Origin of the sequence: Tunicatimonas pelagia (genome assembly GCF_030506325.1) — a bacterium.
GTDB lineage: Bacteria > Bacteroidota > Bacteroidia > Cytophagales > Cyclobacteriaceae > Tunicatimonas > Tunicatimonas pelagia.
The window spans coordinates 2,707,574-2,765,244 of the sequence record NZ_CP120683.1; the positions used below are offsets into that span (position 1 = coordinate 2,707,574).

42 protein-coding genes (2 of these 42 running past the window's edge) are annotated in these 57,671 nt (G+C 44.3%); 22 read left to right on the forward strand and 20 right to left on the reverse strand.

Annotation, left to right across the window (positions count from 1 at the left end; translation table 11 throughout):
- The 11 genes from P0M28_RS11445 to P0M28_RS11495 all read left to right on the forward strand — a co-directional run.
- A protein-coding gene (locus tag P0M28_RS11445; RefSeq protein ID WP_302210036.1) for an FG-GAP repeat domain-containing protein crosses the window boundary here: on the forward strand, nucleotides 1–1,527 show its 3' portion. The gene continues 27 nt to the left of window position 1, outside the view; 1,527 of the gene's 1,554 nt are visible here — the last part of the coding sequence; the start codon falls outside the window, past its left edge; its stop codon occupies nucleotides 1,525–1,527.
- 147 nt (nucleotides 1,528–1,674) lie between these two features.
- Nucleotides 1,675–1,962 carry an autorepressor SdpR family transcription factor gene (locus tag P0M28_RS11450; RefSeq protein ID WP_302210037.1) on the forward strand — a complete coding sequence of 96 codons (288 nt, stop codon included), beginning with the start codon at nucleotides 1,675–1,677 and terminating at the stop codon, nucleotides 1,960–1,962.
- Nucleotides 1,959–2,633, forward strand: coding sequence for an SdpI family protein (locus P0M28_RS11455; RefSeq protein WP_302210038.1), 675 nt, complete (start codon nucleotides 1,959–1,961; stop codon nucleotides 2,631–2,633). The genes P0M28_RS11450 and P0M28_RS11455 overlap by 4 nt, the downstream gene beginning before the upstream one ends.
- A gap of 153 nt (nucleotides 2,634–2,786) precedes the next feature.
- Nucleotides 2,787–4,289 (forward strand): M48 family metalloprotease, encoded by a 1,503-nt coding sequence (locus P0M28_RS11460; protein ID WP_302210039.1) that lies wholly within the window; start codon nucleotides 2,787–2,789, stop codon nucleotides 4,287–4,289.
- Nucleotides 4,290–4,375: 86 nt separating this feature from the next.
- Nucleotides 4,376–4,777: a VOC family protein gene (locus tag P0M28_RS11465; RefSeq protein WP_302210040.1), complete on the forward strand. Its 402-nt coding sequence runs from the start codon at nucleotides 4,376–4,378 to the stop codon at nucleotides 4,775–4,777.
- A gap of 254 nt (nucleotides 4,778–5,031) precedes the next feature.
- Nucleotides 5,032–6,003: a YjgN family protein gene (locus P0M28_RS11470; RefSeq protein ID WP_302210041.1), complete on the forward strand. Its 972-nt coding sequence runs from the start codon at nucleotides 5,032–5,034 to the stop codon at nucleotides 6,001–6,003.
- 2 nt (nucleotides 6,004–6,005) lie between these two features.
- Nucleotides 6,006–7,073: a M48 family metallopeptidase gene (locus P0M28_RS11475; RefSeq protein WP_302210042.1), complete on the forward strand. Its 1,068-nt coding sequence runs from the start codon at nucleotides 6,006–6,008 to the stop codon at nucleotides 7,071–7,073.
- A gap of 362 nt (nucleotides 7,074–7,435) precedes the next feature.
- Nucleotides 7,436–8,110: an SMI1/KNR4 family protein gene (locus P0M28_RS11480; RefSeq protein ID WP_302210043.1), complete on the forward strand. Its 675-nt coding sequence runs from the start codon at nucleotides 7,436–7,438 to the stop codon at nucleotides 8,108–8,110.
- Nucleotides 8,111–8,136: 26 nt separating this feature from the next.
- Entirely contained in the window at nucleotides 8,137–8,865 is a 729-nt protein-coding gene (locus tag P0M28_RS11485) for a pseudouridine synthase (protein WP_302210044.1), read from the forward strand.
- Nucleotides 8,866–8,903: 38 nt separating this feature from the next.
- Nucleotides 8,904–9,248, forward strand: coding sequence for a translation initiation factor (locus P0M28_RS11490; protein WP_302210045.1), 345 nt, complete (start codon nucleotides 8,904–8,906; stop codon nucleotides 9,246–9,248).
- A 10-nt stretch (nucleotides 9,249–9,258) separates the two neighbouring features.
- Nucleotides 9,259–9,621 (forward strand): cupin domain-containing protein, encoded by a 363-nt coding sequence (locus P0M28_RS11495; protein WP_302210046.1) that lies wholly within the window; start codon nucleotides 9,259–9,261, stop codon nucleotides 9,619–9,621.
- Between the two features lie 22 nt (nucleotides 9,622–9,643).
- On the opposite strand, the gene lipP1 is transcribed toward P0M28_RS11495, so the two are convergent.
- The 4 genes from lipP1 to P0M28_RS11515 form a co-directional block, all read right to left on the reverse strand.
- On the reverse strand, nucleotides 9,644–10,660 hold the full coding sequence (gene lipP1, locus P0M28_RS11500) for a LipP1 family hormone-sensitive lipase (protein WP_302210047.1): 1,017 nt from the start codon (nucleotides 10,658–10,660) through the stop codon (nucleotides 9,644–9,646).
- Between the two features lie 4 nt (nucleotides 10,661–10,664).
- Entirely contained in the window at nucleotides 10,665–11,522 is an 858-nt protein-coding gene (locus P0M28_RS11505) for an alpha/beta hydrolase (RefSeq protein ID WP_302210048.1), read from the reverse strand.
- A gap of 12 nt (nucleotides 11,523–11,534) precedes the next feature.
- Nucleotides 11,535–13,145, reverse strand: coding sequence for a sulfatase family protein (locus tag P0M28_RS11510; protein WP_302210049.1), 1,611 nt, complete (start codon nucleotides 13,143–13,145; stop codon nucleotides 11,535–11,537).
- Nucleotides 13,146–13,324: 179 nt separating this feature from the next.
- Nucleotides 13,325–14,470 (reverse strand): sensor histidine kinase, encoded by a 1,146-nt coding sequence (locus P0M28_RS11515; RefSeq protein ID WP_302210050.1) that lies wholly within the window; start codon nucleotides 14,468–14,470, stop codon nucleotides 13,325–13,327.
- A gap of 645 nt (nucleotides 14,471–15,115) precedes the next feature.
- On the opposite strand from P0M28_RS11515, the gene P0M28_RS11520 reads away from it, so the two are divergent.
- From P0M28_RS11520 to P0M28_RS11540, 5 genes are all read left to right on the forward strand, one after another.
- The gene (locus P0M28_RS11520) at nucleotides 15,116–17,278 is read left to right on the forward strand and encodes a fibronectin type III domain-containing protein (RefSeq protein WP_302210051.1); all 2,163 of its coding nucleotides are present in this window, start codon (nucleotides 15,116–15,118) and stop codon (nucleotides 17,276–17,278) included.
- 170 nt (nucleotides 17,279–17,448) lie between these two features.
- Entirely contained in the window at nucleotides 17,449–19,398 is a 1,950-nt protein-coding gene (locus tag P0M28_RS11525; protein WP_302210052.1) for a TonB-dependent receptor plug domain-containing protein, read from the forward strand.
- Nucleotides 19,398–22,046: a SpoIIE family protein phosphatase gene (locus tag P0M28_RS11530; RefSeq protein WP_302210053.1), complete on the forward strand. Its 2,649-nt coding sequence runs from the start codon at nucleotides 19,398–19,400 to the stop codon at nucleotides 22,044–22,046. The genes P0M28_RS11525 and P0M28_RS11530 overlap by 1 nt, the downstream gene beginning before the upstream one ends.
- A gap of 58 nt (nucleotides 22,047–22,104) precedes the next feature.
- Entirely contained in the window at nucleotides 22,105–22,617 is a 513-nt protein-coding gene (locus P0M28_RS11535) for a SiaB family protein kinase (protein ID WP_302210054.1), read from the forward strand.
- A gap of 23 nt (nucleotides 22,618–22,640) precedes the next feature.
- The gene (locus P0M28_RS11540; RefSeq protein WP_302210055.1) at nucleotides 22,641–23,045 is read left to right on the forward strand and encodes a DUF1987 domain-containing protein; all 405 of its coding nucleotides are present in this window, start codon (nucleotides 22,641–22,643) and stop codon (nucleotides 23,043–23,045) included.
- A gap of 410 nt (nucleotides 23,046–23,455) precedes the next feature.
- Here the strand turns inward: P0M28_RS11540 and P0M28_RS11545 are convergent, their stop codons facing one another.
- Complete coding sequence (locus P0M28_RS11545) at nucleotides 23,456–24,985, reverse strand: tagaturonate reductase (protein WP_302210056.1); 1,530 nt, start codon at nucleotides 24,983–24,985, stop codon at nucleotides 23,456–23,458.
- A 445-nt stretch (nucleotides 24,986–25,430) separates the two neighbouring features.
- Here P0M28_RS11545 and P0M28_RS11550 point away from each other — a divergent pair, with 445 nt between their 5' ends.
- The 3 genes from P0M28_RS11550 (at nucleotide 25,431) to P0M28_RS11560 (ending at nucleotide 30,535) form a co-directional block, all read left to right on the forward strand.
- Nucleotides 25,431–26,066, forward strand: a complete 636-nt coding sequence (locus P0M28_RS11550) for a DUF6436 domain-containing protein (protein WP_302210057.1) — start codon at nucleotides 25,431–25,433, stop codon at nucleotides 26,064–26,066.
- Between the two features lies 1 nt (nucleotide 26,067).
- Complete coding sequence (locus P0M28_RS11555) at nucleotides 26,068–27,765, forward strand: GAF domain-containing protein (RefSeq protein WP_302210058.1); 1,698 nt, start codon at nucleotides 26,068–26,070, stop codon at nucleotides 27,763–27,765.
- A 142-nt stretch (nucleotides 27,766–27,907) separates the two neighbouring features.
- On the forward strand, nucleotides 27,908–30,535 hold the full coding sequence (locus P0M28_RS11560; RefSeq protein ID WP_302210059.1) for a M14 family zinc carboxypeptidase: 2,628 nt from the start codon (nucleotides 27,908–27,910) through the stop codon (nucleotides 30,533–30,535).
- Nucleotides 30,536–30,548: 13 nt separating this feature from the next.
- Here P0M28_RS11560 and P0M28_RS11565 read toward each other — a convergent pair whose 3' ends face one another.
- From P0M28_RS11565 to P0M28_RS11630, 14 genes are all read right to left on the reverse strand, one after another.
- Nucleotides 30,549–31,475, reverse strand: a complete 927-nt coding sequence (locus tag P0M28_RS11565; RefSeq protein ID WP_302210060.1) for a universal stress protein — start codon at nucleotides 31,473–31,475, stop codon at nucleotides 30,549–30,551.
- A gap of 17 nt (nucleotides 31,476–31,492) precedes the next feature.
- Nucleotides 31,493–31,945, reverse strand: a complete 453-nt coding sequence (locus P0M28_RS11570; RefSeq protein ID WP_302210061.1) for an ATP synthase subunit C-like protein — start codon at nucleotides 31,943–31,945, stop codon at nucleotides 31,493–31,495.
- Between the two features lie 25 nt (nucleotides 31,946–31,970).
- Nucleotides 31,971–33,800 (reverse strand): V-type ATP synthase subunit I, encoded by a 1,830-nt coding sequence (locus tag P0M28_RS11575; RefSeq protein ID WP_302210062.1) that lies wholly within the window; start codon nucleotides 33,798–33,800, stop codon nucleotides 31,971–31,973.
- Entirely contained in the window at nucleotides 33,797–34,393 is a 597-nt protein-coding gene (locus tag P0M28_RS11580) for a V-type ATP synthase subunit D (RefSeq protein WP_302210063.1), read from the reverse strand. Before P0M28_RS11580 ends, P0M28_RS11575 begins: the two co-directional genes overlap by 4 nt.
- A 4-nt stretch (nucleotides 34,394–34,397) precedes the next feature.
- A complete protein-coding gene (locus tag P0M28_RS11585; protein ID WP_302210064.1) occupies nucleotides 34,398–35,750 on the reverse strand; it encodes a V-type ATP synthase subunit B in 1,353 nt (450 codons plus the stop codon).
- Nucleotides 35,740–37,545 carry a V-type ATP synthase subunit A gene (locus P0M28_RS11590; protein ID WP_302210065.1) on the reverse strand — a complete coding sequence of 602 codons (1,806 nt, stop codon included), beginning with the start codon at nucleotides 37,543–37,545 and terminating at the stop codon, nucleotides 35,740–35,742. The genes P0M28_RS11585 and P0M28_RS11590 overlap by 11 nt, the downstream gene beginning before the upstream one ends.
- Nucleotides 37,542–38,363 carry a DUF2764 family protein gene (locus P0M28_RS11595; protein WP_302210066.1) on the reverse strand — a complete coding sequence of 274 codons (822 nt, stop codon included), beginning with the start codon at nucleotides 38,361–38,363 and terminating at the stop codon, nucleotides 37,542–37,544. Before P0M28_RS11595 ends, P0M28_RS11590 begins: the two co-directional genes overlap by 4 nt.
- Nucleotides 38,360–38,971: a V-type ATP synthase subunit E gene (locus tag P0M28_RS11600; RefSeq protein ID WP_302210067.1), complete on the reverse strand. Its 612-nt coding sequence runs from the start codon at nucleotides 38,969–38,971 to the stop codon at nucleotides 38,360–38,362. Before P0M28_RS11600 ends, P0M28_RS11595 begins: the two co-directional genes overlap by 4 nt.
- Nucleotides 38,972–38,982: 11 nt before the next feature.
- Nucleotides 38,983–39,798 carry a universal stress protein gene (locus P0M28_RS11605; RefSeq protein WP_302210068.1) on the reverse strand — a complete coding sequence of 272 codons (816 nt, stop codon included), beginning with the start codon at nucleotides 39,796–39,798 and terminating at the stop codon, nucleotides 38,983–38,985.
- A 391-nt stretch (nucleotides 39,799–40,189) separates the two neighbouring features.
- Complete coding sequence (locus P0M28_RS11610) at nucleotides 40,190–42,502, reverse strand: alpha-L-rhamnosidase-related protein (RefSeq protein WP_302210069.1); 2,313 nt, start codon at nucleotides 42,500–42,502, stop codon at nucleotides 40,190–40,192.
- A gap of 72 nt (nucleotides 42,503–42,574) precedes the next feature.
- A complete protein-coding gene (locus P0M28_RS11615; protein ID WP_302210070.1) occupies nucleotides 42,575–44,041 on the reverse strand; it encodes a RagB/SusD family nutrient uptake outer membrane protein in 1,467 nt (488 codons plus the stop codon).
- Between the two features lie 9 nt (nucleotides 44,042–44,050).
- Entirely contained in the window at nucleotides 44,051–47,542 is a 3,492-nt protein-coding gene (locus P0M28_RS11620; RefSeq protein ID WP_302210071.1) for a SusC/RagA family TonB-linked outer membrane protein, read from the reverse strand.
- Between the two features lie 185 nt (nucleotides 47,543–47,727).
- A complete protein-coding gene (locus P0M28_RS11625) occupies nucleotides 47,728–48,738 on the reverse strand; it encodes a FecR family protein (protein ID WP_302210072.1) in 1,011 nt (336 codons plus the stop codon).
- A gap of 88 nt (nucleotides 48,739–48,826) precedes the next feature.
- Nucleotides 48,827–49,420: an RNA polymerase sigma-70 factor gene (locus P0M28_RS11630; RefSeq protein ID WP_302210073.1), complete on the reverse strand. Its 594-nt coding sequence runs from the start codon at nucleotides 49,418–49,420 to the stop codon at nucleotides 48,827–48,829.
- A gap of 131 nt (nucleotides 49,421–49,551) precedes the next feature.
- On the opposite strand from P0M28_RS11630, the gene P0M28_RS11635 reads away from it, so the two are divergent.
- Nucleotides 49,552–50,664 (forward strand): Gfo/Idh/MocA family protein, encoded by a 1,113-nt coding sequence (locus P0M28_RS11635; protein WP_302210074.1) that lies wholly within the window; start codon nucleotides 49,552–49,554, stop codon nucleotides 50,662–50,664.
- Between the two features lie 31 nt (nucleotides 50,665–50,695).
- On the opposite strand, the gene P0M28_RS11640 is transcribed toward P0M28_RS11635, so the two are convergent.
- On the reverse strand, nucleotides 50,696–51,898 hold the full coding sequence (locus tag P0M28_RS11640; RefSeq protein WP_302210075.1) for a serine hydrolase domain-containing protein: 1,203 nt from the start codon (nucleotides 51,896–51,898) through the stop codon (nucleotides 50,696–50,698).
- Between the two features lie 271 nt (nucleotides 51,899–52,169).
- Between P0M28_RS11640 and P0M28_RS11645 the strand changes: the two genes are divergently transcribed.
- Nucleotides 52,170–54,560 (forward strand): ABC transporter permease, encoded by a 2,391-nt coding sequence (locus P0M28_RS11645; protein WP_302210076.1) that lies wholly within the window; start codon nucleotides 52,170–52,172, stop codon nucleotides 54,558–54,560.
- An 87-nt stretch (nucleotides 54,561–54,647) separates the two neighbouring features.
- On the forward strand, nucleotides 54,648–57,671 hold the 5' portion of the coding sequence (locus P0M28_RS11650; protein ID WP_302210077.1) for a DUF1553 domain-containing protein. It continues 159 nt past the right edge of the window; the window shows 3,024 of its 3,183 coding nt (coding positions 1–3,024); the start codon lies at nucleotides 54,648–54,650; its stop codon lies beyond the right edge, outside the window.

A 57,671-nucleotide genomic window follows, 5' to 3' on the forward strand; every position in this document is an offset into this window, starting at 1 on the left:
CTATTCGTAACTCTCTTCTTCGGATGGCTACTGTTTAGCTGTCAATCTCCTACTGAGGTCTTAGAGCCAGCTAATATTGATACTCTCTCAGTTGGTTACACTTTATCACAGCAGTACTGCGGAAACTGTCATCAGTATCCCGAACCCGGTTTACTACCTAAACCTATCTGGCAAAAGTATGTATTGCCCCGCATGGGCTACCGTTCAGGAATTTATGAGCACGATAGTGTACGCCAATCTTTACTGGAAGCAGGCTTAGGTGGGGCAAGAGTAGATCAGGCTAGGATTTATCCTACTCAGCCTATTATTAATCAAGATCAGTGGCAGGCTATTCAGGATTATTATCTGGATCAAGCCCCTGATTCTTTATCAGTTGCTAAGCCGGAAATTTCGGTGGGTCTACCTGATTTTCGAGTGCAGATTCCCTCGTACCGCTTGTCACCGCCGAGCACCACAATGGTTAAAATTCATCGGCAGCAGTTGTTGGTAGGCGATGCCAACTCTAAAAGTCTGTACCAGTTTGATGATAATCTTAATTTGCAACGAGTGGCTCGAACCGGAGAGGGTGCGGTATACACCGAAGTGTCACCCGAGCAGTTTTTAATAACCGTCATGGGTTCATTCTCTCCTACCGATAATCCGCAGGGAAAAGTCATAACCCTGCCAAGGACAGGTGAAGGCGCGCCCTTTGTGCTGCTAGACAGTTTGCAACGCCCGGTACAAACCACGGTAGCTGATTTGGATCAAAACGGTTTGCCCGACTTGCTGACTTGTGAATTTGGGAAGTGGCTGGGTGGATTGTTTTACTACCAGCAGCAGCTCGATGGTAGTTTTCAAAAAGTTACCCTACGGCAACAGCCGGGAGCCATTGCAGCCTACGTGCAGGATATTAATCAGGATGGTAAGCCTGATGTGTTAGCCTTATTTGGGCAGGGCGACGAAGGTATCTTTGCCTACATCAATCAGGGTGAAGGGAAGTTTCGGGAAGAAACTATTTTGCAATTTCCGCCATCCTACGGTTCTAGCTCAATGCTGCTCATGGACATTGATAAAGATGGCGATAAGGATATTGTATACACAGCGGGCGACAACGCCGATTACCCTCCGATACTAAAACCCTACCACGGCATCTACTTCTTTAGTAATGATGGAAACTACCAGTTTAAGCAGTCCTGGTTTTATCCGCTTCCGGGAGCGTACCGGGCACTTCCGGCGGATTACGACCAGGATGGCGATTTAGATATAGCGGCAATCTCCTTTTTCCCCAACTATCAGTTAGCTCCAGAATCAGGATTTGTCTACTTACAAAATGAAGGTGAGATGAACTTTTCGGCTCACACTTTTACCGAAAGTACCTACGGACGTTGGCTAGTAGCCGACACTGGCGACCTGGACGGTGACGGAGACCTAGATATTGCACTTGGTTCTCTAGCGTTTGAGGTGGTGCCACCCAATGGCTTGCTAGCAAAGTGGGTTGAGCAAGGTATTCCGTTTGTGGTGCTGGAGAATCAGATTAAGGTCAAATAATGTAGGGCTTGTTACTCTTTCTTCTCCTACTAGAGCACGATTGCATCGCACGGGAGTACGTAGCTAAAAGAAGCCTGTTTGTGTAAAAAGATACAACCCTTTTTTCTTTAACACGTATTCTTATTTAGACATTTATCTAATTATCTAATGAAAAAATTATTTAAGGCTTTGGATGACCCCATCCGCCGGGAAATTCTAGAGATGTTAAAGGAGAAAGACTTAACTGCTGGAGAAATTGCCGAAGCGTTTCATATCAGCAAGCCTAGTATCTCGTATCATTTAGATTTACTCAAGCAGGCTGATCTGGTATTTCCTGATAAAAGAGGACAATACGTCCATTACTCTCTCAATACATCGGTACTAGATGAAGTCATAAGCTGGCTGATGGAGTTACACCAAAGCCCCAAACCAACCTCTAAAAAACAATCATCATGAAAACCCTAAATTTCCTCAAAAAAGACGGTCTAGCCCTATTATTCTTGTCGCTTCCTACTGCTCTTACCTTATTCTTCTGGAACCAATTGCCCGAACAGTTAACCACTCACTGGAATTTGGCAGGCAATGCCGATGACTATCAACCAAAATCTGTCTTTCTCCTCACTACACTAGGAACAAGCCTAATTACCTATTTGATTCTATTGGTAGTTCCCGTTATTGACCCTAAACCTAACGCCCAGCGAATCCGCAAGCCTCTCCGGTTTATCCGCCTGACAGTAATGGCTGTTTTGGCCATAATGATGAGCAGTATCGTACTGAAGGAGGTAGGATATACAATTGACATGATTTTCATCGGAAAAGTAGTTTCAATATTTTTATTCTTGGTGGTTGGCAACCTAATGGCTAAGTTTCCTCCCAACTATTTCGCCGGTATTCGCACTCCCTGGACGTTGGAGTATCCTGAAATATGGTGGCAGGTCCATCGATTTGGGGCAAAACTATGGGTAGCGGGTTCACTAATTTTACTGTTGTTCGTATTTCGCCTAGAAAATTTTGCGTACCTAATTCTGTTTTCAGCAATCACTTTGGTGCTTACGCTGGTTCCAGTAATTCACTCCTATGTGCTATACCGAAAAATGTACCAACCCAAATCTGCCGACAGCGACTAGAGCCTTTTTCTTGTAAACCTGTTGTCATTCTTCCCCACTATTGGGGAAACAAGTTAGATGTATCGTGATGTTGCTCACTAATATCCGATGAAATCGCCATTTTTCTCGAAGGCATTTTTTTTGGACACGCTAGTTCTGATAAACATTAACATTATGAGAATACAGCGATATATATCTTACCTATTGATTGTAGCTACTAGCTTTTGGCTATCCGGTTGCGCCACTAATCCGGTAACTGGCAAGAAAGAATTGATGCTCATGTCTAGCAACCAGGAGCGAGCAATGGGTGAACAGAATGATCCGCAGATCACCCAATTTTTTGGAGTCTACGACGATAAAGAGTTACAGCAATTTATTAATCAGAAAGGTCAGCAAATGGCGAAAGTTTCGCACCGCCCTGACCTAGCCTACGAGTTTAAGATTGTAGATTCTCCGGTAGTAAATGCTTTTGCCGTGCCCGGTGGTTTCATCTACTTTACCCGAGGCATTATGGCGCACTTTAACAACGAAGCCGAGTTTGCCGGAGTTCTTGGCCATGAGATTGGTCACGTAACCGCTCGCCACTCAGCTAGCCAGTACAGCAAACAAATGTTGGCGCAGGTTGGCCTGGTGGCCGGAATGGTGATCTCCCCTGAACTAGCCCAGTTTGCCGATGCTGCTCAGCAAGGAATTGGACTACTCTTTCTCAAATTTGGTCGCGATGATGAAAAACAGTCGGATAAACTGGGAGTAGAATATTCCACCAAGATTGGTTACGACGCTGATGAAATGGCAAACTTCTTTAATACGCTAGACCGAATGCGGGGCGATGCCGGACAAAGTGTACCCACATTCATGTCAACCCACCCCGACCCGGCTGATCGTCAGCAGAAAGTACAGCAGTTGGCTCAAAAGTGGAAGAAGAAAACCAAAGCAGATAACCTAGAAGTAGGTCGTAACTCCTATTTACGCATGATTGATGGAATGATTTACGGCGAAGACCCGAATCAAGGCTACTTGGAAGCGGGTGTATTTTACCATCCGGTACTCAAGTTCCAGTTTCCTACCCCACAGGGTTGGACTTTCCAGAATACTCCTCAACAAGTGCAAATGGCGCATAAAGAAGGGCGAGCCATTATGACGCTTAGCCTTAGTCAAGGTAACTCACTAGAAGAAGCTGGGCAGGCATTAGTTCAAAATAATAACTTATCAGTTATTCAATCAGATAGAGGTAATGTCAACGGATTACCCGCACTATCCATCTTAGCCGATGTTCAGCCTCAGCAAACTCAGGGTCAACCTCAGCAGCAACAACAGCAGCAAATTCGCCTGCTAACGTACCTAATTCAGTACGGAGGAAATATCTATAACATTACGGGAATTAGTACTCAGCAGGATTTTAATCAGTTCAGTAACACATTTACTAATACTATGAAGAACTTTGCCGAGCTTACCGATCAGAGTAAGATTAATGTCCAGCCAGAGCGGATTAGTATTCAAGAAGTACCTCGCACAGCTACGCTATCGCAAACGCTCAAAAGCTTCAACATGGCGAATGACCGTTTAGAAGAACTAGCTATACTGAACGGTATGCAACTAAACGAACAAGTTCAACAAGGTATGCTAATTAAAACTGTCACTCGGGATAATGCCGATGCCTTTGCCCAAGACAAATAAATTACAACACTACTAACAACCAAACAAATAAGTACTTCTGATTGAGTTCAGGAGTACTTTCTTATTTTTGGGGCAAACCAATTATAATGTCCCAGAAAATTGTTGGTATTACCCTAGTAGTAGCCGATTACGATGAAGCCATTACCTTTTACACTGAAAAGCTGGGCTTTGTTTTACTAGAAGATACCCCACTAAGTGAAACCAAACGCTGGGTACGGGTTGCCCCACCCGGCGATCAATCATTCCATCTACTACTGGCGAAAGCTGCTAATGAAGAACAAAAGAAGTACGTCGGCCACCAAACCGGTGGGCGCGTATTCCTCTTTCTGCATACTGATGACTTCTGGTACGATTACGAGTTTATGAAATCAAAAGGAGTTGAGTTCGTCAGACCACCTAAAGAAGAACCCTACGGTACAGTTGCTGTATTTGCGGATCTCTACGGTAACTTATGGGACTTGATAGAACCTGCCTCAAAAAAATCATAAGCGGTTAGTAACAAGTGGCGAGACGAACGTATTTTACCGCTCATTAATTGTATTTTTATAATTTAATTTTTACTAAAAATCATACCAATGTAATTATTATAGTTTTATTTTTATATAAAATATAAATAAACTACATTTCTTTATGCCATTGTTATAGCCCGCAAAGCAGCATAAGTACAGACTATTAAAAGCTTATACAAGTCTAAAGGTCTAACCAAAAGCTATAAGTAAAGGCAACATTTCAAATTAATAATATGGAAACACTAATTACATCAGACTCAGACCAAACGCAAAATTATCGTTTTGATTTTTTTGGTAAAGGTTCGGACTACTTTGCAATCATGATCGTCAACTGGCTACTGACTGTTGTCACCCTCGGACTGTATTACCCTTGGGCCAAAGCTAAAAGCCTTCGTTACATATACGGGCAGACTGCCCTTAATGATGAACGGTTTCATTTTGCCGGAACAGGTGCAGAGATGTTTCGTGGGTTTATCAAAGTTGTTTTATTCTACATTGCTATCATAGCTACTTATGTATTGCTTTTGCAGGTGGCCAAACTACCTGTGCTGGCCATACTGTTCTTATACCTAAGTCTCTTCGCTATTGTTCCGTTTGCTATTCACGGCTCGCTTCGCTACAGAATGAGCAGAACTTCGTACCGAGGCGTTCGGTTCGGTTATCGCGGTAACCGTGACGAATTCGTAAAAAGCTTCTATAAGTGGGCACTACTCACGCTAGTAACTTTTGGTATTTACGGATCGTGGCTATTAATGAATATCCGAAGATACACTCATCAAAATATTCGTTACGGGGATGTAGAATTTTCAAATAATGCCGACGGTGGAGACTATTTCATTCTTAACCTGAAAGGATATTTCCTCACGGCGATTACGCTCGGTATATACAGCTTTTGGTGGCAAAAAGATATCTTCAACTATTACATCGACAATATGAGAATGACCAAAGGCGAACAAGAGGTTAGGTGTTATTCAACTGCTACCGGTGGGGGCTTTTTCGAGCTATTGGTGGTGAATCTGCTAATTATTGTCTTCACGCTGGGTTTCGGTAAGGCTTGGGCCGACATACGTACGCAAAAGTTTATTTTTGACAATGTGAAAATGGAAGGCAACATCAACATCGAGGAAATTAACCAGACTGAAGAAGAATATACGAACGCAATGGGCGAAGATGCGGTAGATTTCTTTGAAATAGACTTGACCTAGCCGTGACCAATAAGATAGAGGCAAAATATTTCGACGGGCAGTCGTCGGCTTCTCAACAAACTATCGTAGCATTCGATGAAACCATGAATGAGTTCCGGCTGCATTTTGCGGCCGGAACTTCATTTGTTTGGAATCTGAATGATTTACGCTTTGAACAGTACGGTCATTTACTTGAGATACGAAACAAAAACTATTCAGGTGCCCTACTGAAAATCGATGATAAAAATTTCTCGCAAAGTTTCTATGTAGCTATCAAAGAAAACAAGGGGGTTGACATTCACACCCGTTTATTGAAACTCGGTTTTTCAAAAATTCTGGCTATTGCGGTTTGTTTGCTTGGTTTGGTGATGCTTGCGTACTTCTATGTTCTGCCACCCGTTGCCGAAAAATCTGCCGCACTGCTGCCTAACAGTTTTGACGACCAGATCGGGAATATGTTTATGGAGACGTTTCTTGACCACAATACCGTAGACTCCGCAAAAACCAAATACCTAAGGCAGTTTGCGTCCGAACTGAATCTGAAAAATGAAAAACCACTTCAGTTTTTCGTAGTAGAATCCAATGAAGTAAATGCTTTTGCTCTACCCAATGGACAAATTGTAATTTTCACTGCTATCCTAGAAAACATGCAAAGTGCTGGTGAACTGGCTGCCCTACTTGGTCACGAAGTATCGCATATTAATCATCGGCATTCTATCAAAATGCTTTGTCGAAGCTTAGCAGGTTATCTGACAGTTTCTTTACTTCTTAGCGATGTTAACGGGGTTGTAACGGTATTGGCCGAAAACGCCCAGCAACTTCATTCGCTTTCTTATTCGCGCCAGTTTGAGCAAGAAGCCGATGAGCAAGGTCTTAAAATTTTGATGGACAACAACATTGATCCAAACGGAATGGTACAACTATTTGACCAATTAGAAGAAGAAAGTGAGTATGCCGTTCCGAAAATTATCAGCTCCCATCCTCTGACAAAAGACCGCAAAGAAAATATGCGGAGAATTATCTACGAAACAGTTTATGAAGTAAAGCCACATAACAAATTGAACTCTTTATTCGAGAAGATCAAACGGTAAAGTCATTAAAAAAATGGTCCGTAATCCGGCAGGAAACCAGCTCAACGCATCAGCAGTAGATTTACCCACCTTGCTAATAATTTACCAAGTCCTTTCCTTTGCTACCTATCATTTACCAAGACACTGACTTAGTAGCCACTAACAAACCCCACGGATTGCTAATACATTGCGGTCAAATTATCTAAATTACACACAGGATTATTCAGATCTATTACGCACTAAAATTCATCTTGCAAAGCCTTGTACAGTTGATGAACTCTAAGGTGGAGAAATCATAAAAAATGTTAGACAATAAAATGAGAATCGGGTATAGTATATAAGGCTACTTGATACTATTTTCCACATTTATTAGCTGTAAGCATATGAACAAAGACGTGATAGAAAATTTCTTTAAAGCTTACTGGAAGCCCGGAATGTACACAGTGTGTACGGATAAAGTGCCGAAAGAAATGATGCGATCGGAAATTAATGAAAGCGGATGGTTTGAGTGGGGGCTTATAAAAGGAAATCTCACAGTTAAGGATTATCAGAAGGTTGAGAAAGACCTTAACATACAATATCCGCCTAGTTTTATTGAATGGCACAGAGCTTACTTTTTCCTAGATGGGGATTGTTCCCTTGTAAGACTACCTGAATCAAACCCTAATGAGCTATTGCATGATTTACGGTCGGTTGATGATTTATCTGCTTCTGAGCAATTGATTCCAATGAAGATTTATCCCTTTGCGGATGAAGGGAATGATACTGGTTCATTAGTATTTGATGCTCGTGAACCAGTGGAAAGCCATGAATTTCCAGTAAGGGTGTACGATCATGAATATGATGGAGAGTTGGAAGGCTTATCTAATGTAATATTTTCTTCCTTTACGAAGCTATTAGAGTGTATAACTCATTTTCTAGAATTACGGGCAGTAAAAAGCGATTACAAGATAATTCCTGACTTCTTTACTATAGACCCAACAGGTGCAGGTTTAGCAGGTCGGGATTATTGGAATTGCTGGATAGAAATGCTAAAAGCACACGAGAATACAAGCTAGAACGCTACTAACTACGTTTCAGTAAGATGTTATTACCTCTCTTGCTCCCCATCATCTACCAGGACTTAGACTTAGTAGCTATCAACAAACCCCACGGACTACTGGTGCACCGCAGTCGAATTGCCCGTGATGCTCAAGAATTTGCACTACAACTACTGCGCGATCAATTGGGGCAAACTGTTTATCCGGTTCATCGCATTGATCGTAAAACTGGAGGAGTATTGCTGTTCGCCCTCAGCCCTGAGGTACTTTCCGCTCTGCAAACTCAGTTTAGGGAAAACACGATAGATAAGCAGTACTTAGCAATTGTTCGCGGTTATGCCGATGAATTGGGGGGGATTGACTATGCTTTGGAAAATGACCGTGGCAAAGTGCAGGAAGCTTTTACTCAGTATAAAACCTTGGCTCAAACGGAGTTGAACGTTCCCTTCGGAAAACACGCCACGTCTCGCTATTCACTAGTATTGGTAAAGCCCCAGACCGGACGGTACCACCAGATTCGTAAGCACTTTAAGCATATTTTTCACCCCATTATCGGGGATCGACCGCACGGTTGCAACAAGCAAAACCGTTTGTTCAAAGAACGCTGGCAGATGAATACCATGCTGTTGCACGCGGCATCACTTACATTTATCCACCCCATCAGTAGCGAGCAAATTCTGATAAAGGCTCCGCTGCAATCTGAGTTCCAGCGAATGATTCATTTAATGGGTTGGTCTGGTTTAGAGGAAATCCGGGCGTTCCTACCATCCTGAATCATTATTGCTATCTTTGGTACTACACTTTTTGAGTTATGGCCAGAAAACAAAAGAGAAAACAAAGCGGAATTGTATATTCTACCAATCCTGATTTTTCCTACGAAACAGAAAATCAAGCTCAGCAGGAAACTTCACCACCAGGTGAGCAGCAGCTACGAGTGTGGCGAGAGAGTAAAGGAGGCGGTAAGCAAGTAACTATCGTGCGCGATTTCGTCGGATCAGACGATGACCTAAAAGATTTGGGAAAGCAACTGAAAAGCCACTGCGGAGTGGGTGGCAGCACCAAAAATGGTGAAATCCTGATTCAGGGTGATCAGCGCGATAAGGTAGTGACCTACTTACAGAAACAAGGTTATTCCGCTAAATCTGCCGGAGGATAAAATTACTAGAATGGACAAGATCAACCTAAACAAGAAGTTCGGCCAGTTTACTGAACACTGGACTCCTAAGATTATCGGAGAGCTAAACGGTCAGCATATTAAACTGGCCAAAGTGAAAGATGAGCTAGTCTGGCATAGCCACGCCAATGAAGACGAGTTATTCATCGTTCAGAAAGGCACACTGTACATGGACTTTCGAGATAAAACCGTGGAAGTGCATGAAGGAGAAATACTGGTGGTACCCAAAGGAGTAGAGCATCTACCCCGCACCAATGGCGAAGAAGTTTGGCTCATGCTCATTGAACCTATCTCAACCCAACACACTGGCGACGTAGTACACGAAAAAACAACGAACGATCAGGAGTGGATTTAATTCCCCGCTTTTGGATGAGTGGCTAAAACACCGACGCTAGTGCGACAGCAATCTCATCCAATAACTCATCTGATTGCGGAAATTCGTGGATATTCGCAAAGCCGTGGATCATGCTTTCGTAGGTTTGTAGCTTAACGGGCACACCAGCGGTCTGAAGTTTTTCAGCGTACTGCTGACCTTCGGTTTTCAGTGGGTCAAAGCCAGCTAACACGACCAACGCTGGGGGTAGATTACTGAGGTCTTCGGCCAGCAACGGAGAAGCGTAGGCTTCGTACCGATCCGCTTCATTGGGAAGATATTGTTCAATGTACCAGTCAATCTGCCGAGTGGTTATTCCGTAGCCTTCGCCAAAATTTTGGTGAGATACAGTGGTTAAATCTAACGACTGAGTGGCCGGGTACAACAGTACTTGATAATCAATAAAGTGCTGACTGCTATCTCGAGCCATGAGCGATGCTACGGTTGCCAAATTTCCTCCGGCACTATCACCCGCTACGGCTATTCGGGTGCTGTCCCCGCCAATAGTTTGAGCATTCTGATAAACCCACTGTAAAGCGGTATAAGCGTCTTGGGCTGCCGCCGGGTACGGATACTCGGGTGCTAACCGATAATCTACCGATACTACCAAGGCTGAAGCCTTTTGAGCCAGCTTGGCGCACAGCAAATCGTATTCATTAAGCGTTCCGAAGACAAAACCACCCCCGTGATAATACACAATAATAGGAAGATTATCGGTGGAGGAAGGGTAGTATAACCGAATCGGAATTTCTCCTTCGGCAGAGAGAACTACTGTATCTTTCGTGCTGGAAACATACTGCAAATATTTGGTAGAGGTTGACTCTTTCTGCCGATACTGCTCCCGAAGCTCAATGGGCGAATAATTTTCTATATCGGGGGGTTCGTAAATAAGACGGACTCCAATAGCAGCTAAATAATGCAATGTTCCGAAAGGAGTTTGGCTCCAGGAGTAAATAGTAATAATTATTCCCGCTAACAACACTAACAAGACCGCAGAAACTATCAACCACCACTTCTTCATCGCGCTAATGAGACAACACCCAATTTTTTAGATCATCAAGTACTCGTGCCCGATCTTCCGGTCGTTCGTTCATGGTTTCGTGGTATAAGCCTTCGTACAGCTTTAGCGTCTTGTCTGGCGTAGTCAGCAAATTGTAAAAATGCTGAGTAGCATCAGCACTTGTGAGGCGATCGGCCGTGCCGTGCATTAGATAAACTGGGATGTGTAGGGAATCAGCTCTTGACAAAATATCCCGGTGAATATTAAATAGAGCATGTCCTAAGCAGGCCGAAGTTCTGCCGTGCACTAGTGGGTCGTTATGGTACGACATAACTACTGGTTTGTGGTGGGATAGATCATTAATATTAAGCTGGTTACTGAGGGTTAACGATGGAGTCAAACGGGCTAACAAGGCCGCCACGGGTTTTTGAAGCTTTTTTACCCAGTCCATTGTCGGTCTAATGGCTGGAGAAGAAGCAATAAGTCCTCGTAAATTATCCTGATAATTGCCAGTGATAGCGTACTTCAGCACAATAGCCCCGCCCATAGAATGGCCTAACAGAAATACCTTCTGACCATCATTTTCCTGCCGTACTCTTTTGATTAAATCGCAAAGATCACTGACAAATAGCTGGAACCGATCAACGTGCCCCCGTTTTCCATCCGTTCTACCGTGCCCTCGGGCATCCATTCCGTAAAAAGCAGTGGCGGTACCTGAAAAAGCTTGAACCAAGTTTTGATAACGCCCCGAATGTTCACCTAGTCCGTGTTGAAAGACGATAACACGCTCAGCAGATGTGTTTGGTGTCCACTGTTGGTAGAATAACGGAAAGTCATCCTTTGATGAGTTAAATTGGCTGGTAGAGTGTTGATAACCTTCCATCGGAATGATTATTTAAAGTGCCCAATCGGGTTTGGGAAAGTAACGCATGGGACTGTAGCGAGGGTAGGTTTCAAACAGCTCTGGGTCGGGTCCAACTACGCGTGGGTCGTTGGTTTTAGTCAGCACTTCCGCCATCGTTTCGTTTAACTCGTTTATCAGTCCGGTAAACTCGGGGTCAGTTGCCAGATTGGTCAAACAGTTCGGGTCTTTCTTCACGTTGAACAATTCGTATTCAGGCCGCTTTCCTACCGATAACTCAAAGTACTGAGTGTACTCGGGATTATCGCGATTTTCTACGATAAACGATTTGGTTGGAGCGGCATCAATATCGGTAAATGCCCAATCAGAATGATGTATTCCTTCTTCATCTATTCCGTACAATGGATGCATTTCTTCCGTAGAGTCCGAAAGTAGTCGTTGGGGTGCACCGGCGGGCCAACGTTCGGGTTTTAGGTTCCAGATAAACAAATAATCGCCCCGCCGTAGCAACCGCTGCGGATAACCCAAATTCTGATAACGCGATGATGAGTGGCGTTCTCGTCCGGCAATAACGTATTCCCGGAAGTCAAGAAGTGTGCCTTCTTGCTCGGAGGTCAGTAAACTTACCAGACTCTTTCCACTGATCGGCAGCATTCCTTCCGAACTGGTTTGCGTTAACTCTAGAATTGTGGGAGCTAAATCGATAAAACTAATAGGGTTATCTACCTTCCGCCCACCCGGAAACTTTTCAGGAAAACGTACAGCCATCGGAACGTGTACGCCGTACTCATACGCATTGGCCTTTGCCCGAGGAAAGGGCATTCCGTTGTCAGCAGTTATTATAATAACAGTATTGTCTAGCTCGCCTATCTCTTCCAAATACTCAATCATTCGCCCGAGATGAAGGTCAAACCACTCAATTTCTACCGCATAATCTAGTAGGTCGCCCCGTACTTCTTCGTTATCGGGTAAAAATGCTGGAACATCTACACTTTCTAACGATTTGTTGTGCCGCTTCCACGAGTCTTGCTCGTAAGCCCGGTGGGGTTCTGAGGCTCCGTACCAAAAGAAGAATGGCGTATCTTCTTCGCGCTGCTCCATAAACTGACGGAAATTAGCAGAATAATTGGTACTGCGAATGGCTTCGGCAAAACGCTCGTCATCAGGGCCGCCTTCCTTGTAAGCTACCTGATTGTAGGCTTCACCCGCAGCATTCTGACTACGAAGCGGCGGTTCACCGTACTTAAACGGCCCCACCCCTTTTCCGGTGTACCCGGTATGGTATTCATTCGCAGCGAGTAGATCAACAAAGGGGACATATTTGTCAGACCAACCTGCCGCATGTTGCCCCGCTTGTTCGTTTTGCCAATGATAGCGTCCGGTAACAATTGAACTGCGCGATGGCGCACAGCCTGGTGATCCGGCGTAGCAATTTGAAAAATAAATTCCCTCGCGAGCCACTCGATCAAAGGCCGGCGTATTTATCCAGGTAGCACCAGCAAAGCCAGTATGCAGAAACGACTGATCGTCGCTGATGGCAAACAGAATATTAGGACGCTTTTTTGGTTCAGCCTCTTCCTGACAACTGAACAGTGAAATGATTAGAAGAAAACTAAGCGCATTACAGGTAAGGCGAAGTGTCATTAGGTTGATTTTGTAGGTAGTGATAAAGATAAAAGAATTGCCTTTCAGTTGAAAGCAGTACTTTTAACAAAGCAAAGAGATAAATCAGATTATCTCAAAATCTGCATATCCATAAACCTCTTATTAGCTAGGGAACAGTCAATATTCTCGAGAGGTAGCTCGCGCCCGATTGTGCCTACCTAAGAAGTAGACTTGGTACCCACTGACGACTTGGCATTTTCTTCTTCAATCTTCTGCATATCAGGTAGATACACTTGTATTTCGGTACCCATATTAAGGCTAGCCTTAATTTTTATCTCACCACCCAGCTTTTCAGCATTATTTTTTACAATAAATAATCCTAGGCCACTCCCTTCGGCATGCTCGTGCCCTCGGTAAAACATATCAAATGCCCGCTTTTGTAAATTACGATCCATTCCCAAACCATTGTCCTTTACCTTAATCTTAAGACCATGTTTATACCTACGGACTGAGATTTTCGTTACCGCATCGTTTTGGTCGGGCTTACGGTACTTAATGCTGTTCTCTACCAAATTCTGAAAGATAGACTCAAATATTTTTTTCTCAGTATGTAGCGTTAGGTCTTCATTCGCCGTAAGATGAATAATCACCTCTTCTCGCCCAGGATAGTTTTCAAACCGCTCAATAATTTCTTCCAAACACTCGCGAATACTAAAGGAAGTAAATTGTAGTTCTTTTTTTGAGGAAAGCCCCAGTTCTAGCAATCCAGAGAGTGTATCTTCCAGTTTGTCGACACTTCTTTCTATTAGAGATAAGTAATACTTTAGCGTCTCGGTATCTTCCGGCTCATCTGCTAGCAGATTAAACAAACCTTTCACTGAGGCTAATGGCCCCTTCAAATCGTGCGAGGCTCGGTAAATGAGTGTTTTGAGCTCTTCGTTTTTTTGCTTTAGTGCATCAGTTGCTTTGGTATACTGCTGCTGATCTTTAGCAATGAGGATATACTTAAACGTATGGTCAGATTGTATAAATGTAAAACTTAGCGATACCGGTATGTTTCTTTTTCTTCTAACATGCAAGTACGTTCTTCGCTCCCGGACATTTCTCCCGTCTTCTACGCTTTCAATTATTGACTCTAGCAACCGATGCTGTCTTTTAGGAAAAACCTGCGTGATGTGCTGGTCTATTAGAGCTTGTTCCTTGTAGTTCAATAAATCTTCAGCGTAACTATTGGCAAAACAAACATTCAAATCTTCGTTAAAAACCAATACTATATCCGTATAACTTCTTAGCAATTTTTCGGGGAAGTCATACTTGTTCTCGCACATCAAGCTATCTTCGGGGGAAGTACCTTTCAGCATCATATCAATTTAGTTGCATTATTATCTATACAAAGCATCACATGCTGATTGTATTTATATCCTCTCGTTACTATTCCAGATTTATAATTACTTTAATCTGTTGAAAAGACACAATTACAAATATAAGATTTATACAAAAAATTATATGAATATGTAATAAAATAGGATTAATTGTTTTTAACATCTGTCTCAGATAATGATAATCAGCATCTTTGATTCAACTAGCCACATTGCCAATATGGCATTAACCTTACAATGTTTAAGAAAATTAAATTATTCTGATAACCATCCTACCTGACTATCTAAGTTAGCTTGAGCGTATACCATAGCGATGGTAACTATAGAATGCTGAAAAAACTCTTATACACCCTTTTTTAGAGAACAAATCCACTATCTTCCTTTTGGTGAAGAGAGACAAAGGAGAACTAAACTATGAGCTAGTTTATAAGACTTTGCTTCTGATATACTGTATACTCAGCTAATATAAGCCAGAAAATAGTACCCACTATGTATGTGTAGCACTGCTCTTGTGATTCTATTTATCTAAAACATACATATCAACAGGGTAATAGATGAAGCGTAAATGCACCTACTATTTATAATAGCGTCCAACTTTATTTATATTTGTTATAGAAAATATAGATATAAATGAATAAATTTCTTAAGATAGCAGCAATACTTTATAGTATTTATGCATTACTTTTGGGGTGTACTCCAGAGATACAGGAATTTATTGATCCTAGACCTATAGCTACACCAGGAGAGAACATTAGAACCACTGCATTTACGGCAACTTGGCTACCCTTGTTGGGTGCCAATAGCTATTTACTGGAAGTAGCGACCGATGGGTCGTTTGAGGAAGAATTTCTAGTTACAGAATCACCGGTAGAAGTACGGGATACTGCTTATGTCGTGAGTAATCTAGAGGTAGCCAATACTTACTATTATCGGTTGGTAGCCAATCTGAGCACTGGTGAACAAACCCAGTATTCTGACATTATTACGGTAAACACACTGGGTATGCCAGCTCCGGTTGCTACAGTAGCTACTGAAATCAGCACGAATCAGTTCACTTCTCGCTGGCAAAAAGTAACTGAAGCAAGAACGTACGAGGTTGAAATAAGTAGTGATATTAATTTTACTGAAACTGATTCGCTACAGCGTGTCGTTACTGAAGACACTTTCGCTATTATAAAAAATGGCCTCAAGGTAGATGAAGACTATTTCTATCGGGTTACCGCCCGAAACGGAGATATCATCTCAGGTTACTCCAATGTAGTTCATCTAACCACCACCCAGCTCACTAAACCGGTTTTGTTAGAAATTCCGGATAGAGTACAAAACGAGCTTACTTTTCAGTGGCAAGCGGTAACCAGCGCAATTAACTATACCGTAGAGGTTACCACTGACCCGTTGTTCCTAAATGAGACAGCTTATGTGGTAGAGAATGAGCGTACTGAAGATACTTCATTTACCGTAACTGGATTAAATCCGAATACTTCTTATTACTTTCGGGTAAGGGCTCACAGTGAGAAGTCTTTTTCTGAATATTCTGAAAAGGGAGTAATTACTACTTCACCCTTATCTACTCCTACTTTGAATGAGATAAGTAACCTGAGTAGCACATCATTTACGGCAACCTGGACATCCGTGAGCAATATTGATTCTTACGTACTGGAAGTAAGCACCTACCCTGATTTTTCTACGCTATTTGTATCCGTAGATGAAATCACTGATACTACATACAACGTAGAAGAACTGACGGGTGATCAGACCTACTACTGCCGAGTTAAGGCAGAAAAAGATGGTAGTTATTCGGCTTACTCTAACGTCATGAGTCAGTACTTGTCGGCTTTAGAGTCACCCAGCAATATACTGGTTACCAATGTTAGTTATACCAGCTTCAATATTGTTTGGGATGTAGTACCTGATGCCTCATACTATACTGTTGATGTAGCTACTGACGAGCGGTTCACGAGTATTCTTAGCGATTTTGAAGAAACCTCTGTTAATAGCACATCCATAAGCGTTGACGACCTATCAGCTAGTACCCGCTATTACTTTCGGATAAAAGCGTTTAATAGCTACACCAGTTCAGCTTATTCAGAAACTTCAACCACCACAACTACTAGCGTGCCCACCCCGGTTGCTCAACAGCCATCTGACGTAGAACCATACGAGATATACGCTAGATGGGCACTTGTGTCTAGTGCTAATAGCTATCTTTTAGATGTGGCCACCGATGTCAATTTTACAGAATTTGTACCAGGCTACGAGGATTTATCGGTGGCAGGAACATCGTTGATTGTCGATGAACTAGATGTCTCGACAACGTATTACTATCGAGTACGGGCGATAATAGACAGTAACCTATCTGAATATTCTAATACCGTTGTTGTAACCACTGATGATATACCTATATTCGAGATTCCGGGCACCATTGAAGCCGAAGACTTTTTCCAGAATTTAGGTACTGCCCGAGTGGAGTCAGCAAATGCTTCCAGAGGCTACTACTTAGGGAATATTACTAAAGATGATTCGGTAGTATACCGAATCAATGTGCCTAGTGCCGGTCCGTACACCCTGGATTTTAGGGCATCCAATAATTCTGGTAGTGATACTAACATTACGGTGAGGCACGAGAATAACCCTAACCCCTCGCTGGTATCGATTCCTAATGGTTCAGATTGGAACGAGTGGGAAGACTCATCTACTACCTTAAACCTTAGTGCCGGCACTCAAGTGATCTGGCTAAAGTTCTCAGGTGGCTCTAGTGAATTAATGCGAATTGACCAAATTGAGATAGAGTAGTACCATTCAACTACTAAAATATTAAATACCCTACTTAGGTACTTTGAGAGAAAAACTTCACCTAATAATAAAGCACCTACTCCTTATTTTGCAGTAAAATTTAGATCCACAAAGTTTACTTTATCCAACTAAGGCAGCTTTGTCAGAGTAATCTCGGTTGGTAGTTAATCATGACGAATAAAGGGGCAATACTATTAGTAGTATCTATTTTTTGCGTACTCAGCGAAGCTTTATCCCAGGTTCTGGATTCATCATCGTATACACTCACTATCAAAGACGATATTCTGGGCATGGAGCTACGGCCCGACGAAGAAGCTAGCCGATCAATCTACATACTATCTAAAGAACATCAAGATATTGCTGAGGCGGCCATTAGCCACACCCTGATTACACAAGATGACATCTTACAGTCGGGAGCTACCACCCTACTGGAAGTTTTACGTTTTTCACCGGATTTTGTGGTTCGTCAGAGTACCAATGGCAACTATGTTTTGCACCTGAGAGGGTCATCATTCGCCGATGAAGGGGTTAGCCACCGAAATACGGTGCTGCTCATGATAAATGAGATTCCTTATTACAATTTCATGGAGCAGTCCGTATGGTGGGAAACGTTGCCTGTTGCTCTGCAAGATATCAAACAAATAGAAGTTGTTCGTTTTCCGCACGGAGCATGGTATGGCCCTGAAGCAGCCGAAGGTATTATCAACATTGTTACCAAATTAGATAACGGTCTGGGACTAAAAGCACAATCTAATACGCGGGTTGGTTTAAATAATAACCATGCTTTTCAAGGTAGCATTAGCTTTTACCAAGGAGGTAGATTTCGGGTAAATGCTACTGGTTATTTTAACAGATTTACTCGTTTTCAGCAATCTTCTTATATCTTCAGTCAAAGAAATTACGTTAGCGACGACTCGTTGCTCTTTTATCAAATAAATGCTAGAACAACCAATCCTACCGTAAGTAAGGGGATACGTAATTCAGGAGCGCATTTTAATGCTAACTACACATGGAGTAAAGATGCTGAGTTACACCTTAGTGCCGGAATACAAAATTCGGAAGCACAGGGTATCTTTCGGAGAATAGAGGAGGTTGCGCTATCGAACCGGCTAGCGAATACCAACTGGGTTTCTCTGCGCGCTCGTTGGAAACCATTCCAAACGTACTTTTCTTATCAGGCTGGCTCCCAGCTCTACAGTGGCTACGAGAACCTTCGGTGGGATAACAATAACCAATGGTTAGGTAGAATAGAGTATGCTAAGGAATGGAAAAAGTATCGGCTAGGGTTGGGAGCTGAGACTTTACACTACGAGTACGCTAATAGCCGAACCGACGTTGCCCCCATTTTTCCCCAATTAGGTCAGCGGTATAGTGCCAGCATATCGCAACATCTGTCTTTCTTTGAAAACCGATTAGTTTTAACCCTTGCCAACCGAGCCGACTACTACGCTACGCTTGGGAAGTCACTACTCAATAATCAGTTGAGTGCGCTATTCGTGCTATTCCCGGCTCATAAAATCAGCGCAGCCATTGCCTTGAGTGAGCGTCCGCCCGGCATACTCGACCAGAATCCGGTGAATGTGGAAGAACTTATCTTTCCATTTCAAGAAACACTGGTTTACGAAGCAAAGTACCACTACCAGATATCAAAAGATATAAACGCTGATCTTACTTACTTCCAGTATCAACCCCAAGAAGAAGCAGAGGGTACACACACCGCCACCCGTTCGGGATTTAGCGGTAAAGTTGATTGGCAAATTAACCGCTTGCTCTTATCAGGCAACGCCACGTATATGCAATTTAGAGGAGCAGGTAACACTCCTACCAACCCTCTTCCCGAACTATTTGGTAGCTTCACTGGAAGGTATTCCGCCTTATTTGACAAATTACAGGCCTTTCTTACTGTAAATTACTATTCTCAGCACCTTTATACCAGTAATAACGCGTCTTTCTCAATCCCCGCCCGGTTTAATCTTAGCAGCAGACTATCTTATCAAATTTGGGATGAGCACTCGTTATTCATCAGTGGGCAAAACCTACTGAATAATGGCAAAGTAGAGTACCCCTTTAGCGACCGAACCCAAGGAATATATTGGCTAGGCATAAACCTGAGGTTCTAATGAATAAGGTGCCTTACCATATTACTCATCTGTCGGGCGGGTCTTATCAAAAACCACTACCGGTAAGGCAGAATAGTCTCATACAAATTAGCCGCACAATAGCGTTAGTCATAGCTATCATTCTGGGTGGTCACCTCGTTGGGTTTACGCAAAATACTGCTTTGCCAGCTCTTTCCACCATCAAGCGTATTACTGACCGCGACCAATTGCAACAGGCTCTTCAAACGGCTGAGCGAGAACTAGGTGAAGCCCGAGCCAATAATGCAATTGATCAAGAAGGTGAATTGTTACACACAATAGGACTTCTCCACCAGAAACTAAGAAACGATGAAGATGCGCTAAAGTATTTACTTTGGGCTATTAGCACTTTTGAAAAGGCTTCTGCCCAAAGCAAGCTGCTGCTGGTAAAATGTGACCTAGGAGAATACTACTTTAGTAAAAAGGCATACCAAAAAGCTGCTCAGTACTACCAAGCGTATTTAAAAGGCAAAAAAAGGCTGGAAGAAGATGTTCCCGATCAGCTTACAATATTACAGAAAATTGCACGCAGTAATTTTGAGTTAGAAGAATACGAAGAAGCCAAAGCGGTATATCAACAATTAGTGAAAAGGCACAAAGCACGAAACGATGTAAAATCAGTGGCCGTGACTTATGAAGCCATTGCAGATATTAGTAAGCGCGTTAATGATCTGCCTAATGCTATACAGTACCTAGAGCAAGTTGAGAAGATTAGTCGCCAGACTAAAGACACTGTAAAGCTACTACATACCCTAAATAACTTAGGATTCTTACAGAAACGAAATAAAAACCTCAAAGCTGCCATTAACTACTTTCAACAGGCGTTGGCAATACCCATCAGTGAATCAAGGAACCAAGATATGCAGGTCTCTATGCTTACCAACTTAGGAGTTGCTTACACCAATTTGGGTTTTTTCTCTAGAGCAAGAAATTTCTATAATGAGGCTCTGGCCATAGAACGTAGATCAGGTAATTTAATAGGCCAAGCTCAGCAACTTAACTACCTTGCCTCTAATGCGTACATGAGCCAAAATAATGCTCAGGCACTAAAGCTAGCCGAACAAGCTATTGCACTAGGAGTAAGAAAGAATGCTTATCCTGAGCTAGCAGAAAGCTACAACATTGTAGCACTAGTATACAAAAGTGACAAAAACCCTGAAAAGGCGAAAATCTACCTGCAAAGTTATGCTGATATAAGGGGAAGAATTCGGGCTCAAGAAAAAAGGGAAAAGCAGAAAATACTGGCTCTTCAAGAGAGGATCGATGCTCAGGAAGAGTTCTTGAAGTCTTCTATTATAGAGCAAGAGCAAACAATTTTAGATCGGGAGCGACAAGAAAACGCCATCAGTTTAAAGGAGAAGGAGCTAGCCTTACTTAAGAAGACCCAAGCCCTGCAAGAATCAGAAATTCTTAATCAACAATTAGCCAACGAGCAAGCCGCTCAGCAGCTCACGCTCACCCAGCAAGAATTGCTTTCTGAAAAGCAAAAACGAGAGCTGTTAGAGCTCCAACGTACACAAGAAAGACAAACGCTACAGCTAGAGCAAAGCTTGCTAGAACAAGAAAAGCAAGAAAAAGCCATTGCCCTGTTAGAAGCACAGAAAAAGCTTCAGCAACAACGGTTACAGCAGGAAGCCACTTTACGGAAATATGGCTACGGTATTATCTCATCATTTTTAGTGATTATGGGAGTGGTATCGTACAGCTTTGTTCAAAAGCGAAAAGACCACCGCAAACTACAGGAGCAACAAACCAGGATTGCGGAGCAAAATGAGCATTTGAAGGCCAACGAGCAGATGCTGATTAGTAGCGTAGACGAGTTGGAATCAACGCAAGAAGCACTGCGGAAGCAAAAGAAGAGGTTAGAAATAGAGAACTACAAAAACCAAGAGAGTCTTCAGTACGCCAAGCGCATTCAGTTTTCTATACTTCCTAGCGAACGAGAGAGTCAAGCAATTTTCCCGGATAGCTTTGTGATATTTCGGCCTAAAGATGTGGTGTCGGGTGATTTCTACTGGATTTCAGAAGACCAAGGTGCAAAAATTATATCAGTAGTAGATTGTACTGGGCACGGTGTTCCGGGAGCGTTGGTCTCACTTATTGCCTATAATATGCTAAATGAGGCCATTCGGGAAAAAGACCTGCATAACCCATCTTCTATCTTAGCACATCTTAACCAACAGGTAACGAAGCGACTAAGGGGCCGGGATAATAGTGTGCAAGATGGTATGGACATTGGTATATGCATCTTCGAGACAAATCCAGACCAATCGGTACAACTGCGCTACGTAGGGGCTAAGCATACCCTCTTTCTGGTAAGAGATAACAAGCTTGAAGTTCTAAAAGGAATCAGGAAAACGGTAGGAAGTATTAAAAGCGATATAGCTAAATCTGAATACCAAATGATCCTTTATCCCGGCGATAGCTTGTATTTAACTACCGACGGATTCATTGACCAGTCTAACCCTGAGCGAAAGCGATTTGGCTCTAGGCGGCTAAAGCAAGTCATTCAAGAAATTCACCATCTCCCTATGCAGGAGCAACGAACCAAATTTATTAACGCACTGGAAGCTCATCAGCAGTCTTCCGAACAGCGAGATGACATTAACCTAATTGGAGTCAAGATATAAGATGAGTACTTACAATCAAGCAAAGATGAGCCATAATCGAAAACTAACAGATCACTTAATGATTTTACAGGACGAAAACTTGTTGATCTCGTATAAGGGACCCGTTACCCCCAATATTATGGCAGAAATTAGCCGAGATATTCGGGGGCAACTAGACGACTTTCCGCAGGCTAGTCGAAAGATATTTTCCATATTCATTGAGCTGGCTCAGAATATTTTATTCTACTCGGCTGAGAAAATTCGCTACGCCGGGCGCACCGAAAGCGTAGGAATACTTCAGCTTACTGAAATAGAAGAAGGGTATGTCTTCTCCTGTGGTAATATTGTAAATACTTCCGACGTAGGTCGGTTGGCCGATAGCTGCAATACCATTAACTCACTCGATCGGGATGAGCTTCGTCGCCTGCGAAGGGTACAACGTCGCCAACCACAAGCCGATGAAAGTAAGGGAGCCGGTATTGGATTGGTGCAGGCGGCTATTCTCTCCAATAATCCATTAGATATTGATGTATATACTATTGATGAGAAGCACTCGTTTTTCTCGCTATTTGTAACTATTGACAAAGATTAACAAACATTAAATTATTAGCTATTATGAGTAACTCAACGTTGGATGTTCTGGAAATAAAAGGAGAGAAAGACACATTTTACACCCCTCACGTATACTTCGACCCCCATAAAGGATACTGCCTGTTAGAAGGAGAATCGTACCTGGAAAATACGTGGGAATTCTACGAGCACTTATGTAGCTGGTTGCGAGAGTATACTAAAACGCAAAAACCGCTTACTTTCGATTTTAAAATGATCTATTTTAATACAAGCTCTTCTAAAGGTATTCTAGAAATAATGCTGTTACTGAAAGACTATGAAGACCGAGGGGGTGAGGTAAAGATTAATTGGTACTATCCTGAAGAAGATGATGATATACTAGAGGAGGCAGAGGACTTTATTGAAGATACTCAACTAGACATAGAATTGATCCCTCAGCCGGAGGAATAGTACGGTTTTCATCTTAATACTGATAAGCACCAGGTAGCCTGTCTGGTACTTTTTTTATTACTGACGGTTCTTTCTACTACCTAATAGTACTACTAATTAGTACATAATAAGCCCATTCTGTTGATAATGAAATTTGACTAAATCAAATTGGCCATGTACTAAAAATAGCTTTATAAAGCGCGTATAAGTCTGAATTTCAACACTTTGTGCGTAAAATATCACAACTTGTACATTCCTTACCAGTTGTTTTTTTGGTATTTATTTTATTTTTCTAATATAAAATATTACATTAGTAATATATTTAGATAAAATACTTAAATATGGAATGGATAGGTACTATACTATTTTTCTTTTTCATTTGGCTACAGACTTGTCCTGAAAAGAGTAGTCAGTAGAAAGAGTTACCGAAGTTAATTAACTACTGAAGCAAGAACATTACGAACTCCTGCATCAGCAAACGCTCGTAGATACCAAGCAGTTTGCTTAATAAAAGGACGCATATCCTGACTCCAAAACGGAGAATACGTGAGTATTTTTTGCACCAACTTTTCTATATCTGCTTCACTGGTAAGGTCAACTCCCTGCCAAGCTTGGTGAAGAAAGGCCGCTTGATCATCCTTGATCGGGTATTTCTTTCCTCTGAACTCTCCGTAGTAGGTATCACCTTCTAGAACTACTGGTCTACTGAATAGCATGTAGGTGGCCAAACCCGCACACATTCGCTTAGGAACTTCTCCCATTTTTTTAAAGTAACGGTCAAAGGTAAGCCCGTTACGCATATTCATCTTAGAAGTATACTGTAGCGCGATGCTGATAAGTTGATGGTGCAGATACGGATTCCGAAATCGATCTAGTACATCATCCGCAAATTCTTGAGCCATACCACGATCAATTGCTAGCGTGGGGATAATCTCTTCGTAAATAACCTGAGAAATAAATTTACCCATCACCTCATCTTGCATACACGCATCTACAGTCTCTAATCCGCACAGAAAACCTGCTGCTACACTAATGGTGTGTCCCCCGTTAAGAATACGCAATTTTCGCTCACGGTAGGCAGTAATATCTTCGTCTACCACAATTCCGCTATCTGCTTTAAGAAAGGGTGCCCTTTGGTATAACTCTTCCTTCTTACCCTCAATAGCCAGAAAGCGGTATACTTCGCTAACGGTGAGCAGTTCATCCTGAAAGCCCAGATATTCCTCCAATGCTGCTTGTTTTGCACCACTTGGTTCGCCCGGAACAATGCGGTCTACCAACGTATTGCAGAATAAACAGTTCTGTTCTATCCACTGCCGAAATTCATCTTCAAGCTGGTTAAGCTCAACCAGCCTAAGCACAATAGATTTGAGTTTACTTCCATTATCAATGAGTAATTCAGTAGGAATAATCAGCATACCACTTTTAGGAAGGCCACCAAAAGCCCGGTAACGCTCGTACAAAAAAGCCGTTAGTTTACCCGGGAACGACGCTGGCGGGTTGCCTAAAAGGTTGTCATCTTCTTGCAGCGTAATACCTACTTCGGTAGTATTAGATACTACTGTGGTAATCGATTCGTTGTGAGCACATTCTAATACTTTATGCCAATAGTCAGCCGCTGGAAGTGCCCTAGAAACAGATGAATTGATGTAAAATTTCCGCTGAGCCTGACCTTTATAAAACCCCTCTTCGCAAATAGTGAACAATCCATTCTGATTAGCAAATCGCTTACCACGCCCGGAACGAGTGCTATTTACAATTACGACCCGCCCTTTAAACAAATCTTGCCGATTGGCTTCATCAACAAAGTACTCAATTAAACCTCGGAGCAATACCCCCGATCCAAATTGAATAATACGATCAGGATAGCGAAAGAATCTGGGATCAGGAAATTGAACATCGTCTCGATCAGCAAACTGTTTCACCGTAGAAGCGATCAGTTTTTTACTGAGGATAGGCATGGTTGTATTAGTTAAGAAAAATGAAATATAGAGTTTTTTCGGTGATTCTTACGAAAAGAATGTAAGCTCAAAGGATTACGGTCTGGTTATACGGCTCTAAAGCGGGAACATAATCCATACTTTATTAGGTAAGTTTTCATAAACAGTAGAGGTGTAATAAATAGTGTAACAATCGTGATTCAGATTGTATTTCTTCCCTCATAAATACGCCTAATTCCTACAAACGGTCTATCCAACCGATTGTGTAAAGAATCTATCATTCCGATTGGTATTTTCCCTTTATGTAAGGCATTTATCGTCTGCAAAATCTTAACGAAAAATTAGTCGCTAACCTACTGATAAAGTTACCCCATAAAGCAAGACTATTAGAAGCAAGAAAAACTTAGTTACAATTAGCGTACTTAATTTGTGGGTAGTATAATAAGATCACTTCGCTAAAGCACCGATGAGCAGCATAAAGATTATTGGATGTACCGTTATTTTAACTGCTTTATTGGGGATAATCGTGATAGTCTTCTGGAAGCAGCAGATTCAGTATCTGAGGCCAACCACCAAGCCTAAAAACTACGTAGCAATTACGCCAGGATCGCAAATTGCCCTATCTTTTTTAAGCGAAAGCACTAAACCAAACTTTCTCCATTTTTATAATCCAAACTGTCCTTGTTCAAGGTTCAATCAAGATCATTTCCGCCAACTGGTTCGTCAATACCAGCACCAAGTTAATTTTTACACCATTGTTCCTGATAAAGCGGAAGAACCGCTAAGCCAAGAACTCAACATTCCAATTATTAGCGATGCCGATGGGGCTATTGCTGATGCCTGCGGTATTTACGCCACTCCCCAAGCTGTAATTCTCACCGCCACAGGCACACTCTACTACCAAGGAAACTATAATAAAGCCCGTTATTGCACTACCCGGTCCACTCGCTTTGCCGAACTTGCTTTGCAATCAGCCATTGCTAAACAGTCACTACCCTTAGCCGTGCAACGCGCCGGACTGCCCTACGGATGTAACCTACCTTCTGACATAACCACTAACACAAGTAGCCGGTCTATTTCATTCGTAAATTTATTTAACTAAGATGAGCGATACCTCGATAGATGTTAGAGTGCGGGAACACTTCCAGCAAATTTACCAGCGAGCCGATCGTATTATTGAAATTGGCTTAGGTTGTTACTTTGTATTTGGTCTGGGCATTGCTTGGTTTTACAATACCTGGATGATCGCTCTAACCGTAGGAACGCTTACGATTAGTATGTACGCCGTAGCTAAATGGTTCTTTCCTAAGAAAGTACTAAACCAACATATCGCTGGTTGCGCCTTCGCTATCTTTATGGCCCAGTTTATTTACCAAATGCATGGTTTATTTGAGATGCACTTCTTTGCATTTATTGGAGTTATCATGCTCATCGTTTATCAAAACTGGAAAGCGTTTATCCCTATTACCCTACTGATTATCATTCATCATAGCACATTTGCCTATCTACAATACACTGGCTACGAAGAAGTTTACTTCACTCAATTAGACTACATGTCGCTCAGCACCTTCTTTTTCCACGTGGGGCTAACTGGAGTGATTATCAGTTTATGCGCCTTTTGGGCTTACGACTTCCATTTACATACTAGAAAAGCTCAGTTGAGTAGTATTAAGGTTCAAGACCAATTAGTGTATTCGGAGCAGAATATGGCCTTTGCCGCCGAAATTGCCAAGGGCAACCTTGACGTTAAGCAAAACCGGGAAGAAACTAACGAGCTCGGCCGGTCGCTCATTGATATGCAACAGAAACTGAAAGATGCTAAGCAACGAGAACAGCGGGAGCGGTTTATGAATGTTGGGTTAGCTGAAGTAGGTGACATTTTACGTAAAAATGCAAACTCCCCTGAAGATCTTTCTGAGAAGGTGCTCGCCTACTTAGTGAAGTACGTTGAAGCCAACCAAGGGGCAGTCTTCATTGCTGAGCATGACCAAGAGAGAAACGAACAGGTGCTTCGTATGGCGACCTGTTATGCCTACGAAAAGAAGAAATTCGAGGATAAAGTCGTTCGGCTAGGACAAGGACTGGTGGGGCAAACTTTTTTAGAAAAGAAAACCACCCATCTCACTAAAGTACCCCAAGATTACGTCAATATTACCTCAGGATTAGGAGAAGCCACTCCGGGTCATCTTCTAATTGTTCCGCTAATCGTTAACGAGAACGTAGAGGGTATTATTGAATTAGCCTCGTTTAAAGATTTTCCATCTGATACTATTCAGTTTCTAGAAAAAGTAGGCGAAAGTATTGCCTCTGTAATAGCCTCTAGCCAAGCCAGTTTGCGTACCGCCCGCTTACTGGAAGAAACCAAAACCAGTGAAGAAGAATTGCGCGCCGCAGAAGAAGAGATGCGACAAAACAACGAAGAGCTACAAGCTATTCAGGAAGAAATCAGTCGTAAAGAGCAAAGTCAGGCCGCGCTATTTCAAGCAGTGCAACAGTCCATCGGTATTTTGGAGGTGGAACCTGACGGTAAAATCATTCAGGTTAATGATACGTTAGCGCATTACCTAAACTACGCTCCGCATGACTTGAGAGGTCAATTTAATGAAAAGATCATCAAGCAAGATAAGGGATACACATCTTTCTGGCAGCAGCTTCAAGCGGGTAAAGCCAGTCAAACTTCATTACAGTTACAGCACAAACGGTCTGATGTTAGCACCCTGGCAGTAGCGGGCAATCCGGTAGCGGGTCAAGATACTATTATGTTACTATTCTGGATTGAAAGCCCAATTGAAGTAGTATAGTTAGAAAATCATTCTTGGCTCTATCAGCAACAGTAAGGTAGCGATCTCCGTATGCTACCCCGCTGGGTTTTTTCTCTGGACTCAGCCTTAACAACCGCCATTTTTTAGTATTTTTCGGTTTTGTATCACCTACTCCCTAACTATGGACCGGAATCTACTTACTTTTTGCTTTTCGCTCATTTTCTCTCTGTCATTACAAGCCCAAGTACCTTCTCCAAAAGAGGTTATTGGCTTTCAGATGGGAGCCGATTACGAAATTGCCGATTATACGCAGATTACCGATTATCTAGAGAAACTAGACGAAGCTAGTGAACGGGTGCAGATGCAGCAGATTGGCACATCGGTACTCGGGCGACCACTGTACGTTTTATTCATTTCCAGCAAAGAGAACCTCCGACAGCTAGATAAATGGAAAGAAATTAGTGCCAAACTAGCTCGAGCTCGTATTCCCGACGACGAAGCTCAACAGCTTGCGCAGGAAGGCAAAGCCATTATTTGGATCGATGGGGGCATTCACTCCACCGAAAGAGCGGCTACCCAGTTCCCACCCGAACTAGCCTACATGGTGGCTACCGAAGAAACGGCGGAGATGAAGAAAATTCGGGAGAATGTCATCTTTATGCTCATGCCCAACATCAACCCCGATGGACTGGATATTGTGGCGGACTGGTATAAAAGAAATCTGGATACTCCCTACGAAACTTCTTATCCTCCGGTGCTCTACCACTACTACGTAGGCCACGATGACAACCGGGATTGGTTTATGAATACCCAACCGGAAACTCGGGCGGTTACTAACTTACTGTTCAACGAGTGGTACCCGCAGATTGTCCACAACCAGCACCAATCCTCTCCCCGCTGGGCTCGAATATTTATCCCTCCCTTTTCTAAGCCGGTGAATCCGCACATTCATGCCGGAGTAGTGAACGGAGTAAATTTGGTGGGCAACGAAATGGCCACCCGCTTTGCGGTGAATAACATGCCGGGCGTGATTTCTGATGTGACCTACACCATGTGGTGGAACGGTGGCTTACGCACGACTCCCTATTTTCATAACCAAGTAGGCATCCTCACCGAAACGGCACACACTACTCCTACACCACGCTTTTACCCCCCCGATTCGCTACCCAAGACAATAGCTAACGGAGTGCCAACCGATGGAACAGCAATCAACTATCCTAGCCCGTGGAAAGGAGGCGAGTCTCGCTTTCGAGATGCAGTAGCGTACATGCTTACCGCCGGAATGGCCACCCTCAGCATTGGAGCGGATCGTAAAGAAAAGTGGCTGTACGATATGTACCGCATGGGTCGCGATGCAATTGAAGCGGAAAGTGATGCCTTTGCCTACGTAATTCCTACCGAACAGTGGAATGCCAGCGAAGCTCGTAACCTAGTTAATATTCTAATGCAGGGCGGGCTAGAAGTTCACCAAGCCGACCAGTCGTTTAGTGTGGGTGATACTACCTACGCCGAAGGTAGTTTTGTGCTGTACGGAGCGCAGGCGTTTCGTCCTTACCTAAAAGATTTGCTGGAAAAACAGGAGTATCCTGACATACGCCTCTATCCGGGTGGCCCGCCCAAAACTCCGTATGATCTGGCCGGTTGGACTCTGCCACTCCAGATGGGCGTACGCGTAGATCGTTTAGATAGTGAAGTGAAAATAAGAGCAACTGCGGTAACTAAAGCAGTGCGACCTACCTCTGGTAAAACCGCTGAGAGTGCAAATTTTGCGTACGCATTAAGCCCCAGAGACAATGCCAGTGCCCAAGCGATAAACTATTTATTAGCCGAGCAAGCCAAAGTACATTGGCTGGGCGAAGCAACTGATAATCTGAATGCAGGAACCCTTCTTATTGAGCGTGATGAAAATACCGAACTTCAACTTACTCAACTGGCTGATTCCCTCGGTCTTACCTTCACTGGAATTAACAATAAACCGGAAGCTACGCTTCATCAGATTCGCCAGCCTAAAGTGGGGTTGTACAAATCGTGGGTAGCCAATATGGACGAAGGCTGGACGCGCTGGCTACTGGACGAATACAACTTTCAATACGATACGCTGCACGATGAGCAAATCCGCACGGCGGATCTGGCGCAGTACGATGCTATTATTATTCCCGACCAAAGCCCCCAGCGAATTTTGCACGGCCATGCTATCTACAATATGCCGAAAGAGTACACCGGAGGGCTGGGGCTAGCCGGAACGCTGGCGCTACAAGACTACGTAAAGCAAGGTGGTACGCTCATCGCCTTCGATAAGGCGAGTGACTTCGCCATTCAGCAGTTTGGCTTACCCGTGAAAAATGTAGTGTCTGGCCTGTCCAGTAAAGAATTTTTCATTCCTGGCTCACTCATTCGGGCATCGGTAGATACCGCTCATCCCTTAGCCTACGGTATGCAAGATACGGTGGCTACTTCATTCTCCCGCAGCCGGGCTTTTGAAATCGTAAAGCAAGAGCGAGAAGGTGAAGGTGGCCAGGAAGATATTACTAAGCTACCCGACCCAACCGTGGAAACTATTGTTCGCTACGCCCAAGATGACTTACTGATGAGTGGCTGGGCCTTGGGTGAAAAGAAACACATCGGCGGTAAAAGTGCCATGATGCGGGTAAAACACGGCGAAGGGAGCATCGTTCTCTTTGGCTTTCGCCCCCAGTTCCGGGGTCAACCTCGGGGCACTTATAAGCTTATCTTCAACGCCATCTACAGCAGCACCGTCGATGATCTGCCGGTTTTGGTAAAAACGGAAGATGAAGAAAAGGCCGAGTGATGGCCAAAGTACGCTAAATTTTCATTAGCGTTTGTAGCACTCCCATATTCTCGCCATTACTCTTTACAATCAGAATGGGGATATTGCTGTCGCGATATACTAGTTTTTCGGCCACTGACCCCATCAAGATCGCCGAGGCAGCCGTACGGCCCCGAGAGCCAATCACAATCAAATCTACATCTGCTGCCTCAGCAAAAGCATGAGTTAGCTCAGCATGTTTTCCGTCGTCCGTAGCCACATATTCGCAAGGAGTATCCGGTGGGAAGCTGTGCTTAGTTAGAAATTTACGACAATCTTTCTCAGCGTGCGCCTGCATGATTTTCTCAAATTCTTCTCGGGATTTACCAGTTTTATAGTAACCAATGGGCACGCGGTAGACGTGCGTCATAAGTAACTCCATTGAGGGTGCACTTGAGAGGTCTAACGCCCGCTGCATGGCCAAAGCAGCGTGATCTGAAAAATCTACAGGCACTAGTATCTTGTTAAGCTTAGCCTTGAAATCTTGAGTAACTAATAACAGAGAGCAAGGACATTTTCGGGCAATTTTGCTCGAGACAATACCCGATCCTTGTAAGCTCTTCTTGCGCCCCATCAGAATTAGATCAATGTTCTTGACTTTACATAGCTTTAATACTTTGTCAATAGCATTTCCTTCTTTAACAATGCAGTTAACATCTAGTGTAGAGCTATCAAAGTAGTGATCTACTTTTTTCTGGATATCAGCTATGATACTTTCGTCCATCGGCTCTAGCAGTCCGGGAAATTCTTTAAGCAGATCAGCCGGTAACTCCAAGTCTTTAGCAACATGAACGAAAAAAATACGCTCAACCGGCAGCAACTTGCTCAGCATATGCGTGTACTGAATGAGATAGTCATCCATCTCGGTGAGATCCAACGCTACTAGGATAGATTTAAAGGGTTCTTCTGTTGTTGTTTTCATGGTTTTTCAATTTTAGGTCACAATATTCCGCGAATGAGGAAGAGAGAGGCAAAGGCAATGATGGCGTAGAGTTCGGGAAATACCGCCAGAATGAGTGCCCTACCAAAAACATCGTTGCCCGATCCGATGCTATCGATACTACTGGCACAAACTTTACCCTGGTACATACCGGATAACAGTCCGGCTATTCCCAGAGCCAATCCTCCTCCTAATACTCCCGCACCTTGCATGAGCGTCATGTCGGCACTGATCAATTCCTGGAGAATGAAGAATCCGGCAAACCCGTACAGCCCCTGGGTACCAGGTAAAGCACTTAAAACGATGAAGGAGCCAAAGGCTTCAGGACGTTTTTTTAAAGCACCCACGGTAGACATGGCACCAATTGCGGTACCCATCGCGCTACCGCAGCCAGAAAGCCCTACTAATAGGCCGATGCCAATAAATGCGAGGGTTAAAGGTAGCGTTTCCATAGTTTTCTCTTTTTTGTGTGAAACATTAATTTTTTCTAAGCGGTCGGTAGGCTACTCCGCCCCCTTCAAACTGAGCGTTATTGTAAAATTCAACAAAAGTAAGCCGTAGCGGATGGACAAACGCTCCCAATGCTGCCAGGGCGAAATTGAGGCTATGCCCTGCAATTAGAAATAGGATACCAAGCAAAATTCCCCACCACTGGTCACCCATAATTTGCATTCCGATTTGATTAACGACTAGGCCTAATACCGATGATGCTACCCCCAGCGCAAACAAGCGCACGTAGGAAAGTACATCCCCCAGAATACCGGTCAGGATGAAAAACAAGGGTAAAATTCCGCTGGCTACCCGGTTCAGCACCGGTAAATCTAAATTGTGGAAAAACAACACCAGTAGAACTCCCAGCACTAGCGTAATTTTTCTCTCGATAGCGAAGGGGTGCAGAGCCGCCACTCCCTGCATGTCGGCCAAAAAGATCCAAATTAGGCTTACCACAATCAGGAGCTTTCCTATCTGAGAAAGGCTGGCCAGCAGACTCCGATAGTATACCCGGTTGATAATCGACACAATAATTCCGGTCAGTATTTGTACGACCCCAATCAATAGTGCCACGTTGAAAGCATTGAAGACTACCCCACGATCGTCAGGAATAACTACGTACTGAGCCAGATAAGTCAAAATTGGGTGGGAATCATTTCCTACAATAGGCAGCCCAAATACACTACCCGATTTCACTACCCCCATTAGCGTAGTGAAGAGTCCCAAAATAATTCCCAGAACAGCGATGTTTCGCGCATCCTTCAGGAAGGTGAAAGCCCCTATTATTGCCGCCAGTAGTAAGATCAACCCGTATCCGGCATCGCCGAGACAGTACGCAAACAGAATAGGGTAGAATACTGCGATGAACGGAGTAAGATCGATCTCGTAGTAGCCTGGTAGCTGAAAAATTTTGGTGATGGATTCAAAGAGCTTCGGATATTTTGGGTTCTTCAGAAGCACCGGCACGGTGTCATCGGCAGTAGGATTAGCCACGGTATAGGAGAGTTTTTCTCGCTGAAGGTAGTGCAGAAGCCGCTTTTCCATAGTGGCTGGAAACCACCCCTTCAAATGCAAAATGGCTCCGTCGCCGTACTCTTGATAGCTTCCATTCGCTACCTGAAACATCCATTCATTGTTAAGCTGGGTTAACTTCTTTTCCAGCAGTACTTGATAGGGCAAATACGAGCGCACCTTTTCGGCAATTGCCTCTCTTCTTGTCCCCAGTTCGTTCTCCCTGGTCTTAACTTCAGCCAACCCAATGGTGGGAAGTTCAATCATTTCAAAAGGTAGCGAAGGCTTTTCACCCTGGGATAGTACGACAAAATAGGTTTGATCTGGCCCTCGGTGAATAACTTGGTAGACTAGCTGGGTGAAATCATACTGATTGAATTCCTTGTTGGTGGCGATCCAGAAAGATACACTAAGCCCCGACTGAATCAGTAGGGCAATGTTCTCGGGGCGGAAATCACCCCAAGGCGATAGTTTTTGTCGGCTCTTACGAAGCGATTCACTCTCCTGAACAATGGAGTCTCTTTGGTACTTTAGTGCTAAGAGCTGCTCTATCACCTGATCGGCCGTTGGCTCTGGTGCCGTTGTAGAAGCAGGGAAATCTTGCTCATCATCGGCAACATCACGAAGTGCCTCTAGCGCTTTATTGACCTTATTTTTTTCAAGCTCTAGCTCCTCAATCGTTTTATTAACAAAACTGCTGTCAAGTTCAAGGTGTACTACTCCTAGTTCCTGAAGCACGGAGGTTATTTTTTCCCGCTCGCGGTGGTGGGCCAGTAAGTTTAATTTCTTGAACTTAGCTTTCATGTCGCGGCCCTCCTATCCTTTTTCTTCTTGACAATTTTTTGCGCCGCTTTCGCGATATTCTCTTTGTCTTCTAAGAAACGCTTAATCTTCCGAATGGCCTCTTCATACGCTGGTATCTGTACTTTCTCGTAGAGGTTTACTTTCTGGGTGGTTTTCTTCCGGGCTATATTCAGTAGTCTACGCTGCGTAGCCTTCGCTTCAATTTTAATATCCATAGCAATCACTTGCTGCATAATATGGATACCCGCTGGAACCCAAGCCGGATAATGCCACCAACTTATATCTGCCAAGCGGAACGTAGGTTCATTAACATCGGGTACAGTTACTCCCACTACTTTCTTCTGATAAACCCCTGTATCTTCTAGCTGAATAACCGGAGGAAACTCACTCCAAAATGGCTGAAATGATTCCAGCGTTTGGGTGAGTTGAGCGCGCTCGTTTACGAGTTTTTCTAGTGCTCGAGCTGCTTCCTTTTCTTCTTGGCGCAAGGCTGTTTCTTTATTCTTTAGAATAGGTAATGCTTTCTCGCGAATGCTTAGTTGTCGGCGAAATTGCTGGATGACTGATTTATTATATTGAAATTTCATTGCCATCGTTCTATAATTGAGGTGCGAGTTCCGATTCTGTTTCTTGAACCTTCCAGTACTTTTCTATCAGTTGTTCCTTCACCCCGATTTCGTATTTCTGAAAGTACTTGGCAAATAAGTACCATCCGGTATCCAGCATTTCGTCGATGGGTATATTGATATCGATTGCCAACAGCCGCATGGCGTATTCTTTGGCAAATGCCAAGCATTTTTCATCATATTCGTTGAGGTCAAACCCATTCTCTCGTTTGGTTTTGGCCCCCATAGCATCGGCGTATAGCCGAATTAGGGCGTTCATCACCTGCGGATGATCTTCTCGGGTCTTTTTACCAATTACATTTTGCTTAAGTCGCGACAGGCTGCGAAAGGGATCGATAATGACTTTACCAATATCGGTATCGTGTTTCAAAAACAGTTGTCCCTCGGTAATGTAGCCAGTATTGTCAGGGATAGCGTGGGTGATGTCGCCTTCGTTAAGAGTGGTGACGGCAATAATGGTGATAGACCCGCCGTGCCCAAACTGTACGGATTTTTCGTAGATACTGGCCAAGTCGCTGTAGAGCGATCCGGGCATAGCATCCTTAGAAGGAATCTGATCCATCTTGTTGGCTACAATGGCTAGGGCATCGGCGTACAATGTCATATCAGTGAGTAGCACCAGCACATTCTGCTGCTGATCGTGAGCAAAGTATTCGGCTGCCGTACAGGCCATATCCGGAATTAGCAACCGTTCTAAGGGCGGGTTTTCAGCAGTGTTGATGAAGGAGACGATTTTATCCAGGACTCCTGCCCGGGCAAATGTATTTTTAAAGAAAAGGTAGTCATCGTTAGACAGGCCCATTCCGCCCAAAATAATTTTATCGGCTTCGGCCCGCATCGCCACTTCGGCTAGTACCTGATTGTAGGGCTGGTCGGAATCCGCAAAAAAAGGAATCTTCTGTCCGGTAACGAGCGTGTTATTTAGGTCAATGCCCGCAATGCCGGTAGCGAGCAGTGTAGAGGGTTTGGCTCGCTTAACTGGATTGACCGTGTCGCCGTTAATTAATCGCTCTTCGCCAACCAAAGCGGGGCCACCATCAATAGGATCGCCATAGGCATTGAGGAACCGACCTGCTAGTAAATCCCCTACCTTCAGGGTAGGTGGGGTTCTGGAAAAAACCACTTCCGATTCAGAGGATAAACCTTCGGTGCCCGAGAAAACCTGCAAGGTCACTACCTCATCTACCACACTAATTACTTGCGCTGGCTGACCATTCACCCAGCCTAGCTCTCCGTAGCGTACCCCTTGGGCTACTACATCGCAGGTAGCTTTGGTAATTTTCGTGAGCTTGGTATAAATCCGTTGAAATGCTTTAGTTCTCATCGCTGTGGTTCGTTTCTAGGGTCAGGTTTACCCCGCTTACAATTGGCTTTTTTTCTTTCGTAAGCTCGGCGTCTAGTTCGGCTTCGTATTTTTTGAAGCTTGCCGATGCAAAAGCAGCATAATTCATTTGTTTCAGTAGGTTGATTAGCTTTTTGAAGTACACTCCCACCGCTTCAAAGTCAGAAAAAGAAAACGCTGTTTCGGCTATTTCCATCACTTTGTTGAGCATATATCGTTGCCGTTCAATGGGTGTATTCATGTCTACCTCGTCGAAGGAGTCTTGCTGAATTAGGGCAAAGTCAATTAACTCACTTTTCCAGAAACTGATATGATAGGTTACCGGAACCGCATCATCGCCCAGAATGCTGATTTGATCGCGGGCTTCCAGCCCATCCCTGACTAAATCTTTGGCTCTTTTCACCAGAGGTACCCAGCCCGGCTGGAGGGTAGTTTCGGCATCATCAATAAATTCGGGATAATCAAGATACTTAGAGTAAGACGCTAGCGAATCGATGGCCGGGTACCGCTTGGCATCAGCCCGCTTTTGCGAGAGCGCGTAAAAACACCGCGCCACTTTACTGGTAGATTCCGTCACCGGTTCTTTAAAGTTACCCCCAGCAGGAGACACCGTACCGATAAAGGTGACGGAGCCTTGTTTTCCGTTACTAAGCTCTACCAACCCAGCCCGGCTGTAGAAGTTAGCAATGGTAGCGGGAAGTTCTACCGGAAAGGCATCCTGCCCCGGAAGCTCTTCCATTCGGTTCGACATCTCCCGTAGTGCCTGTGCCCAACGGGAGGTAGAGTCAGCCAACATGAGTACTTTCAACCCCATGTTCCGGTAGTATTCGGCCAGCGTCATACCTACGTAGACTGAAGCTTCCCGAGCAGCCACCGGCATATTGGATGTGTTGCAAATAATGGTGATTTTTTCGTCCAACTTTCGCCCGGTAATAGCATCGGTGAGTTGAGGAAATTCGGTAAAAATCTCCACCACCTCGTTAGCTCGCTCGCCACAAGCTACAATGATGACAATATCGGCCTCACTATTTTTGGCGATAGCCTGCTGCAAAACTGTCTTCCCCGTGCCAAACGGACCGGGAATATAGCCAGTACCACCTTCGGCAATAGGGTTGAGCGTATCGATCACTCGTAAACCCGTCTGCAAAATATTGTAAGGTCGGAGTTTATTTTTAAAGGTATTAATTGCCAGCTTCACCGGCCACTTTTGCCGCATTGATACTGAATGCTCCTCACCTTTCTCGGAGACTAGTGTAGCAATTGTGGCTGAGATTTTATAGTCGCCGGGTTTGCTGACTGATGCTACTGTAAAATACCCAGTCATGGCGAATGGCACCATGATTTTATGATCCACCCAATTTTCCTGGACGCTTCCCAGCCAGTCGCCGGCTTGCACCTGATCGCCCGATTTAACAATGGGAGTGAACGAATACAATACGTCGTCATCCAGCGGATCGGTCACCTCACCCGTACCGATAAAAATACCTCCCATTTTGGAAAGATCGTTCTGAAGGCCATCGTATCGTTTGGAAAGAATGCCCGGGCCAAGCTCCACCTCTAGCATACGTCCGGTGAACTCTACTTCGCTTCCCATATTGATGGTACGGCTCGACTCAAATAACTGGGCTGAAGCAATATTTCCATTGACCCGGATTACCTCCGCTTTTAGTTTTTTGCCCTCGCTATGGATCAGGCAAATCTCATTCTGAGTAACCGAACCCTGAGCTTCTATTGAAATGAGGTTAGCGATAACCCCGGTAACTTTACCTCGAGTCATACTGTGGGGGATTTAGACGTTTGAACTTGATTATTAATTGCTAGCCGAATCGTCTCAAAGTGGCTTTCTTCTTGGCTGGATACTAACCTGTGCCACCTAATGACGATTAGTAGCTTTACTACGTAGACAAATACTTGCTCCCGACCGAAAAAGCCGGTAGTTTCTTCTAGGTAACTCCACCGTAGCTGGTCCATCAGCTGCTCAATCTGGTTGGGTTGGTAGGTAGCGATGGTTTCTCCCAGAAGTTCAATGTAAGGATATTCCCGCAGTAAACTGGTTGGCACCGTTCGTCCTTTGCCTAGCCCGCCTCGAGCTATATCACTTTCTGAGGTAGGTTGGGTTAAAAAGCGAAAATGTGATGCGTTGTAAGCCGCCGCTATCTCCTTTAAGCATCGATCAAACTGAAAGTAGTTATTAATAAATGCGTCTTGCTTTTCAGCTTCTTCGTAAAAAGCTCTCCACAGTTGCGCCTCTATCGTTCGCGGAGGCATCGCCGCAAACTGGTCTTCGTACTCATCAAGAAATTCGCTCATGTAAGCAGGAAGAACCGCGCGCTGCCGATGGTAGTCTTGAAGCACCGCCTCCGTAATTATCGATGGAAACAAAAAAGCTGCCTTAGGAAAATTTTTGTACGTATGAAACAAAATGTTAAGCAGGTTGCGGTTATCATTGGGGTGTAGTAAGTAGCGAAACAGCTTCTCATCAGTGGGCACGAGATTGCGCCGAATGGTATCCAGCACTTCCTCAAAATCAATTTTTTGAGCGTCCATCCCTAGACGTAAATCGGGTAATCCAGCTATGAGATAGTAGTAGCTCATGTTGATTGAGAGAAAAGTAGTTGGGCAGTCTGCTCTTCCAAGTAAGGGGCAAACAGGGCAACAAAATCACTTTCAGTAAACGAAATTTGGTAAGCATTGGCTTTCTCGGCAATCCGAAAACCGCTACTCAGCCGATCGCTGAACGTAATGAATAAGTTCTTGGCGTGCGCTCGAATACTTTGCCGAAAAGCTTCTTCCAATTTATGCTCTAGCTCCTTGGGCAGCAGCAGTTCTAGTTCGTCCGTAGATTTCCAACTAGCGATTGCTTCTAGTATGGCGGTCTGCATGAAAGAATGGTCGGCAAAAGCTTCATTTGTACTTTTGTGCAATATTTTTTGTGACAGTAAGTGCTGGATCTCTTCTTTTAGATCGCTCACCAACTGCTTACCCTTGAGTTGTAATTCCTTTTCAGTGCTTCGGGAAATACGAGCGGCTTCCCGCTGCGCGTCAGTAATAATCTTCTTTGCTTCTTCTTGTGCTGCTCTAACTACTCGATCGTGCTCTGCCGTAGCCTTAGTCAGAATTTCTTCCGACTCTTTGGTTGCTTTCTCAATGCCCTCCTGATAAATCTTATCGGTTAGGATATCTAGGTTATTCATGTCAGCCATAGCTTTTCCGGTTATTTAAGTACCAACAACGGAAGAGGACTGTGAAACGTCATTTTCTCAGTAAGACTCTCCCTGAATAGTCTTTCAATAAAGCTGTAGCTCTTGGGCAGAATAGCGATCAGGCCAATATTGTTGTTTTTGCTGTAGTCAATAATTTCGTCTTTTACTTCACTACTAAAAGTAAAGTTGAACGTGGTTGGAACATTTTCTAGTTTCCTACGCACCAACTGCCGGTAAGCTATTTCTTGAGTCGTCATGGTCTTTTCATCTCGGTTGAGCGTAATAACATCTACGTCAAGCTTTAACTCTTCCACAACTTCCAACAGAAAATCGAGGGTATGGTACTGAGCTTCCTTGCTGTAGTCACATACCAGTCCTACCCTCTCTACTGCTACCAAGCTTGTGTGGTCGGGTAATACCAAAACCGGTACATCTACACTTTTTATAATCCGGGCGGTCTTCGTTCCCCAAAGTTCGCCAAACCCCCGGGCGCCCTTGGTAGCCATTACAATCAGGTGGGTTCCCTCTTCTTTGGAAGCGTTGATGATGCTCTCGATCAGGAAGCCAAGTTCCTTACGAAACTCATAATTTATCGTACTCAGCTTTTTGTGCTGATCTAGCAACCTGTTGAACTGTGAATCAATGCCCCTTTCTAACTCCTCTAGGCTTTTAGCCAACTGCTGGCTAGATCCGTCTTCTACAACCGGTCGGTGGTACACATGATAAATAATCAGTTTTAAGCTAAACCTTTCGGCATAAACAATTGCTTGATCTAATGCCTTACGGGCTCTCTCTGAAAAGTCAGTGGGAAATAGTATCGTTTTCATGGCTAAAGGTTGTTTAAAGAGACTCAACTTACTCTTGGCTATTATACAAGAAGTAGCTGATTGAGACCATGATCGTAGTTGGGTGGTAGCATGATAAATATCATACCCTTACATATACTTACAGCATAGGAATTTACGGCGGTAACGTCACGCACACGCTCAATGTCAGTTGTCAAATTTACAATCTGGTTGTACCTAAGGTTGTACAAATAGGGAGTACTATACTACTTCAGTGTCAACTTCGCAGATATGGCATGTACTATAGAGCAGGTTAGGGATTAAGCGTAGCCTTTTAATAACCAATCGCTACGCTTTGCGGGTAATGTAGCGGAATTGATTGCACTAGCAAGGATACACGAAACTCAGACTGTTTGATACCCCTTTAAGGAAGTCAGCGAGAAAGGAACTGATAGCTCCCAGTAGGTATTTCATAAACCCGATACCTTTCTTCTCGCTCAAAATCTAATTCTTTTCCATTGACATGCGTACTAGCGTAATGATCCGGTATATACACCTTCGCTACGGTTTGCTCGGGTACTTCTAGGGATAAGCGATACTCTCGCGCCACCTCAATTTCTACGGTGATTTTCCCGCGAATGCTAGGGACTTCACCTTTCACTTGTTTGAGCGAGCCGAGTTGCGGCTTCACCTGAAAAGTTTTGTAACCGGGTGCGGTGGGTGATACTCCGGCTACGTACTGGGAAAGCAAGGTGAGTCCTCCGCCACTCCAGGCGTGGTTGGTAGTGCCGCCTCCATAGCCTTCTGAGCCAATACCCCAACCTTCCCAGAGGGTGGTGATCGTAGGATGGTCAACCATCTTAGCAAATCGTTTTTTCATTCGCTCCAGAGCGTACTCTGCGTAGCCCATTTGAAACAGAGCCTCCAGTACGTACTTTTCCATGTAGGGGCTGGCGTGCCATTCGCACTGAAGCACTTGGTAAATAGCTTCGTATTTATCTTCATCAGCTAATCCAGCCACTACCGCTAGCCCTTGGGGTCGGTCATCTGTTTCTCCCTGATGATTAAGAGATTGATAATAACTATCCTGCCAAAAAGCTTGGTTAAACGCTGATTTGAATGCTTTCATTTGCTGGACTACACTGTCTGTTTCATCGTGGTGACCCAACACCTCCGCCATTTTCTGAAGCCCCTTCAGTGCAAGGTAGTACTGCGTATTGATGAGTAAGGGGACATCTTGGTGCTCACCCCAATCGCCCCAGGTCCAACCACCCTCTCGTACCTGTACCGTTCCGTCATCTTTGAGTTTCCAAACTGACAAGTATTTTTTGACTGGTTCGTAAACATCCCGGATCGTTTCCAAGTCTCCACTATGCCAGTAGTAATTCCAGAAGCCATAGTAGCCTACACTGGCGAGCATTTGTCCCGGAAGCTCTTTATCCCAGTTTCCGGCGGGCACGGGGGAAAAAATTGTACCATCGGGGCGTTGCCAGTTCATGATTTCCAGTATGCCTTTACGGGTTAGCAAATCAGCCTTGCGATCCAGGGCGTAGAAAGTTTCACCACTTTCTAGTACCGCATCACCCCACCACTGTGCCCGCTCTCGGTCAGGGCAGTCCATGTAGGTATCGCGCATGGTGATGTACAACGTGCGACGAGCTTTCTCCCACAGTTGATTATAGAACAGATCATTGCAGGTGAAGCTACCAGCAAACTCGGTGTCGTAACCGCTTTCCCGGTACTTTAAGCCTAACACTTTAATTCCCTTAGGAAAATGATAGCGCACATGATGACCGTTGATCCAACCCAGATTCTCGTAAGACTGTCGCCCTTCTCTGGTGATGTAAACCGCCCGAACATTCGGTGGTCCACCGCCAAAGTAGTGATCGGTACGAATATCGATCTTTCCACCTGCCAGAGCTTCTATTTCAAAATAGGGCGTTACTTGGGCATTGTAAGGCAACTGTACAATCACCGTGTCACCTGTAGAAATGAAAGGAAATGAGGGGGCATTTGAATAGTCTTTCAGCCCGAAATCCTTCCACTGCGGAATAGGTCGCTTTACCAACTGATTCCAGGGGGCTACCGGAGGAACTCCCAATGTTTGAGCAGTGGGTAACTCGCTATCGTCAAAATTATCGGCAACGAATGAGAAATCGCCCCGACGGGCATCAAACTGAATGTTAGATTCCGGCAAACGGAAGTTGGGATGGGGCGGAACGGTATTGCCAAAGGCCGGATGCACCCAGGCTTTCCAAGTGCTATCGGTCAAAATTTCTATTCCCTCAGCTTGTACATCAAGCAGTAGCCCGGCCTGACCGCTACTTTTGTGAGAAAACCCATCTTTACCGAAGTAGTGAACCAGCACGGCAACTACGTTTTGCCCTTCCCGAAGATTTTCAGAAATACCTACTTCGTCGTAGTACGTATCCTGCGGGGTAGGCCCACGTTTGAGTCCACCCTCCCGGACTACCATTTTACCATTAATCCATAGCCAATACTTAGAATCAACCGCAATTTTAGCAGTTACCGATGAATCAGGCAGTTGGTCAATGGATATTTCTTTTCGGAAACAAATCCAGCCGTTAGCAGAGTCGACCTTAGTTTGCGGGGCGATCCACTGAGCTTTCCAGGACTCATCTGATACTACTTCTGCTGTCGTAAGGGCATTCGTTTCAGAAGTGCAACTACTGAATAAATAGAATACTAACCCTACAGCGAAAATTACACTGATGATATACTTCATTGGGTGAAGGAGACCCCGGAATTCACTTTCGCTCATCCGGGGATATATATTACTTTATAATTTTAGCTCGTTCTACTGGCTTGCCCCTTCCCAGCCAGGGGTTTGTTCAAATCCGAAGTTTTCCACTTGCCCAAGCGGTATTCCTAGCAAGATTCGGATATTGGTGTAGGCTTGCGCTAGAACAGTCACTTTCTGAGCCTTTTGTGCCTCGCCGTGAGCGGTCATCACCTCTACGGCTCGACCAGTACGTAACAGATCAAACCAGCGATGATTTTCAAACGCTAATTCTCGGCGGCGCTCATTGGCAATAGTTTGGGCTAGGTCGGCCAATTCTCCCGGACTTAAACTTGGATCGGGTAATGCCCGAGTGCGTATTTGCTCTAAGATAGCTACTGGATCACCTCCACCTACTTCTTGGTAACACTCGGCTAACATAAGTAAAGCATCAGCGTAGCGAAACATGGGAAAGTTTACATCCTGCAAACCCTGCACTGGGAATCCAAAGTCAAACTTACTCATCCAGGGTTCTACAGAAGTGCTGTCTTCGTAGAAAGAGATATTGTGCTGAAAGCGGGCATCGGTTGTGTCGTATACGTTAATCAGACTTTGGGTAGGCTGGTTTTGTCCGGCTCGGGGATTGGCCGGACCACTATCACCTAGTATATCGTTACCACTATTAAACGGTACAAAACGCGACATAAAGTCAGAACCCTGCCCTAATGCTACGGAGTGCTGTATCTCAAACACCGATTCGCTGTGATTTTTATTGGCCGGATCAAATACACTACGGTAATCAGGCAGCAAAGTGTAGCCTAGTCCTTGCATTTGTTCCAGTAACGGAATAGCTTCATTGAATTGCTGGAGTGCCATATGCATTTTGGCCTTCAGCATAAGTGCTGCTCCGGCGTTGGCTCGACCCGATGCAATCTCACTAGGGTTGGGCAATAAGTCAATAGCCTCTTGTATGTCCGCCAGTATATTTTCGTACACTTGCGCTACCGGAGTTCGCTCCAAAAATTCATCTGATAGAATCTCGTCGGGAGAATTACCTGCTGAGGTCACGTAGGGAACATCGCCCCAGAGCTGCGCCAGATTGAAGTAAAACCAAGACCGTAGAAACAAAATTTCGCCCCGCCGAATATTCCGGGTAGCTTCATTGGCAAAGGTAACCCCATCCAGGTTTTCTAAGGCGAAGTTGGCTCGGGAGATACCGGAGTAGGCAGCGTTCCAGTAGCCTCCTATCACCGGGTTAGCTGCCGACATTAAGAACAGATCTACCTCCTCACTGTCGCTGCCACCCCGGTCTGCCGGGTTGTACTGAAATGAGGTGTTATCGGATCGATTTTCCCCAAACCGCCAATGACTATTATTAACTAGCTGTCGGTTTATATTATAAATAGCGGTTACGGCTTCGTTGAGCTGTTGCTCATTGGTGAAGAAGCCCTGAGGGGTTTGAAAGGTACGGGGTGGTTCATCCAGAAATTCTTCACACCCTGAAAATAGCATTAGTGCTACTAGATATAGTATGTACTTATTCATGGTTCTGATTTAGAAGGTTATGTTGGCACCCAGTGTGAATATTCGGGAGATAGGATAGGCACCGTAATTTACGTTTCGTACCAGGGCACTGTCACCCGAACGATTGATCTCCGGGTTGCCGTTCTCGTAGTTGGTAATCAAAAATGGGTTCTGAATACTAGTATAAATTCGGGCGTTTTTGAAGAAGTTATTTGCCACTTTACCACTCAGATTGTAACCTAGTGTAATATTTCGCACCCATAGATAATCGGCATCTTCTATAAACAGTGAATTCGGCTGACGATACCGCTGGCGACTTACCGGACTGGCCGTACCCGGAATTGTGGTACTCGCTGGATCTAAGCCAGGGCGCCAACGCACCAGTTGCCGACGGTCTACATTAAAGTTGCCGTCTTGGTTACTATTGTATTGACTAAAACCATTGATGATTTGCTGGCCAGTTGAACCCACAAAAACTACATTAAAATCAAAGTTTCGGTAGCGCAGGTTATGCGTCATTCCGTAGATAAAATCGGCATTCGGGTTACCAATAATCACAAAATCCTCGGCATCACCTAGCACTCCGTCGTCATTGCCATCTTCGTATTTCAGTGAGCCTTCTACCGCTCCTCCGTACTTAGGTACGTCGGGATTGTCAATTTCTTCTTGAGTAAACAATCCAGTTACGTTGAAGCCTCGATAGAGCGCTAGCTCCTCGCCTACGGCCGTTTCAGTGAAGGCTCGAGCGATAGTTCCGGGGCGGATAAAGCCCGACTCAGCCGCTAGCTCCAGCACCTTGCTACGGTTGCGGGTAAAGTTGAAATTAGCATTCCATACCAAATTCTGGCTATTGAGCACGTTCTTAAAGTTGAGTTCTATCTCCACACCCCGGTTTTGGATACTCCCTAAGTTGGTAATGATACTGCTAAAACCAGAGGTTCGTGGCAATGGTAGGTTAGCTAGAAAGCCCGACGTTTCTATGTTGTAGTAGTCGGCGGTAAAGTAGAGTCGATCGTCTAGCAAGCCAACGTCTATTCCAAAGTTAAGCTCCTGCGCTTCTTCCCAAGTGAGCAAGGTATTCGGTAAAGCCGTTACGGCACTACCCGCCGCGAATTCACCACCGAAGATATAATTAGGGCCTGAGTTGATCGTTCCTTGCGCCTGATAGTTTCTCACATTGGCATTACTACCGCTGACCCCGTAACCAGCTTCGATCTTCAAGTCGGAGATCAGCCCTTCTTTACTAAAGAAAGGCTCGTTAGAAATTCGCCACGCTACTGCTAGTGAGGGGAAATTACCGTACCGATTGTCGGCACCGAAGCGGGAAGAACCATCCCGACGAATTGTTCCGGTTAGGTAGTAGCGACTCATGTACGAGTAGTCGAGCCGACCAATCAGCGATACTAAGGTATTCGCCCCATATTCGCCCCGACCCGTAAAATTATTAATATTTTCAGGATTGACATTACCCGAATTAGGAATGCGAATAGACTCATCTATAATATCCACCGCACTGATAATGGTGTTTTCCCCTTCCCGTTTTTCCATAGTAAAACCTGCCAAAGCATTGATCTGGTGGCGGTCGTTAATTGTAGTGGCGTAGTTCAGCGTATTTTCCCATACCAGATTCAGATTGGTAAACTCACTGATCCCTGCCCGAGCCTGTCGGGTTCCCTGTAGGTTGGGGGTAATGTTACCTGCTCCGGGGAAATCAGAGGGTTCAAAAGTAGTGTTCCGGCGGTCAATATATTGAACTGATCCAAAGGTGCGAGCCGTAAGGCCTTCGATAATATCTACCTCCAGATACAAGCTAGTTAGCAACTGATTAGTTCTTCGGCGGTCTTCGCGGGCAATAAGCAGATACAAAGGATTTACATTGTAAGAGGTTGTGATATTTCCTCTTCCTACATTAGTAAGTGTTCCGTCTTCATTACGAACGGGGGCTGAAGGGTCGGTCCAACGTGATAAAGGCACGGCTGAAAATATGCTAAAATCATTCCTTCCGGCATCGGTTCGAGCACCAGTAGCCACAGTATGAGTAGGAGCTAAATTCACCCCAAACCGTATTCTATCAGTTACATCTACATCCATATTGGCCCGAATACCATACCGCTTGAAATTGGTATTAATGAGGGTTCCGTCTTGATCCATAAAATTGGCCGAAACATTATAACGAGCACTTTCCGCCCCTCCACTTACATTGACGTTATAGTTCATCATCAACGCATTCCGTGTAATTTCATCAAACCAATAGGTTCCTTCTCCTTGATCACCTACTGCCGTCAAACGATCTAGTTCTGCTTGCTCACGGGGGCCTAGCTGCCCAACGGCAAAGCGGCGGTCTTCAAAAAACTGGATGCGGTACTGACGTAGCTCCTCGGCATTGAGCAAACTAGGCCGCTCGAAGTCGGGTATAGTTTGTTGACCCGCCGAAACCCCAAACGTAATACTAGGCTTACCTACTTTGCCTCGCTTAGTAGTAATTATAATTACTCCGTTGGCGGCTCGGGAACCATAAATTGCTTTGGAAGAGGCATCTTTTAGCACACTAATAGACTCGATGGAAGATGGATCGATCGCATTGAGAATAAAATTATCTCGCTGGCTATTCACGTTAGTTAGTGGAATACCGTCCACTACATACAGCGGGGCATTATTACCTCCGGTAGAAGCAATCCCTCGTACTAAGATTTCCGGTCCACCACCCGGTGCCCCATTCTGCCGCAGTTGCACTCCGGATACTTGCCCCGATAAAGCTTGCTCAACCGAGTTAATTGGCAGTTCAGCTATGGCTTCACCCCGAAGGGTGGAAACGGCTCCGGTTAAGTCGGCTCGATCCCGTGTGCCGTAGCCTACTACCACTACCTCCGACAGAGACATAATATCCGGTGAAAGAACCATATCAATAGTGCTACGTCCGTTGATTTCTACTTCCTCAGTTAGATAGCCGACGGAAGAGAATACTAAGGTGGTAATATCGTCGCCAACGGTCAGGCGATAGTTACCGTCAATATCCGAAACAGTTCCTTCGGCAGTTCCTTTGGCCACGATATTGACTCCGGGTAAAGCTTCACCGTTTTCAAGATCGGTAATGGTTCCGCTAATGGTTTGCTCTAGTATATCTACTTGTATTCGTCGGTTACGATCCTTCCTCGAGGTATACTTTTGAACACTAATGTTATTATTAACTTGCTTGAATTTGAGCTTGGCTTGACGAGAAACCTCGGTTAGTATCTGGGCTACCGACTGATTCTCCATCTGAAGGGAAATCCGTAAGCGTTGGTCAATATCTTTGTTATCGTAAATAAATTTGAAATCGGTCTTGGTTTCTATAGTACGAAGAACTTCTCGGGTTGAGGCGTTGTCAAAGTCTACACTAAGGGTTACTTTGTGAACATTTTTTACATTTTGGGCTGCTGCATTGTCAGCTACCACTAGGTTATAGAGTAGCATTTGTATCATAATTCCGCACGCCACGAAATAAGAGCCCATCTTTAGTAGAATTAGTAGGCGGTTTTTCATAATTTTAAGGTGTTTGTGTAATGCTTAAGTACTTCTTGGGCAATAGGAAATAATCGGACAAAGTGACAACAACTTCCCTTTGGTGTCTTTGTCGGTTGGTTATTTCCTGGCAAACATGTGCTAGCGGTGCCGTGCCTGGCATCGCTAGTTTTTTTTAACTACTGTCTTCGTAAACCATATTAGGTCTATTTAAAGGTTATTGTTACTTGTTTTTCGTCAATGGCGAAGTCAAAACGCTCGGCGTATCCTAAGTTGAGAAGCACGTTCTCTAGATTCTCATTGTTGAACCGACCGTTAACATCCCACGGTTGAGATGGAGTGCCCTGAATGAGAAATGAAACTCCGTACCATCGTTCCAATTCTCTCGTAACCTCTGCGAAACTCGCGTGATGAAAAATCAGTGTTCCTTCTCGCCACGCCAAATCTTCAAGATTGAACTCAGTGATACCTAGACTATCTGCATTCTGATAGTAAGTAGCCGACTCTCCCGGCTCCAAATAAAGAGTTTGACTATTAGCTGCCACGGCATTGGCAGGCTCTACCTGAACTTTTCCACTTACTAGCGCAATTGAGGCTTCTTCGCCAGGGTATGCTTTTACATTAAACGATGTACCCAGAGCAGTAGTGGCTACTCCTTGAGCAACTACTGTAAACGGTCGCTGCAAATCTTCAGCTACTTCAAAAAAAGCTTCTCCTTTTAAGCGTAACACCCGTGAGGTGTCGGTAAAGACTACTGGATACACCAAGCTACTTTCGGCATTGAGTTTCACAATAGAGCCATCGGGCAACTGGAACGTAGATTTCTGTCCCGCCGGGTTTTCACGGGTAACTAGTTCTACTGAAACTGACGAATCTGATTGAGAGAAGTATTGAGTAAAAAAGAAAGTCGCCAAAAAAGTAATCACTATAACTGCGGCGACTTTCAAAAAAGTAAGGGTGAAAAAGGGAGTCTTTCGACCATTTGGCTTACTATCTGATGCCGACGAAGCAGGTAGCTTCGCTTGAATAAGTCGTAGTATCTTCTGCTGGTCGTGCGCTATTTCGGGGATGTCGGTGTCTAGGCTATTCCAGTAAGCTTCTAGTTCTCGAAGCGTATTATCTTTCTCATTAGGATCACTCATCCAGCGTAATACTTGCTGAACTTCCTCAGGAGTACACTGATTTCGGAAAAACTTTTCTAGTAACTCGACGTCCATACGATAGGGTTAAATAGTAAAGCGGTTACTATAAATACAGCTAACTGGCCGTTAGCACCTATCGGATGAGAAATTTTTTCGAGGAAGCTTAAAAAATAAGGCTTATCACCAGCAAGAGAGGTACTTCAATGTCGTACTGACAAAGATAATTTCTTAGTGCCTTTAGAGATTTATTCATCTGGTTCTCTACCGTACTCACTGAAATATTTAGCTGCTTAGCAATTTCTCGATTGCTCAATCCCTCAAAGCGACTTAGCAAAAATATTTTCCGTCTCTTTTCGGGTAGCTGATTAATAAAGCGGTGGCTAATAGCACTTAGATCAGAAAAGTTCACCGCTTCTTCTGTCTGATTTCTTACTGAGGGAGCTGCCCGCTGGAGATACTCACGGTAAGCATGTTCAGTGACTTTGCGAGAGGCTCGATTGTATATAATATTTTTGGCGATAGTGATTAGGTAAGCATTAAATGATCGCTGTTCATCTAGCGTAACTCTTTTATCCCAAACTCGAAGGAATACCTCCTGCACCACTTCTTCAGCATCCGCGTGAGATTGTAGCAGCTTATAAGAGAAAAAGTATAGCTTCTTTTCGTAAGCAAAGAAAAGCTGGCTAAAGGCCTCTTTATTTCCCTTCTTTAATGCTGCAACGAGTGCTGTTTCACTTTTAGGGTTTTTACCGCCCATTGTCTTTCATCTCTTTGTCTCTAAATTACCTATTATTCAATAACAAGCAAATGACAACATCAATAGTAACAAATTATCAAAATAACTAAAAAATTATAGCAGTTTAGCAAAAATATATCAGCTAACTGCTGATGTCCACAGATATACCGTCAGTCTATCTTACTTTTGCTGATGAGAAACTACTTAACTTAGCTCTCAAAATTATCATCACTATGACCTCACTTAAAGGAGTTTGCATTGGGGCTGGTTATTTCAGTCAGTTCCACTATGATGGCTGGCAGCGTATTCCGTCCGTTCAGACTACTGCTCTGTGCGATAATGATCGGGCTAAGGCTAAGGCGATTGCCCGGAAGTTTAACATCCCAAAGGTGTATACTGACTACGAAAAGATGCTGGATGAAGAGCAACCGGACTTTGTAGATGTGGTTACCCCTCCGGCCACTCACCAAAAGATCTGCCAGTCCGCTTTTGATCGGAAAGTCAACGTCATTTGCCAGAAACCGCTGGCTCCTACTTACGCTAAGGCGGAAGCATTGGTACAAACCGCCCAACAGTCGGGTATCCGCTTTATGGTACACGAAAACTTCCGATTCCAACCTTGGCACCGGGAAATCAAAAAGCTGCTCAACCAACAAGTCATTGGCGACCGTTTGCATATGCTGAACCTTCGCTGTCGTATGGGCGACGGCTGGGGCAAAGATGCCTACCTCGATCGTCAGCCTTACTTCCGCGAGATGCCCAAACTGTTCGTCTACGAAACGGGGGTACACTTTATCGATGTATTCCGTTATCTGGTCGGTGAAATTGATAGTGTTTACGCCCAACTTAAAACACTTAATCCGTTAATCAAGGGAGAAGACTCAGCTCTAATGGTTTTTCAGTTTGCCAATGGCACTACTGGTATTGCCGATGCCAATCGCTATAATGAAAGCAATCAACCTAACCCCCGCTATACCTTCGGAGAAATGCTGATAGAAGGCAACCAAGGCAGTATTCGCCTCTATGCCGACGGGAAACTAACGATTCAGCAATTAGGCGAGCCCGAACGGGAGCATCAGTACCATCACGAAGATCGAGGCTTTGCCGGAGACTGCTGCTACGCTACGCAGCAGCATTTCGTAGATTGTCTGCTCAACGAGCAACCCTTTGAAACTAACGGCCAGGATTATCTGAAAACCCTACGAGTGCAGGAAGCGGTGTATCGATCTGCTGAAAAGCAGCTTCCGGTTCAAATCGGTAGTTAGCGTGAGGAATTGTAAAAAAACCGGATATTTATTACCAAAGCCACATCTCTGGCCATTGAAATTCTCTCGATATGGTCTTTGTGAGTTCGTGTAGAAATGGAAAGGAAGTATCGGAGTTCGTCATTAATACAATTCCTCTTCCCGTATCAGCAAAAGAAACTGCATAACAAGTAAAACCAGCGTTCCTTCCACTATATCTGAAGCGAAAAGATTTACCTTCACCTTGAATACCGAATCCCATTCCCCCAGCCCCAGGAACTCTAGTAAGCATCTTTTGAGCGGTCGCTTGATTGATTAGACCATTTTTTTCACCTCGATAAGAACGTCCAACACTTAGCATAAATCGGGCTAAGTCTGATGGTGTAGTCCAAAGACCTGCTGCTGCTTTCTCTGGATATACATGATAGCCTCCTTCAATCACTTCCTCATTTTTAGAGAAACCATTAGCGGTCAAAGAATCTAGTTTCTCAGGCAAGGGATAATCAAAACTACTCTGGTGCATACCGGTCGGCTGAAATATTAAATTATTTGCTAGTTCCGCAAAATCTTTTTCGCTTACATCCTCGAGGAGCATTTGAAGGATAGTCATTCCGCCACCCGAATAGTTTTCTGATTGCCCAGGCTCTTCAATTACCCTTACAGGCTCAGAGTTTGAGAGGGAGCCACCTTCCAGAATTTGATCCAGCGTAGGTAAATCCGTTCCTTTTTTATAGCCATCAAAACCGGCTGTGCTTAAACCTGCGGTGTGGCTCATAATTCTTCCAAGCGTCACTTTTTCCCTTACTGTGAATTGGTTATCTGGTATCTGCCATCTTACCAGTTTTCTATTCACATTTTCATCTAAATCGAGTTTTTTCTCTTCTACTAACTTGAATGCTACTACACTAGCTACTGGTTTTGATATTGAAGCAGCTTGAAAAAGGGTATTAGAATCTACAGACTCATTGGGGTTTTTATTCCTTAAGCCATATCCTTTGTCCCATACAATTTCATTGTTATCGAAAACTGCTATACCTAACCCAACCACATTGTATTTTGTCATTCTTGAGGCAATTGTTTGTGGTGCTTCTTCCATTTCTCCTTCTTTACTGATCGGTAGGATGTTATTTTCTACCCTATTCATAATCACTGCTATTGAATTTTCTGTCTCAACTTCAAGGGCAGTAGATTCTTTTTTCGTTTCGCAACCCAAAACAACCAGAAACATTACAATACAGAATAGACGCTTACTCATAATATTTGTTTAATAGGAACACTTGACAAATAGCGAAAGGTTACAGAATGACGAAGAAATAAATACTCATGATCTCACGCTACTAAGGGCTTCCGAATTTTTGCGTAGCTTTACTCCGATCATCGTAGCCAACTTCATCAGTTGCAGGCAGATTTAGGCCGCTTATCCGAGCAAAATATTCCGGTGGATGTCACCTTTGAGCAGGGGTTGGATGTTTTGGGTCTGGCTACTACTCAGCAGAACAAACCCTCATAGCAAATAAAATAAGCAAATGCGAGAAATTAACTTTCGAGTCTTCACTCGAGGCATAAAGAAGCGTTTCTTCAGTTCAGTTGCAAATCTAGTGGGGGCTAGTATTGGTATAACCTGTGTATTGCTGATAGCGGTATACGTGAAACACGAACTAAGCTTCGATGAATATCAGACTCATAAAAACAGAATCTATCGGATAGCTCTGGAGTACACTACTTCTTCAGGCAACGATTTTCAGTCGGCGGAGAACTTTCTGGCACTTGCTCCAGCGTTGAAAAGCGATTTTCCGGAAGTAGAAGAGGCCATTCGGGTAGCTCCCTACCGTGGCAATATTGCGGTTCAGAAAAAATCGGGTAACGATGTTATTTACGAGGGTCAGCATATCTATAGAACCGATCCGGAGATTTTCAAAATTTTTACCTGTAGGTTCATCTTAGGAAACGAGCAGGCACTGGTGAGTCCTAACACCGTGATACTGACCCAATCCTTAGCCCAAAAATATTTCGGTGAGGTATCCCCACTTAACAAAGCGCTAACGATCGACCAAAGAACCTATAAAGTAACAGGGGTTATTGAGGATATTCCCAAAAATTCAGACCTGTACTACGAAGCTTTACTATCTTATGACTTCACTTCTGAAGAAGACTGGGGTAATCCGATTGGTTACACGTATGCCCTGTTAGAAAAGGAACACGCTCTACCATCATTTCAAACTAAATTAGACAATCTAATAGCCGATCACACCAAATTTCTGGCTGACTATGACATGGCTGGGGGTGTGCACCTCTACCCACAAAGATTATCCGATCTTCATTTTCTCAAACCACTTAGCGGAGATACGCCAAAAGGAAATCTTACTTACGTCAATATTTTAGTGGTCCTGGGAGTAGTGATCTTTCTAATCGTCGCTTTCAATTTCGCCAACTATACAGTCTCTTCCTATACCGAGAGAATACGAGAAGTGAGTGTGCGGAAGTATTTGGGTGCAAGCAAGTCTACTTTATTACTTCAGTTTTTCTGGGAGACCACTTTTAGTAGCACGTTGTTAGTTGGCGCATCCATATTACTCTTTACTTTATCTGTTCCGCTTATTGACCTCTTCGCCGGCAATGGTTTGGGCATTCACTCGCTGTACAATACACCGATCCTGTTGCTAATTTTCGGCTTTATCGTTGTTATTACGTTACTTTCGCTGCTGTACCCAATTGTCTACTTAATCAACTTACAGGTCTCCCACGGACTAAAAGGCACCGCCAAATTTAGCGGACACCTCCTCCGTAGAGCAATCATTGGTGCGCAATTCTTCTTTACCTCGGCTATGGTATTTTTTACGCTGGTGGTGTACTACCAAATGCAGTTTCTGGAAGAGAAAAACCTAGGCTTTGACGGAGAGCAAGTAATGGTCGTAGATATTCCCGCCCGCACTGTAAGTGCTGATAAGGTTAAAACATTGAAAAGCGAAATAGCCAACAAGAGTACAATCAATCGGGTATCAGTAGTAGGAGCGAAAGCGTACCCCGGAAATGGCCAGCCTGATTACCAGTTGGGCTGGTTGTATCGTCAGAACAAAAGAGTAGAGGCCAATTTTAATGTCTTTGAAGTAGATGAAGATTTCATCCATGCTCTTCAAATCCAACTAGTCGCCGGAAAAGAGTTTACAGAAAAGTCAGCGAATAACAGTAGCTCTACACAAGCACTCGTCAATGAAGCTTTTGTTAATATGGCTGGATTTTCTTCGGCAGAACAAGCCATAGGAAAAGTTATTCATGAATTTGATACGAAAGCTCAGATTGTAGGGGTAGTCAAAAACTTCCACTATCAAGGAATTCAGCAAACGATTGAACCGCTGGCACTACATTATTCTGATGCCTACAGTTACGGCGGTCAAAAGTTGCTGATTAGAACTGCTAACCGAGAAGGTATTGCTGATGCTGAGCACACTGTGCAACAAGTAGCTCCCGATATTGAATTTGATTTCGTCTTTCTGGACGAACAATTTGCTATACTCTATCAGCAAGAAAAAACAATTGGAAAAATTGTCAGTGCTTTTAGTATTGTCTCCATTCTCTTAGCCTGCATTGGGCTGTACACATTATCTAGCCTAATCCTACAACAGCGAACTAAAGAAATTGGCATACGGAAAGTACTGGGTGCTGGCATCACTTCTATCTCACTGTTATTGTCCAGAGAATTTCTGTGGATCGCCTCTATAGCGTTTATCTTGGCTCTACCAGTTGCTTGGTATCAGGGAACCCTTTGGTTGCAAGAGTTTGCTTACCGCATCTCTTTAGGATGGTTTATTTCTATCTTCTCAGGATTAATTATTATGAGTATTATGATTCTTGGGATTGCTCTAAATATCATCAAAGGTAGTATGATTAATCCTTCTCTGTGCCTAAAAGACGATTGAGAGTATGTATTGAGATCCTTCCAATTGTATACATAAGCTTGATTAAGCCACTAATCTTTTCTTATCTTGGAAAGAATCAATTAAGTTATGTATAGAATCATCATTTTTAGCTTATTGCTCTACTTAGCTGCTTGCCAACAAAGTGCTGAATTATCTTCAAGTGAGGTAGAATCCATTCCCGAAGAATTAGACTTCAATTTCCACGTCAAACCCATACTATCGGATCGCTGTTTTGCCTGCCATGGGCCTGATCAGAACCATCAGGAAGCCGATCTTCGGTTAGATACACCAGAGGGGGCGTTTGCGGCATTAGCAGAGAGCGAAGGGCACGCCATTGTACCGGGTGATTTGGCAAAAAGTGTAGCTTACCAAAGAGTAATCTCCGACGATCCTGATGACGTGATGCCTCCACCTGAATCTAATCTAGTGCTGACTGAGTACGAGAAAGAGATACTGAAGAAGTGGATTGAGGAGGGTGCCGAGTATAAACCCCACTGGTCATTTACTCCACCCGAGCGGGCTGAATCACCCAAAGTAAAAGATTCTGATTGGGCTAATAATGCGATTGATCAGTTTGTACTGGCTCGCTTGGAACAAGAGGGGCTAAAACCCGCCCCGGAAGCTAACAAAGAGAAGTTGTTGCGCCGGGTTACTTTCGATCTAACCGGACTACCCCCTACTCTTGAAGAGATTGCAGATTTTATGCAAGACGACTCCCCTCAGGCTTATGAAAGGGTAGTAGATCGATTACTGGCTTCTCCGCATTACGGTGAGCGAATGGCACCCACCTGGCTGGATGCTTCCCGCTACGCCGACTCCCACGGCTACCAAGATGATCGCCCCCGAACCATGTGGCCATGGCGCGATTGGGTGGTTGATGCCTTCAACCAAAACCTTCCCTACGATCAGTTCGTCACTTGGCAACTCGCCGGAGACTTGCTACCTAACGCCACTTATGAACAGAAACTCGCCACTGGGTTTAACCGTAATCACGCTATCACCCAGGAAGGTGGAGTAATCGAGGAAGAGTATCTCACCGAATATGCTGCCGACCGGGCAAACACATTTTCTACTGCTTTTCTTGGCCTCACCGTAGAGTGCGCTCGTTGCCACGATCATAAGTACGATCCCATTTCTCAGAAGGAGTACTATCAGCTATTTGCCTTCTTCAACAATGTGCCGGAGCGAGGGCAGATCAATTACCTCGAGCAATCGCCCGAACCAACCATGCGGGTGCAAAATGCTGAACTAGAAGCCAAAAAAGCTTTTGTGGATTCTACGATTCTGGTTCTAGAAGAAAGGCTACAGCAAATAGAGAAGAAACCTGATGATTCTTTTAACCAGTGGCTAGCTGATAACTCGGTAGAAGAAGCGATTGATACCGAGGCTGATTTAGTTACTCACTTTGAGCTGGATATGCTAGAGAACGAAGAATTTCTGAGTAGCGATGGCACACTGCCTGCTCGTATGAATGTAGCTCTGCCTAAGAACATTAAATTGCCCGAGCATGTTTCTGCCAAGAAGGAGAAAGGGTTACAGTTTGATGGTTCTAACTTCTTGACATTAGGCGATATTGGCGATTTTGATCACTACGATCATTTCTCTTTTGGCGGATGGATTCGTCATACCAATCAGCACGAAAAACGCGCGGGATTATTTAGCCGACGTAACGGGGAAATTCAGCGACAGGGCTACGACCTAACGTTGACTAAGGATAATCGCTTGAGCCTGCGATTGATTCATCACGAAGGGCAGAAGTACGTAGAAGTAACGACTAAAGCACGGATTAATCCCCAACAGTGGGCACATGTATTTGCTACCTACGATGGTTCGGGAAAAGCCGCTGGAGTGCAGCTATACATCAACGGAAAAGCTCAACCGCTCACCGTACAGCACGATAATCTGGGCAGAAATCCTATTCTGAACGGTAACACTTTTCTGGTTGGTCATTGGAATCACCGAGCGCGTTCTACCGACACCTACGGTTTTGCGGGGGGCACCATTGATGAGGTGCGGCTTTATCAGCGAACGCTCAGCCCGTTGGAAGTGCAGGCACTGGCTGAGACGTCACTCAATACTTCAGAAGAAAATCTCTACCGCCATTATTTGGTAAATGTTAATCAGGATTTTCGGACAATAAGTGAAAAACTTGCTGACCTTCGGGCTACCGATGTCAGTATTCCTAATGTGATGGTGATGCAGGAGCGGGAAGAACGAAAGCCCGCGTTTATACTGGCTCGAGGAGCTTATGATGCGCCTACTGACCCAGTAGATCCCGGCACACCCGAGGCTTTATTGGCGTTTGGTAAGCAGTTCCCCCAGAATCGTCTAGGGTTGGCTCAGTGGCTAATTCACGAAGATAATCCGCTTACCGCCCGGGTAGCGGTCAATCGCTTCTGGCAAATGTACTTTGGAAATGGCTTAGTACGCACTCCCGAAGATTTTGGTAACCAGGGAGCGTTACCCACTCATCCTGAATTACTGGATTGGTTGGCGGTAGAATTTAGAGAATCCGGCTGGGATGTAAAGGCATTGCAAAAACTTATTGTGATGTCAGCCACCTATTGTCAGTCGGCCGAAATTGATTCTAAAAAATACCAGCGAGACTCTGAAAATCTGTTACTAGCTCGAGGGCCCAATGTTCGCCTTACTGCGGAGATGTTCCGCGACAATGCGCTGGCGGTAAGTGGTTTGCTGGTGGATAGCATTGGTGGCAAATGGGTAAAACCCTACCAACCGGCTGGAATCTGGAAAGCGATGGCCAACCAAATTGGTGAAAACAAATACCGTCCGAGTAAAGGCGAGGGCCTGTACCGACGGAGTTTGTACACCTACTGGAAGCGAACGATTCCCCCGCCCACTATGGTGATGTTTGATGCACCCGAGCGCACGCTCTGCGCTGTAAAACGGCAAAGTACCAGTACTCCACTTCAGTCACTGGCTCTACTGAATGATCCTCAATTAGTAGAGGCCGCCCGAAAGTTAGCTGAAAAGATGTTGACTGAGAGACAAGAGAAACCGGAGGATCAGATTGCCTACGGATTTCAAGCAGTTACTTCTCGCACTCCAGCAGAAGATGAGTCGAAAATCTTGCTCAGTTTATACAAGGAA

Excerpts from the sequence above, each read along its gene's own strand:
- P0M28_RS11615 (WP_302210070.1), bottom strand. The coding sequence starts at position 44,041 with ATGAATAAGTACATACTATATCTAGTAGCACTAATGCTATTTTCAGGG.
- P0M28_RS11485 (WP_302210044.1), top strand. The coding sequence starts at position 8,137 with ATGTTATTACCTCTCTTGCTCCCCATCATCTACCAGGACTTAGACTTA.
- P0M28_RS11465 (WP_302210040.1), top strand. The coding sequence starts at position 4,376 with ATGTCCCAGAAAATTGTTGGTATTACCCTAGTAGTAGCCGATTACGAT.
- P0M28_RS11490 (WP_302210045.1), top strand. The coding sequence starts at position 8,904 with ATGGCCAGAAAACAAAAGAGAAAACAAAGCGGAATTGTATATTCTACC.
- P0M28_RS11580 (WP_302210063.1), bottom strand. The coding sequence starts at position 34,393 with ATGGCAATGAAATTTCAATATAATAAATCAGTCATCCAGCAATTTCGC.
- P0M28_RS11595 (WP_302210066.1), bottom strand. The coding sequence starts at position 38,363 with ATGAGCTACTACTATCTCATAGCTGGATTACCCGATTTACGTCTAGGG.
- P0M28_RS11515 (WP_302210050.1), bottom strand. The coding sequence starts at position 14,470 with ATGATGCTGAAAGGTACTTCCCCCGAAGATAGCTTGATGTGCGAGAAC.
- P0M28_RS11540 (WP_302210055.1), top strand. The coding sequence starts at position 22,641 with ATGAGTAACTCAACGTTGGATGTTCTGGAAATAAAAGGAGAGAAAGAC.
- lipP1 (WP_302210047.1), bottom strand. The coding sequence starts at position 10,660 with ATGAAGAAGTGGTGGTTGATAGTTTCTGCGGTCTTGTTAGTGTTGTTA.
- P0M28_RS11535 (WP_302210054.1), top strand. The coding sequence starts at position 22,105 with ATGATTTTACAGGACGAAAACTTGTTGATCTCGTATAAGGGACCCGTT.
- P0M28_RS11555 (WP_302210058.1), top strand. The coding sequence starts at position 26,068 with ATGAGCGATACCTCGATAGATGTTAGAGTGCGGGAACACTTCCAGCAA.
- P0M28_RS11645 (WP_302210076.1), top strand. The coding sequence starts at position 52,170 with ATGCGAGAAATTAACTTTCGAGTCTTCACTCGAGGCATAAAGAAGCGT.
- P0M28_RS11630 (WP_302210073.1), bottom strand. The coding sequence starts at position 49,420 with ATGGGCGGTAAAAACCCTAAAAGTGAAACAGCACTCGTTGCAGCATTA.
- P0M28_RS11530 (WP_302210053.1), top strand. The coding sequence starts at position 19,398 with ATGAATAAGGTGCCTTACCATATTACTCATCTGTCGGGCGGGTCTTAT.
- P0M28_RS11525 (WP_302210052.1), top strand. The coding sequence starts at position 17,449 with ATGACGAATAAAGGGGCAATACTATTAGTAGTATCTATTTTTTGCGTA.
- P0M28_RS11605 (WP_302210068.1), bottom strand. The coding sequence starts at position 39,798 with ATGAAAACGATACTATTTCCCACTGACTTTTCAGAGAGAGCCCGTAAG.
- P0M28_RS11460 (WP_302210039.1), top strand. The coding sequence starts at position 2,787 with ATGAGAATACAGCGATATATATCTTACCTATTGATTGTAGCTACTAGC.
- P0M28_RS11480 (WP_302210043.1), top strand. The coding sequence starts at position 7,436 with ATGAACAAAGACGTGATAGAAAATTTCTTTAAAGCTTACTGGAAGCCC.
- P0M28_RS11620 (WP_302210071.1), bottom strand. The coding sequence starts at position 47,542 with ATGAAAAACCGCCTACTAATTCTACTAAAGATGGGCTCTTATTTCGTG.
- P0M28_RS11640 (WP_302210075.1), bottom strand. The coding sequence starts at position 51,898 with ATGAGTAAGCGTCTATTCTGTATTGTAATGTTTCTGGTTGTTTTGGGT.
- P0M28_RS11635 (WP_302210074.1), top strand. The coding sequence starts at position 49,552 with ATGTCCACAGATATACCGTCAGTCTATCTTACTTTTGCTGATGAGAAA.
- P0M28_RS11590 (WP_302210065.1), bottom strand. The coding sequence starts at position 37,545 with ATGACTCGAGGTAAAGTTACCGGGGTTATCGCTAACCTCATTTCAATA.
- P0M28_RS11505 (WP_302210048.1), bottom strand. The coding sequence starts at position 11,522 with ATGGAAGGTTATCAACACTCTACCAGCCAATTTAACTCATCAAAGGAT.
- P0M28_RS11560 (WP_302210059.1), top strand. The coding sequence starts at position 27,908 with ATGGACCGGAATCTACTTACTTTTTGCTTTTCGCTCATTTTCTCTCTG.
- P0M28_RS11570 (WP_302210061.1), bottom strand. The coding sequence starts at position 31,945 with ATGGAAACGCTACCTTTAACCCTCGCATTTATTGGCATCGGCCTATTA.
- P0M28_RS11495 (WP_302210046.1), top strand. The coding sequence starts at position 9,259 with ATGGACAAGATCAACCTAAACAAGAAGTTCGGCCAGTTTACTGAACAC.
- P0M28_RS11455 (WP_302210038.1), top strand. The coding sequence starts at position 1,959 with ATGAAAACCCTAAATTTCCTCAAAAAAGACGGTCTAGCCCTATTATTC.
- P0M28_RS11600 (WP_302210067.1), bottom strand. The coding sequence starts at position 38,971 with ATGGCTGACATGAATAACCTAGATATCCTAACCGATAAGATTTATCAG.
- P0M28_RS11450 (WP_302210037.1), top strand. The coding sequence starts at position 1,675 with ATGAAAAAATTATTTAAGGCTTTGGATGACCCCATCCGCCGGGAAATT.
- P0M28_RS11565 (WP_302210060.1), bottom strand. The coding sequence starts at position 31,475 with ATGAAAACAACAACAGAAGAACCCTTTAAATCTATCCTAGTAGCGTTG.
- P0M28_RS11625 (WP_302210072.1), bottom strand. The coding sequence starts at position 48,738 with ATGGACGTCGAGTTACTAGAAAAGTTTTTCCGAAATCAGTGTACTCCT.
- P0M28_RS11550 (WP_302210057.1), top strand. The coding sequence starts at position 25,431 with ATGAGCAGCATAAAGATTATTGGATGTACCGTTATTTTAACTGCTTTA.
- P0M28_RS11575 (WP_302210062.1), bottom strand. The coding sequence starts at position 33,800 with ATGAAAGCTAAGTTCAAGAAATTAAACTTACTGGCCCACCACCGCGAG.
- P0M28_RS11510 (WP_302210049.1), bottom strand. The coding sequence starts at position 13,145 with ATGACACTTCGCCTTACCTGTAATGCGCTTAGTTTTCTTCTAATCATT.
- P0M28_RS11545 (WP_302210056.1), bottom strand. The coding sequence starts at position 24,985 with ATGCCTATCCTCAGTAAAAAACTGATCGCTTCTACGGTGAAACAGTTT.
- P0M28_RS11470 (WP_302210041.1), top strand. The coding sequence starts at position 5,032 with ATGGAAACACTAATTACATCAGACTCAGACCAAACGCAAAATTATCGT.
- P0M28_RS11610 (WP_302210069.1), bottom strand. The coding sequence starts at position 42,502 with ATGAAGTATATCATCAGTGTAATTTTCGCTGTAGGGTTAGTATTCTAT.
- P0M28_RS11520 (WP_302210051.1), top strand. The coding sequence starts at position 15,116 with ATGAATAAATTTCTTAAGATAGCAGCAATACTTTATAGTATTTATGCA.
- P0M28_RS11585 (WP_302210064.1), bottom strand. The coding sequence starts at position 35,750 with ATGAGAACTAAAGCATTTCAACGGATTTATACCAAGCTCACGAAAATT.